The sequence below is a fragment of the Streptococcus infantis genome (assembly GCF_015546995.1).
Taxonomy (GTDB): Bacteria; Bacillota; Bacilli; order Lactobacillales; family Streptococcaceae; genus Streptococcus; species Streptococcus infantis_J.
Genome location: NZ_JADMUH010000013.1, coordinates 1 through 50168, shown reverse-complemented (window position 1 = coordinate 50168; position 50168 = coordinate 1). Strand labels below are relative to the sequence as shown.

The following is a 50168-nucleotide window of genomic DNA, read 5'->3' as shown; positions in this document are numbered from 1 at the left end:
CGGGAAGTAGCTCAGCTTGGTAGAGTACTTGGTTTGGGACCAAGGTGTCGCAGGTTCGAATCCTGTCTTCCCGATTGGTCAATACTTGAATTGAGGCAATTGCCTTTTTTTTATTTTTATATTTGATTTTGATCATTATAATCTGAAAATTACATTGCGTTTTCTTAAATGTTTCGTTACTTTTTCATGTCGAAACTAATAAATATGTAAAGAATTATCTTATCGATAGTTCTTTTTTTTAAAATTTGATATCCTAGACATATGAAAAGAATCAAAATTGATGTTGTAGTTGTGCCTTTAAGTGGACATCTGTACCCAACAATGAATTTATTAATACCCTTACTTAATAACCCTCGATATGATATTCGCTTATTCACTGGTCCTCAAAAAAAAGCCGTTGCCGAATCTGCAGGTTTTCATGTAGTTCCAATACTAGAAAATCACATTGAGGATTTTGAACGGGCTGCTAATAATGATCAGCAATTAGGGATACTATCAGCTTATCAACAACTTTCTTCTAGTATTGATTTAATTAATTTAGTTTCGGATCAATTATTAGAAGAGTGGCAAATGAATCGCCCTGATATCGTCATTGCTGATTTTATAACCTTGTCTGGAGGTTTAGTAGCTAATCAACTTGGTATTCCTTGGATAACTACTATGGCTACACAATTTGTTTTAGAGACTACTGACGGCCCGCCTTGTTTAATTGGTGGTATGGGAAGTCCCAAGAATGGCTGGCAAGTTTCAGTACAATTTTTAGGTAGAACAGCAACTCGTTTAGTAAAACGAATTGTATCTTTTCTGCTTCGTGATCGCTTAAAAAGATATCATTTTAAATTGTATAATCAACTCGGTCATGAGACCATTTATTCTCCATATTCAATTCTCGGTATTGGTATGAAAGAAGTGGAGTTGAAAAAAGGATTTCCAAAACACTACAAGTGGGTTGGTCCTTCTGGTGCATCAGTAGAGGCTGGAAAGGATTATCCGTTAGATTTATCAACATTTTCTAATCAAAAGAAAGTCTTAGTGACTTGTGGTACGCAACTTTCTTGGGCTAAAGAAAATCTTATCTATCAAGCTAAGCAACTTGCTAAAGCTCATCCTGATTGTCACTTTTTTGTAACTCGTGGTGTAGGTGGAGAGGCCTTCCAATGTGAAAATCTCATGGAGAACCTTTCCGTAGTTTCTTATCTACCTTATAAGGAGTACATTCCCCAGATGGATTATGTGATTCATCACGGGGGAGCTGGGATTTTTTATCAATGTATCATTTATGGTAAACCAGCTTTGATATTGCCTCATGATTATGATCAATTTGATTATGCCGTTCGTGGGGTTGAAGCAGGTGTTGCTTTCTCAGCTAAAAGAGATAATAGCAAGGCCATTGGACAAGCCTTTGAGGAGCTGTTAGCTAAAGAAAATTGGACAGAATTAGAGACTTTGCGCCAAGCAGCACAGTCTTATCATCCGACGGAAATCTTAGAGAGCGAAATCCATCGTCTGCTGGCAAATAAGGAGAAGGAAAAATGAAAACAGTTTTAGTAACTGGAGCGACAGGTTTCTTGGGTAAATATGTTGTTGATGAATTAGTCGAGCATGGCTATCAGGTTCGAGCTTTTGGTAGAAACAGTAAGGTTGGTCGCTCTTTAGAGAATTCTTCGGTTAGTTTTTTTCAGGGTGATTTGACCAAAGCTGATGATGTGCTAGAGGCTTGCAAGGGGATGGATCTGGTCGTTCATGCGGGAGCCCTGTCAACAGTTTGGGGCCCTTGGGAAGATTTTTATCAGACTAATGTTTTAGGAACCAAATATGTTCTCGAGGCATGTCGCCAAACAGGTATTCAACGTTTAGTCTATGTATCCTCACCAAGCATCTATGCTGCTCCTAAGGATCAGTTGGCTATCAAAGAAAGTGATGCTCCAGAGGAAAATAATCTCAATAACTATATCCGCAGTAAATTGGCTTCGGAGAAACTTTTTAAAAATTACCCAGATGTTCCGAGTATCATCTTGAGGCCTCGTGGGCTTTTTGGGATTGGGGATACCAGTATTTTGCCACGAGTAATTAATCTGAGTCAAAAACTTGGAATTCCTTTGATTGGAGATGGGCGTCAGCTCATGGACATGACTTGTGTGGAAAATGTTGCTCTGGCAATCCGTTTGGCCATAGAAACTCCAGAAGCTAAAGGTGAAGTTTATAACATTACTAATGGTGAACCGAGGGCTTTTAGAGATTTGCTAGAGGAAAGTTTGACAGGTCTGGATTATCCAATCAAATATCGAAAAATTCCAGCATCTCTCTTATCAGGAATTGCAAGTAGTTTAGAATTTATATACAAGACCTTGAACCTTAAAGGGGAGCCACCTCTAACTCGATATACCTATTATCTGCTTCGCTATAGTCAGACTCTTGATATTAGTAAGGCTGAGAAGGACTTAGGTTATCATCCGAAAATTAGTATTTCAGAAGGGATTGAACAATATGTCCAAGATTATCGAAAGCATTGAGTATTTCCCAGCGGGATATTGTACGAGTTATGCTGGTTTGCTTTTTAAGGGTGTCAAGAATAGAAAGATGACTTTCCCCGCAGGAGTGTTCCTTATCAAGCACAGGGATAAGGGCTATCTGCTCTATGATACTGGCTATCACTATGATATTAAGAGGAAACTTCGTTATGCTTTTTACCGTTTGGGGACGCCAGTTCAAATGACGGAGAAAGATCAGATTTTGCACTTGCTGAAATCTAAAGGGATCAAGCCAGAAGAAATCAACTATGTCTTGCTGTCTCATCTACATCCAGATCATTTGGGAGGGGCTAGCTTCTTTCCGAATGCAAACTTTATCCTGACCCAGGAAGTCTATGATGTTTACAAGAAACCAAAACTAAAAGATTTAATTTTTAAAGAATTTTTGCCGAGTGACTTTGAGGAAAGATTGACAGTCATCAAGGCAAATCAGCAAAATGCTAACTTTAAGTATCGCCCTACCATCGATCTTTTTGGAGACGGAAGTATCCTTGTAGCTTCGATAAATGGGCATGCTAAGGGGCAAGCTTGTCTCTTTATTCCAGATTATCATCTCTTTATCGCAGCAGATCTTTGTTGGGGAATAGACCTCTTACCTTACACCAAACAGATGCATCTGATTCCTTCCTTAGTGCAAGATAGTAAGGATGACTATATCAAAGGAACGGAGCTCTTGGAAGAGGTTTTAAAGGATGGAATAGAAGTGCTAGTTAGCCATGACCCCGTAGAAAGGATTGAGCGGATTTTGTATGAAAAAAATAACCTTTCTTAAAACTTTTATCCAAACTCGCTGGCTTCATAACTTTAGATCTCGAGAAGCATTAGAAAACTATCAGAAAAAGCAGCTGGCTGCCTATATGGACTTTCTCAAACGTGAGTCACCTTATTTTAAAAATGGTGTACCTAGTGACTTTGACCATATGGATAAGGCTTTTATGATGAGTCATTTCAATGAGCTTAATACTCAGGGTGTGGATCGAGACGAGGCCTTGGCTTTGGCTATCGAAAGTGAAAAGACCAGGAATTTTACAGAGCTCAAGGGAGAAATAGCTGTTGGGTTGTCTTCTGGAACATCTGGACACCGGGGACTCTTTATCACAACTGAAAAAGAGAGAAGTATGTGGGCAGCAGCTATCTTAGCAAAGATGTTGCCCAAAGGCCAACTTTTTGGGCACCGCATAGCCTTTTTCCTCAGAGCGGATAATGAATTGTATCAGACCATCAATACGGCACTTATTCGTTTAGAGTACTTTGATATTTTCAAGAATACAGATGAACATATCGAGCGTCTCAACAATTATCAACCGACTATTGTAGTGGCGCCTGCTTCTATGTTGATTGAATTGAGCAAGCGTCTAAAAGATGGGGAATTAGTCATTCACCCACAAAAAATCGTTTCGGTGGCTGAAATCTTGGAAGATAGTGATAAAGAGCGAATTTTGAGTGCTTTTGAGTTGCCGATTATTGACCAAGTCTACCAGGCAACCGAAGGTTTCCTAGCCTGTACTTGCTCTGCTGGGAATCTTCATCTCAATGAAGACATCATATTTGTGGAAAAAAACTACTTGGATGGCCGACGTTTTTATCCAGTCATTACTGATTTTAAGCGGAGCAGTCAGCCTGTTTATCGCTACCAGCTCAACGATATCTTGGTTGAGAATCCTAAACCTTGTCCATGTGGATCTCATTACACAAGGATTGACAAGGTCGAAGGGCGTTCTGACGACATCTTCTATTTTGATGGACAAGATGGAGGTCAGGTAACGATTTATCCTGACTTTATCAGACGTTGCATCCTCTTTGTGGAGAATGTTGGAGATTACCAAGTCAAACAACATTCTGAGAAGCTAGTGGAAGTTTGTTTGAGTCGAAGAGATGAGCAAGTAGAAACAGCCATCACAGAGCAATTCAGACTCTTAGCGCAACAAAAAGAGTTTAAAGAACCTGAAATACAATTTTCGGATTATCACTGGGATACAAGTCGTAAGCTCAAACGTATCCAACGTTTATGAAAGGACAAAAAATTATGACAGAAGTAAAAAGACATGTAGAAATTGCAGGATATGGAGTCTGCCTCCCAAAAAATACGGTGCAATTTAAAGACCAGACTCGTCATCGTGTGGTTGAAAATGAAGAAACGCAACTAGATTTGGCAGAAGCAGCTATCAAACGTGCGCTTGAAAATGCAAACTTAAGTATTGAAGATATTGATTGCCTTGTATCAGCTAGTGCGGTGGGTATTCAGCCAATTCCTTGTACGGCAGCTTTGATTCATGAACGTGTGGCAAAAGGGCTCTCTATCCCAGCTATGGATATCAATACGACTTGTACAAGTTTTATCTCTGCTTTATCAACCATGTCACATTTGATTGAAGCGGGAGAATACCGTCGTGTTTTGATTGTATCCAGTGAAGTTGGTAGCTTGGGTCTCAATCCAAAACAAAAAGAAAGTTATGAACTCTTTAGTGATGGAGCGGCTGCCTTTATTTTCCAATCAAGTGATAAGGATAAGGGAGTGATAGCAAGTCTTCAACGTACTTGGTCAGAGGGGGCTCATGATACAGAGATTCGTGGAGGCTTAACTTCTTATCAGCCAAAAGAGTACTCTGAAGAGACCAAGACAAATTTTATGTTTGATATGAAAGGCAAGAAAATTCTCTTGCTTTCTGCTCGTGTCATTCCAGAAATGTTCCAAGAATTCCAAGAGAAATCTGGTATTTCTAAAGATGCTGTAGACTATATTATTCCCCACCAAGCTAGTCGCGCTCTTCCTTTGGTCATGGGAAAACTGGGTGTAGACGAAGACAAGTACCTTAATCTCGTTACGGATTATGGGAATATGGTCTCCGTTGCGGTACCTTTTGGTTTGGCCTATGCACTCGATTACGGATATGTGAAGGAAGGAGATACCATCTTCTTAATGGGAACTGCAGCTGGTATGACGGTCAATATGTTGGCTTTGAAATTGTAAAATAATAGCAGGCATCTATAAGTGGCCTGCTTTTTAAATTAATTTTAAACGTAGAACTATCGGCCTATACAGAAAAAGCTTGATAACTTTTACGAAACTAAGTATACTAGAAGGTAACAAGCGTTTTCAGACAGTATATTAGGGAGTATACTTAGAAATTGAGAGGGAGATATGGGAATAAGAAAATTTCGCTTATTGATGTCCAAGTATGGCTTTAGTATTGCGATTATCCTGATAGAATTATTTCTTGTTTTCGGAATTATTCTTTACATGAGCCAGATTGCTCCGATTATTTGGGTGACTCTTGTATTTTTGATTAGTGTAGCAACCGTTATAGCGATTGTCAATCGTTCGATGTCACCTGAAAGCAAAGTGACTTGGTTGATTGTGACCTTTGTACCGGTGTTTGGTCCACTGCTTTATCTCATGTTCGGTGAGAGAAGACTATCAAAAAAAGAACTGAAACAACTCCAGGAATTGAATTCTATTGCATTTCATGAGAATAATGGGCGCCAACTCCATTTGCAACTACAGGAGACAGACAAATCAGCTTACGGAATTATCAATGCCTTGCTACATATGGATAGTAATGCAGAAGTCTATGACCAGACAGATTCACAATTTTTCGCAGATGGAGAAGAAATGTGGAAGCAGATGCTGGAGGATCTTAAAAGAGCAGAAAAGTTTATTTTTCTTGAATACTATATTGTCGACGAAGGTTTGATGTGGGATAGCATACTCGAAATTCTGGAAGAAAAGGCATCTCAGGGAGTCGAGGTCAAGATGCTCTATGATGACATCGGTTGTATGGTGACTTTGCCTGGGGATTATACTGTTTATTTGCGTTCTAAAGGGATTGATGCTCATAAATTTAATAAGGTAATTCCCCGTATGACAGTGGCCTATAATAACCGTGACCACCGGAAAATCTTGGTCATTGATGGACAAATTTCCTATACTGGGGGAATCAACCTTGCAGATGAATATATCAATCATATTGAACGTTTTGGACACTGGAAAGATAGTGGGATTCGGGTTGATGGTCCGGCGACTCAAGCATTTACCAGACTATTTCTCATGAACTGGTACATCAACCGTGGGGAAATTAGTGACTTTGATCAGTATCATTTGGAAAATCAGACACGATTTGGTAGCGGTCTTTGTATCCCATATGGCAGTGGACCAAAGCCAATCTATAAAACGAAGGTAGGGAAGATCGTTTATCAAAATCTGATTAACCAAGCAGAAGATTTTGTCTATATTACAACGCCTTATCTCATTATCGATTATGATTTGACAGAGGATATAAAAAATGCGGCGATGAGAGGCGTAGATGTGAGAATAGTCACGCCCCATATACCGGATAAAAAACTCATTCAACTTGTAACACGGGGAGCTTATCCAGATCTTTTATCTGCGGGTGTTCGCATTTTTGAATACACACCTGGCTTTATCCATAGTAAGCAAATGATTGTTGATGATCGATTTGCGGCTGTCGGTACTATTAACTTGGATTATCGTAGCTTGGTTCACCACTATGAAAATGCAGTACTACTCTACAAAACAGAGTCAATAGCGGATATTAGCAAAGATTTTGAAGGAATTTTTGAACAATCTCAGGAAATCTTCTCGGATACCATAAATCCTACATGGTATCAAATGATGATTAAAGAAGTAACACAGTTATTTGCACCTATGCTTTAATTGAAAGAGACGGTTTTTCGTCTCTTTTTCTGTAAGCAGTTTCCTTGACATCTTATTTATTTTTCGTTATCATATGTCCATATAATATATGGGAGTCTGTGTACAGTCTGAGAGGAAGTGTTAAACTTCGACCGCACCTGATCTGGGTAATGCCAGCGTAGGGAACGATACTTGGCCTAATTTTGCACCTTTTTCATATATGGAAGAGGTTTTTCTTTTGTTACAAAGAAAAACTGTAACTTAGAAGGAGGTTTGAATGAAAGCAAGCATTGCTTTACAAGTCCTGCCCCTGTCACAGGGGATTGACCGCATAGCTGTAATTGATAAGGTCATTGCTTATCTGCAAGCTCAAGAAGTGACCATGGTGGTGACACCCTTTGAATCAGTTTTAGAGGGAGAGTTTGATGAGCTTATGCGCATTCTCAAAGAAGCATTAGAAGTGGCAGGCCAAGGAGCAGACAATGTTTTTGCCAATGTGAAAATAAATATAGGAGAGATTTTAAGCATTGATGAGAAACTTGAAAAGTATAATGAGACGACATATTAGTCTGCTAGGATTTTTGGGTGTCTTGACCGTTTGGCAGGTGGCGGGATTCTTAAAACTCCTACCAAAGTTTATCCTGCCGACACCACTTGAGATTCTCCAGTCTTTTGTTCGTGACAGAGAATTTCTTTGGTACCATAGTTGGGCAACCTTGAGAGTAGCCTTATTAGGTTTGGTCTTGGGTGTTTTGATAGCCTGTATCATGGCAGTCCTTATGGATAGCCTGAGTTGGCTCAATGACTTGATTTACCCAATGATGGTGGTTGTCCAGACCATACCGACCATTGCCATAGCGCCTATTCTGGTTTTATGGCTCGGTTATGGAATTTTGCCCAAGATTGTCTTGATTATCTTGACGACAACCTTCCCTATTATCGTCAGTATTCTAGATGGATTTAGGCATTGTGACAAGGATATGCTGACCTTATTTAGTCTGATGCGAGCCAATCCTTGGCAAATCCTGTGGCATTTTAAAATCCCTGTCAGCCTGCCTTACTTTTATGCAGGACTAAGGGTTAGCGTCTCCTACGCCTTTATCACAACAGTGGTATCTGAGTGGTTGGGAGGCTTTGAAGGACTTGGTGTCTACATGATTCAGTCCAAAAAACTGTTTCAGTATGATACCATGTTCGCGATTATCATTCTGGTATCGCTGATCAGTCTTCTGGGTATGAAGCTAGTCGATATCAGTGAAAAATATGTGATTAAATGGAAACGTACTTAAAAGAAGCGTTTTGTAAAAAGAAAAGAGGAAATAAAAATGAAGAAAACATGGAAAGTGTTTTTAACGATTGTAACAGCTCTTCTAGCTGTCGTGCTTGTGGCTTGTGGCCAAGGAACAGCTTCTAAGGATAACAAAGAAGCAGAACTCAAAAAAATTGACTTTATCCTAGACTGGACACCCAATACCAACCACACAGGGCTTTATGTAGCTAAAGAAAAAGGTTATTTCAAAGAATCTGGAGTGGATGTTGATTTGAAATTGCCACCAGAAGAAAGTTCATCTGACTTGGTTATCAATGGTAAGGCGCCATTTGCTATCTATTTCCAAGATTACATGGCTAAGAAATTGGAAAAAGGAGCAGGTATTACTGCCGTTGCAGCGATTGTAGAACACAATACATCAGGGATTATCTCTCGTAAGTCTGACAATATCAATAGTCCAAAAGACCTGGTTGGGAAGAAATACGGAACTTGGAATGATCCAACTGAGCTTGCCATGTTGAAAACCTTGGTAGAATCTCAAGGTGGAGACTTTGACAAGGTTGAAAAAGTACCAAACAACGACTCAAACTCGATTACACCGATTGCCAATGGCGTTTTTGATGCTGCCTGGATTTACTATGGTTGGGATGGAATCCTTGCTAAATCTCAAGGTGTAGATGCTAACTTCATGTATTTGAAAGACTATGTCAAAGAATTTGACTACTACTCACCAGTTATCATTGCAAACAACGACTATCTAAAAGATAACAAAGAAGAAGCTCGTAAAGTCATCCAAGCTATCAAAAAAGGTTACCAATACGCTATGGAGCACCCAGAAGAAGCGGCTGATATCCTCATCAAAAATGCCCCTGAGTTAAAGGATAAACGTGACTTTGTCATTGAATCTCAAAAATACTTGTCAAAGGAATATGCAAGCGACAAGGAAAAATGGGGACAGTTTGATGCTGACCGCTGGAATGCCTTCTACAAATGGGATAAGGAAAATGGTATCCTCAAGGAAGACTTGACTGATAAAGGATTCACGAACGAATTTGTAAAATAATGACAGAAATTAGACTAGAACATGTAAGCTATGCCTACGACAATGAAAAGATTTTAGAGGATATTAACCTACAGGTAACTTCAGGTGAAGTGGTCTCTATCCTAGGCCCCAGTGGTGTAGGAAAGACTACTCTCTTTAACCTGATTGCAGGGATTTTAGAAGTCCAGTCTGGACGAATCATTCTTGACGGTGAGGAAAATCCCAAGGGGCGCGTGAGTTATATGCTCCAAAAGGATTTGCTCTTGGAACACAAGACTGTCCTTGGCAATATCATTTTGCCCCTCTTGATCCAAAAGGTGGACAAGGCAGAAGCCATTGCCAAAGCAGATGAAATTCTTGCTACCTTTCAGTTGACGGCTGTAAGGGACAAGTATCCTCATGAACTCAGTGGTGGGATGCGCCAGCGTGTTGCTTTACTCCGTACCTACCTTTTCGGGCATAAGCTCTTTCTTCTAGACGAGGCCTTTAGCGCTTTGGATGAGATGACTAAGATGGAACTTCATGCCTGGTATCTTGATATTCATAAACAGCTAGGCCTGACGACGCTCATCATTACGCATAGTATCGAGGAGGCCCTCAATCTCAGTAATCGCATCTATATCTTGAAAAATCGCCCTGGTCAGATTGTTTCTGAAGTCAAACTTGATTGGTCTGAAGGCGAAGACAAGGAAGTTCAAAAAATTGCCTATAAACGCCAAATCTTAGCGGAGTTGGGCTTAAATAATTAGAAATGAAGAGAGTTGGTGAAGTTTATTCTTTACTTGCTCTCTTTTTTCTTTAAAAAAATCGAAAATTTCGGTATAATAGTCAAAGATAGTCAAGGTTCAAAGAAAGAGGTGGAGTGCTATGAGATTTAAAAATACATCAGACCATATAGAAGCTTATATCAAGGCGATTCTGGAGCAGTCAGGTATGGTTGAATTGCAACGAAGCCAATTAGCGGATACTTTTCAAGTAGTTCCTAGCCAAATTAACTATGTCATCAAAACTCGTTTTACAGAAAGTAGAGGCTATCTAGTTGAGAGTAAACGGGGTGGTGGAGGCTATATTCGTATTGGACGAATCGAATTCTCCAATCATCATGAAATGCTTCGAGATTTGTTGTATTCAGTAGGTGAAGAAGTTAGCCAGGTTGTTTTTGAAGATGTTTTAAGACTCTTGTTTGAGCAAGACTTGCTGACAAGCCAAGAGATGAATTTATTAGTAGCTATGGCTACAGACCGTATTTTAGGTGAGGAAGCAAATCAAATCCGTGCTAATATGCTTAAGCAGTTACTACAAGAGGTAGATAGAAAAGGAAAATAAGACCACATGAAATATTCAAAAGCATTGAAAGAATGTATAGATAGTGCCTTTCTAGTAGCAAGTCATTATGAGGCAGAATACTTAGAGTCTTGGCACCTATTGATTGCAATGGCAAATCATAATTACAGTGTAGCTGGGGCGACCTTAAATGAATTTCCATATGAAATTGATCGTTTGGAGGAAGTTGCGGCAGAACTTACAGAGGCAAAGCACGGCGATAAAGAAGAGTATCAGGAGCTTTCTTTTTCACACCGTTTGAAAGTTTTGTTTCTAGAGGCTGAACATATTGCTTCTGTAGTGCATGCAAAAGTTTTGGGAACTGAACATGTTCTCTATGCTATTTTACATGATGGGAATGCCTTAGCTACTCGTATCCTAGAGCAATCTGGATTTTCTTACGAAGATAAGAAGGACCAGGTTAAGATTGCTGGACTTCGTCGTAGTCTTGAAGCGCGTGCTGGTTGGACAAAGGAAGATTTGAAGGCTCTGCGTCAGCGCCACAGATCAGTAGCAGATAAGCAAAATTCTATGGCAAATATGATGGGTATGCCTCAAACTCCAAGTGGTGGTTTGGAAGATTACACTCATGACCTCACAGAGCAAGCTCGTTCAGGCAAATTGGAACCAGTTATTGGACGTGACCAAGAAATCTCTCGTATGATTCAAATCTTGAGTCGAAAAACAAAAAATAATCCAGTTCTAGTTGGAGATGCAGGTGTTGGTAAAACAGCTCTGGCACTTGGCCTTGCACAGCGAATTGCCAACGGAAATGTACCTGATGAGATGGCTAAGATGCGAGTCCTAGAACTCGATTTGATGAATGTGGTTGCGGGAACTCGTTTCCGTGGAGACTTCGAAGAACGTATGAACAATATCATCAAAGATATCGAGGAAGATGGCAAGGTTATCCTCTTTATCGATGAGCTTCATACTATTATGGGATCTGGAAGTGGTATTGATTCGACCTTGGATGCGGCCAATATCCTGAAACCTGCCCTAGCGCGTGGAACTCTGAGAACTGTTGGGGCAACCACTCAGGAAGAATACCAAAAACACATCGAAAAAGACGCAGCCCTTTCTCGTCGCTTTGCAAAAGTGATGATTGAGGAACCAAGTGTGGCTGATAGTATGGCTATCTTGCGTGGCTTGAAAGCAACTTATGAGAAACACCACCATGTCCAAATTACAGATGATGCAGTCGAAACAGCTGTCAAAATGGCACATCGCTATTTGACTAGTCGTCACTTGCCAGACTCAGCCATTGATCTTTTGGATGAAGCGGCAGCAACTGTCCAAAATAAATCGAAGCACGCTAAAAAAGATGAGTCAGGTTTAACAGCAGCAGACAAGGCCTTGATGGATGGCAAATGGAAACAAGCAGCTCAGCTCATTTCAAAAGAACAGGAAGTTCCAGTCTATAAAGATCTAGTAAAAGAGTCTGATATTTTGACAACACTCAGTCGCTTGTCAGGTATTCCAGTTCAAAAATTGACACAAACGGATGCTAAGAAGTATCTCAATCTTGAAACTGAACTGCATAAACGTGTTATCGGACAGGAACAAGCGGTATCAAGCATCAGTCGTGCCATTCGCAGAAATCAATCAGGGATCCGCAATAACAAACGTCCAATTGGATCCTTTATGTTCCTTGGACCAACAGGTGTTGGTAAAACTGAATTAGCCAAAGCCTTGGCAGAAGTTCTCTTTGATGACGAGTCAGCCCTCATTCGTTTTGACATGAGTGAATATATGGAGAAATTCGCAGCTAGTCGTCTCAATGGAGCTCCTCCAGGATATGTAGGCTACGAAGAGGGCGGAGAGTTGACCGAGAAGGTTCGTAACAAACCATACTCAGTACTTCTCTTTGACGAGGTAGAAAAGGCACACCCAGATATCTTTAATGTGCTCTTGCAGGTCTTGGATGATGGTGTCTTAACAGACAGTAAGGGTCGCAAGGTTGATTTCTCTAATACCATTATTATCATGACGTCAAACCTTGGTGCGACAGCTCTTCGTGATGACAAGACAGTCGGTTTTGGAGCTAAGGATATTCGTTTTGACCAAGAAAATATGGAAAAACGGATGTTCGAAGAGTTGAAAAAAGCTTATCGTCCAGAGTTTATCAACCGTATTGACGAAAAAGTGGTCTTCCACAGCTTGTCAAGTCAAGATATGCAGGAAGTGGTTAAGATTATGGTCAAACCATTGATTGCAAGTCTCGCAGAAAAAGGCATTGACTTGAAACTCCAAGCATCTGCCCTTAAGCTTCTAGCTCAGAAGGGATATGATCCAGAAATGGGAGCTCGCCCACTGCGCAGAACTCTGCAAACAGAAGTAGAAGACAAACTAGCAGAACTCCTTCTTACAGGTGAATTGAAAGAAGGTAAGACACTTAAGATTGGCGTCAAAGCTGGTCAATTGAAATTTGAGATTGTATAAAACAAGAACTATGAATCTATAATTTGTAGATCCACCCTCTTCATTGCCATCAATTGCAGAAAGGAAGTAGAAGATGATGAATCAAACTATTCCAACCGGGATGACAGAAAAAGAGTACTTTGAAGTTCACGCTAGTCAAGCTGAATTTTTAGACTGGTACCACAAGCAAGCACTCCCTCAGTATGAAAAACCAAGCGTGACTGTGGATATGGTAGCCTATTGCTTTGTAGAAGGGAAAATGAAACTCTTTCTGATTCGTCGGAAGGCACACCCTTTTCAAAATTGTTTAGCGCTAGTTGGTGGTTTTATGGATAAAGGGGAGGATGCTGCCCATGCTTGTCAGCGTGAGGTAAAAGAAGAAATCAGTCTTGAGCTTCCACTGGAAAAAATTGAGCAGCTAGTGACAGTATCTACTCCTGGTCGTGATCCTAGAGGTTGGACAGTTACCATTGCCCATTTGGTTTACCTACCTGGTCAAGCGTTTGACCTGGCTAAGGCAGGAGATGATGCAAAAGAAGTCGTTCTTGTAGATGTTGACTTTCATACAGGCAAGTGTTACTTGGATGGCAAGGAACTTGAGGAAAAGGACTTTGCATTTGACCACTTAACAATTATTCAAACATCCATCAAGAAGATTCAAAAAGCTATCGACTATGACCCTCGTTTCCTTTATCTACTAGAGGATGAGTTCACAGTGGATGGTGGGTTAGCCCTCATTGGAACTCTGTGTCCAGGCAAATCAGACACGAATGATAGTTTCTTATCAAAATATGGAGACAGCTTAGAGGAAGTTGGATTTAAACGGATTCCTCAAAAGGAAGTTATCACTATTTATCGATTAAAATAAAAAAGTGAGGTCGGGATTTTGTCCCGACCTCTTTTTGTTTAAGGATGTTTATCTTTATTAGAATTGCTCATGATTCGAATGAATAAATCTTTGTATTTATATTTTAAATAATGTTCGTGTAAGTACATTAGAGACACATAAACAATCATGAAAATAGTGGTTAAGTAGAACAAATCAAATGTTGTTTGAGCGTAATGAGTAGCAACCCCATAAGAAGAGAAAGCGCCAATAATCAACCAAGGAAGATATTTGTAATATTTCTTTGACATAAACCTACACCTCCAATATCCTATTTCAATTTTATTATAGACCTTCAAGAAAAAAATGCAAGCGATTACACTTATAAAATATAGTATTTTTAGTAGGAAAAATTTCCTGTTTTTTAAATTTTTAACGAATAATAGAGATAGGAGGATTAAAAAGAACAAGTACAAATAAAAACCAAAACCATATATAAATAGTTGACAAACCATAAAACAAATATTACAATAATATTACAGAAGTATTTCACAATATTTCAAAAAGATTACACAGGAGGCGCATTATGAAAACAAAACATTCAATTCGTTTATTAGCAGTAGCCGTATTAGCTTCAACTTTGCTTTTAGGAGCATGCGGTAATAAAAAAGAAGAAGCTAAAAACGACAATGCAAATAAAACAACACAAACCACATCAAGTTCAAAGGCGAGTTCTTCAACCAAAGAAAGTAAAACTCAAGCTTCAACAAGCACCACTACTTCAGAAAAAGCTCAAGCTTCCTCTGAACAAGCTTCAAGTCCAACAACTCAAGGACAAGAGGCCAATCGAGCAGCGCAAACTCCACAAGCTCCACAGCAACAGACTTCACAAAGTCAATCCAATCCAGCAAGTCAGTCAACTTATGATCCAGCAACTGATCGTAAACTTCAAGATAAGCAAGCGGAACATAACAAACGTTATAAAGGTGTCTTGACTATGGTGGACAAAGATTTTTCGGCTGCAGCTGGGAATTGGAAGGGGGCTAATGGTGAAACTATCACTGTCTCATCAAATGGCCAGTTTACAGTAGAATCTGCTGATGGTAAGAAAGAAAACTACTCTATTCAAAGCTATTCTTATACCCTTGATGATGGAAAATACAATGCTGAAGTAGGTGGAGGAAAAGTTATCCAAATTACAACAGGGGCAGATGGTACGGTATCTAGTGTTGTTCTGATTCAACCATAGAAAGCTGTCTCAAATCTTGTCTAGACTTAGATTTATAAAAGAGTAGTTCAACTGTTTTTCACTTAATTTCTCTAATAGAAGTGGTATAATAAATGAATCAAAAGGGAATGAGTGATAAAGCAATGGCGGATAAATTAATTTTACCTCAAAATACACGACTCATGGGAGTGTTTCTTGGCTTTATAGGTGGTTCTTTGGATGTGTTCTGTCATATCCAGTACCATAGTTTGGTGGCAACACAGACAGGGAATATTCTCCTACTGATATCAGATTGGCACGACTCACATGTCATCAATACTATGTTGAGATTCTGCTCCATTATTTTCTTTTCCCTAGGATTTCTTTTTGCATTACATATGAAAGAATATCGCAAAACAGCCTATTGGCGGGTTAAGATGCTGCTTCCCTTATTTATTGGAACTCTTCTTTTGCCCTTCTTTTCTCGATTTCCTTTGCTAGAAGTACCTTTTATTGCTTTTGGAACAGGCATGATGATGCTAACATTTACGGGGAGTTTGATTGAAGATCATCCCTATGTCATTTTTATGACCTCTGGAAATTACCGAAAGATGTTGACTGCTTTGTATTGCATCGTTAGAGGAGAAGGAGATATTCAAGAATATCGTCGTCAAGCCTTGAACTATGGGATTGTTGTAGGAAGTTTCGTAGTGGGGGCAATTAGTTTGGCTGTATCTATGCATTTTTTCCATGAATGGTCTATTTGGATTGTCAGCTTCAATTTATTTTTGATTATGTCCTACTATATAGCTAGAGTGAAGCAACTAGATTTGCAAGATAAAAATATATAAAAAGGCAATGCTCATTTTTGAGCTTTGCCTTTTTTGTGAGATAGAAGATTATGCTTTATCTAATTGTAAGAGTGCTTCAATCTCTTCTAAGGTGCTTGCTTGTGAAATAGCACCACGAAGTTTAGCTGCTCCAGATGTCCCACGGAGGTAGTGAGGAGCTAGTCCACGGAATTCACGGACGGCAACCTTTTCTCCTTTGAGGTCAATCAAGCGTTTCAAATGTTCGTAGGCAATTTTCATCTTATCCTCAAAGGTTAAATCAGGGAGGATTTCTCCAGTTTCAAAGTAATGGTTGATTTGGTTGAAGAGGTAAGGATTTCCCATGGCAGCTCGGCCAATCATAACTGCGTCAGCACCGACTTCCTCGATGCGTTGTTTTGCATCTTGGACAGTGTGGATGTCACCGTTGGCGATAAATGGAATCTTATTAAGAGCTTGTGCAACCTTGTGAAGAGTTTCAAGGTCCGCATGGCCAGTATACATTTGTTCACGGGTACGACCGTGCATGGCAAGGGCAGAAACACCTGCAGCTTCAGCAGCTAGGGCGTTTTCTACTGCTAAGGATGGGTCAGACCAGCCCGTACGCATTTTGACAGTGAGGGGGATATCAAGGACAGATTGGACCTTGTTGATAATGGAGTAGATCTTGTCTGGGTCCTTGAGCCACATAGCCCCAGCTTCGTTCTTCACGATTTTGTTAACTGGACAGCCCATGTTGATATCCACGATATCGGTCTTGGTGTTTTCTTGGATGAATTCTGCTGCGCGAGCTAGGCTATCTTCATCGCTACCAAAAAGTTGGATGGAAACAGGGTTTTCGCCCTCGTCAATATGAAGCATGTGTAAGGTTTTTTCGTTGTTGTATTGGATACCTTTGTCAGAGACCATTTCCATGACCACTAGCCCAGCTCCAAGTTCTTTTGCAATTGTGCGGAAGGCTGAGTTGGTCACACCTGCCATGGGTGCGAGGACCGTCCGGTTTGGGATCTCGACGTTCCCAATCATAAAAGGTGTATTAAGATTTGTCACGAATGAGTTCCTCCAGGTCGTTTTCATCAAAATGATAAGTAGTTTGGCAGAATTGACAAGTAATTTCTGCTCCGTGGTCTTCGTCCTTCATCTCCTGCAAATCTGAGCTTGGAAGGCTAGCAAGAGCGTCCATAAAGCGTTCTTTGTTACAGTCGCATTGGAAACGAATTTCTTCTTCAGACAGACGTTTGTATGGTTCGTCGCCGTAGATAGCCTTGAGAAGGGCTTCGATATGATCGTCGCTTTCTAGAAGAGTTGAAATGGCTGGCATCTCTTGGATTCGTTTTTCAAAACGTGCGATTTCTTCCTCTTTGGCATTTGGCAATACTTGGAGCAAGAAACCACCGGCAACTTCGACCTTGTCGTCTTTGTCTAAAAGAACATTGAGGCCAACTGCTGAAGGGGTCTGTTGACTTTCTGTTAGGTAGAAAGCTAGATCTTCACCGATTTCTCCCGAGATGAGGGGAGTCATAGAGTTGTAAGGATTTCCAGTACCGTAGTCTGTGATAACCAGAAATTGGCCATTACCAACAAAAGGTCCAACGAGGACTTCTCCTGTTGCAGTCTTCTTAATGTCAACTCCAGGGTTTTGAACGTAGCCTTTGACATTTCCCTTGGTATCAGCGACGGTGATAATTGCCCCTAGAGAGCTAGATCCAAGCACTTTAACAGTCAGCTTGGTATTTCCTTTTTCATTGGCTGCGAGAATCTGGCTAGCGATAAGAGTTCGACCAAGCGCCACAGTTGAGCTAGCTTGGGTTTGATGTTTTTCTTGAGCAGTGCGGACGGTTTCAGTGCTGTCTAGAACAAAAGCACGAAAAGCCCCGCTTTCTGATATAGTTTTAATAATTTTATCCATAGCTACTATTTTAGCATAAAAATGCTTAAAGGGGGAGTGGGGTGTTTGCTAGTCTTTCAAATTGCATGATTTAAAATTGTTTGCGCTAGATAACAAAGGGATGATGTTTTTATTCCTAGCTTGACTTGTCTTAAAATAAGCTAAAATCAACTTCTAAAAAATGGTAAACAGTTGAAAACAAAGGGAATAAAGTGGTAAAATGAGAACAAGATAAAATAGTAATTGTATGTTTGAGAAAAAAATGATAAAAATTTATAGAAAAGAAATCAATCATGAATAAAAAGAAACCATACTATGTTTTTTTAGGGCAAACTGCCCTGTATTTTATTGTTTTACTGGGTTTGCTTTATTTCTTTAGTTATTTAGGGCAAAGTCAGGGAAGCTTTATTTACAATGAATTTTAGTTTTAAGGAGAGAACGAATCGTGTCTAATAAGCCAATTAGAGATATGATTGAAAGAATTGAGTATTTTGCTCAAACTCAGCCTGCTTTTCCAGTATATAATGTTCTTGGAGAAGAGCATACCTATGGTCAATTGAAGGCTGATTCAGATAGCTTGGCTGCAGCTATTGATCGACTAGACTTACCCGAGAAATCTCCTGTAGTTGTTTTTGGTGGTCAAGAGTATGAGATGTTGGCTACTTTTGTGGCCTTGACAAAATCTGGCCATGCCTATATCCCAATTGATAGCCATTCTGCTTTGGAGCGCGTGTCTGCCATTCTTGAAGTAGCAGAACCAAGCTTAATCATCGCTATCAATGAATTTCCATTGGGAAACCCAGCTGCTCCAATCATACCCTTGGAGCAAGTACGTGAAGCTTATGCGGCTCAGAATGCGTATGACTTGCAACATCCGGTCAAGGGGGATGATAACTATTACATTATCTTTACCTCAGGGACTACTGGGAAACCAAAAGGGGTGCAAATTTCGCACGACAACTTGCTCAGCTTTACCAACTGGATGATTACGGACAAGGAATTTGCGACGCCAGAGCGTCCGCAAATGTTGGCACAACCGCCCTATTCCTTTGACTTGTCTGTCATGTACTGGGCACCAACTTTGGCTCTTGGAGGAACGCTTTTTGCCCTTCCATCAGCCATCACTCAAGATTTCAAACAACTATTTGCGACCATCTTCTCTCTCCCGATTGCTATCTGGACTTCGACACCATCTTTTGCAGATATGGCCATGCTGTCTGACGATTTCAATGCTGAAAAGATGCCAGGGATTACCCATTTCTACTTCGATGGAGAAGAGTTGACAGTTAAAACTGCTCAAAAATTGCGCGAGCGTTTTCCAAATGCGCGTATCATCAATGCTTATGGTCCAACGGAAGCGACGGTAGCTTTGTCAGCAGTCGCTATTACAGATGAGATGTTGGCAACCTTGAAACGTTTGCCAATTGGTTACACCAAACCTGATTCACCAACCTTTATCGTTGATGAAGAAGGCAATAAATTACCAAATGGGGAACAAGGGGAAATCATCGTATCTGGACCTGCTGTTTCAAAAGGCTATATGAATAATCCTGAAAAAACAGCTGAAGCTTTCTTCGAATTTGAAGGTTTGCTTGCCTACCACACTGGAGATGTTGGAACTATGACAGATGAAGGCCTTCTTCTTTACGGTGGACGGATGGACTTCCAGATCAAGTTTAATGGCTATCGTATTGAACTAGAGGATGTCTCTCAAAACTTGAACAAATCCAAGTACGTTGAATCTGCTGTCGCAGTTCCGCGTTACAACAAAGATCACAAGGTCCAAAATCTCTTGGCCTATGTCATCTTAAACGATGGCGTCAAAGAGCAATTTGAACGCGAGATTGATATTACCAAAGCTATCAAGGAAGACTTGGAAGATATTATGATGTCTTATATGATGCCATCTAAGTTCCTTTATAGAGAGGATTTACCACTAACTCCAAATGGGAAGATTGACATTAAAGGATTGATTAATGAGGTGAATAATAGATGATGGATTTCCTGAAACAGCTACCTCATATTGAGCCGTATGGGAATCCGCAGTATTTTTTGTATGTGATTGCTGCAATTTTACCAATCTTTATCGGTCTTTTTTTCAAAAAACGTTTTGCTTGGTATGAAATATTGGTTAGTCTCTTCTTTATCGTCACTATGTTGACGGGTGGAAAGACCAATCAATTAGCCGCCTTAGGGCTTTATCTGATTTGGCAAATTGTACTGGTTCTTTTTTACAAGCACTATCGAAAAAGTAAGGATGGCAAGTGGGTATTCTACCTCGTTAGTTTTCTGTCCCTCCTTCCGATTATCTTTGTCAAGGTGCAGCCGGCTATCAATGGAACGCAGTCTTTGTTTGGGTTCTTGGGAATTTCTTATTTGACCTTTCGTTCGGTGGGGATTATCATCGAACTCAGAGATGGAGTCATTAAGGATTTGAAGATATGGGAGTATTTGCGTTTTCTTCTCTTTATGCCGACATTTTCAAGTGGTCCTATTGATCGTTTCAAACGTTTTAATGAAAATTATAGGACGATACCAGAGCGCGATGAGTTGCTAGATATGCTAGCCGAGTCCGTTCGGTATATCATGTGGGGATTTCTGTATAAATTTATCCTAGCTCATATTTTAGGCGAGATTTTATTACCACCGCTAAAGAATTTAGCTTTGCAGACAGGTGGTCTCTTTAACTATTATGTAGTCGCAGTCATGTATACATTTGGTTTGGAACTTTTCTTTGATTTTGCGGGCTATTCTATGTTTGCTTTGGCAATTTCAAATCTGATGGGAATTCGTAGTCCGATCAACTTCAACAAACCTTTCTTGTCGAGAGATTTGAAAGAGTTTTGGAATCGTTGGCACATGAGTTTATCTTTCTGGTTCCGTGACTTTGTCTTTATGCGCATGGTTCTGTTGATGACGAGAAAGAAATTGTTTAAGAATCGAAATGTGACTTCAAGTGTCGCCTATATCCTGAATATGCTCCTTATGGGCTTCTGGCATGGGATAACATGGTTTTATATCGCTTACGGACTCTTTCATGGGATAGGCTTAGTGATGAATGATGCCTGGGTTCGGAAGAAAAAAACGCTCAATAAGGAACGTAAGAAAGCAGGGCGACCTCCCTTGCTTGAGAATCGTTGGGCTCAGTTACTTGGCATGGTGCTAACCTTCCATGTCGTAATGGTTTCATTCTTAATCTTTTCCGGATTTTTGAATGATTTATGGTTTAAAAAATAGAAGGAATTTAAAAATGGATATCAAATCAGAAGTTATTGAAATTATCGATGAACTGTTTATGGAAGATGTTTCTGACATGATGGATGAAGATCTCTTTGATGCAGGTGTATTGGACAGCATGGGAACAGTTGAATTGATTGTAGAAATTGAAAATCGCTTTGATATTCGTGTCCCGGTTACAGAATTTGGTCGTGATGACTGGAATACAGCCAATAAAATCGTAGCAGGGATTACGGAGTTAAAGAATGCTTAAACGCCTGTGGTTGATTTTTGGACCACTCCTTGTAGCGGGTGTCTTGGTTCTACTACTCATCTTTTTCTATCCTAGCAGTAAAAGTCATAATCTTATGGAGGAAAAATACTCTGCAGCCTCTATAAGTGCAGAGAGCTTCAAGGAGAGAAGCCAAAAAGTGAGAGCTCTTACAGACCCTGATATGCGGTTTATCCCTTTCTTTGGGTCAAGTGAGTGGATGCGCTTTGATAATATGCATCCGGCGGTACTAGCTGAAAAGTATAATCGTTCTTATCGCCCTTACTTTATGGGGCAGGCAGGAGCAGCGTCTCTTAGTCAGTATTTTGGAATGCAACAAATCACATCTGAACTTGAAAATAAACAAGCTGTATTTGTGATTTCTCCACAATGGTTTACAAAAGAGGATCATGACCCGACTATTTTCCAAACTTACTTTAATAACGATCAGCTGACTGCCTTTTTGGAAAAACAATCTGGAGATGCTGCCTCTCAGTTTGCTGCCAACAGACTTTTGAAACAAAATCCAGGAATCTCTCTGAAAGGGATTGTTGAAAAGCTGGCTAAGAATGAACAGTTGTCAGACTTCGATCATTCAATAATTACAGTTTCTGCAGAATTCAACGAAAAGCAATCTGCTCTTTTTGGCCAATTCTCGATTCGTGGGCGATTAAGGTACAAAAATCACGTTGAAAAATATTTGGGCAATCTCCCTGATCAATTCTCTTATGAAGAATTGGAAGCTATCGCTCGAAAAGAGGGTGAAGAAAATACGACCAATAATGATTTGGGTATGGAAAACCATTTTTACAATACTCAGCTAAAGAAGGATTTAAAAAAGTGGGAAGGCTCTCAGAAGAATTTTAACTTTCTAAAATCGCCTGAGTACAATGATTTACAGTTAGTACTCGATCAATTTGCCAAGTCTAAGGTCAATGTGATTTTTGTTTTTCAACCTGTCAATAAAAAATGGATGGATTATACAGGCTTGAGTGAAGAAATGTATCAACACACTGTCGAAAAAATTCGATACCAATTGGAAAGTCAAGGGTTCACCAACATCGCTGACTTTTCAAAAGATGGTGATGAACCATACTTTGTCAAGGATACGATTCATATCGGTTGGTTAGGCTGGTTGGCGTTTGACAAGGTTGTAAATCCTTTTTTGAGCAATCCAATAACAGCTCCTAATTATCAAATGAATGATCGGTTCTTCAGCCAGGATTGGGCGGATTACGATGGTAATATCAAAGATTTTCAATAAATAGCAACAGAGCCTGAACCTTAGTTTGGGCTCTTTGTAATGAATGATTTTTGGTAATGGACAGTGTTGTAGCGACCTCTTCATTTGAATAAGGGTAAGTAAAAAGAGATCAAGAAAATGAAAACATAAAAAATTGTTTTCATCTTTTTTCTTGACTCCATTCTTGGATGTGATATACTTAACTAGTAAAGAAACGACGAAAGACCTTTGTATTTATGGAAATACAGTTATGGAAAGGAGAAGTTCATGAGACAATTAGCAACAGAAATTGATCATTTTTTAAATGAAGTAATCCTGAAAGCTGAAAATCAGCATGAAATATTGATTGGTCATTGTACCAGTGAAGTGGCTTTGACTAATACCCAGGAGCATATTCTTATGCTCTTATCAGAGGAGTCCTTAACTAACTCTGAGTTGGCTCGCCGTCTCAATGTCAGTCAAGCAGCCGTCACCAAGGCCATTAAGTCCTTGATTAAAGAGGGGATGCTGGAAACGTCTAAGGATCCAAAGGATGCTCGAGTGATTTTCTATCAATTGACAGATCTAGCTCGACCGATTGCTGAGGAGCACCACCATCATCATGAGCACACCCTATCGACTTATGAACAAGTTGCCAGTCAATTCTCGGCTGAGGAGCAACAAATTATCCAGCGGTTTTTAACTGCTTTAGTAGGAGAAATCAAGTAATGAGATACATCACAGTAGAGGATTTGTCCTTCTATTATGACAAGGAACCTGTGCTTGAGCACATCAACTATAGTGTCGATAGTGGGGAATTTGTCACCCTCACTGGAGAAAATGGAGCAGCCAAGACAACGCTAATTAAGGCTAGTCTGGGTATTTTGCAACCAAGATTTGGCAAAGTTACCATTTCAAAGACCAACACTCGTGGGACAAAACTAAGAATCGCCTACCTTCCTCAACAGATTGCAAGTTTTAATGCAGGTTTTCCAAGTACTGTTTATGAATTTGTCAAATCAGGTCGTTATCCAAGAAAAGGCTGGTTCCGTCGTTTGAATTCCCATGATGAGGAACATATCAAGGCTAGTTTAAACTCTGTTGGAATGTGGGAACATCGAGACAAAAGGATTGGTTCCCTTTCTGGCGGGCAAAAGCAAAGGGCTGTTATCGCACGTATGTTTGCTTCAGATCCTGATATCTTTATCTTGGATGAGCCGACGACAGGGATGGATGCGGGAACCAAGGATGAGTTTTATGAACTCATGCACCACAGTGCCCACCATCATGGCAAGGCTGTTTTGATGATTACCCACGATCCTGAAGAAGTCAAGGATTACGCAGATCGTAATATTCACCTGGTCCGAGACCAAGATTCCCCATGGCGTTGCTTCAATGTCCATGAAAGTGATCAGGAGGTGGAGCATGCTTAATCTACTGTCTTATGATTTTATGCAGCGGGCCTTTTTGGCTGTTATTGCCATGAGTCTCTTTTCACCAGTTTTGGGAACCTTCCTTATCTTGCGTCGTCAGAGTCTTATGAGTGATACTCTCAGCCACGTCTCGCTTTCGGGGGTTGCCTTTGGCTTGGTTTTAGGAATTTCTCCGACCATCTCAACCATTGTGATTGTCTTGATTGCAGCGGTCTTCCTTGAATACCTACGTACGGTTTATAAAAGCTTTATGGAGATTGGAACAGCCATTCTCATGTCTACAGGACTTGCAGTTTCACTTATTGTTATGAGTAAGGGTAAGAGCTCTAGTTCTATGAGTCTGGACCAATACCTCTTTGGTTCTATTGTGACTATTAGTCAAGAGCAGGTCATTGGTCTCTTTGTTATTGCAGCAGTTGTTTTAATCCTGACCTTCCTCTTTTTAAGACCTATGTATATTCTAACTTTTGACGAGGATACAGCTTTTGTCGATGGTCTTCCAGTGCGTACCATGTCTATTCTCTTTAACATGGTAACGGGTGTGGCTATTGCCCTTATGATCCCAGCGGCGGGAGCACTCTTGGTATCGACCATCATGGTCCTACCAGCTAGTATCGCGTTGCGTCTAGGTAAAAACTTTAGTTCTGTGATGATACTTGCTAGCGCCATTGGTTTTCTAGGCATGGTGGCAGGACTTTATATTTCCTACTATGCAGAGACACCTCCTAGTGCAAGTATCACTCTTATCTTTGTAGTTGTCTTTTTAGTAGTCAGCTTACTCAAACGTTTTATCAAATAGGAGAAGTACATGAAAAAACTAGGCCTACTTTTGGCAAGTCTTGTGACGGTATTCTTAGTTGCTTGTTCTAATCAAAAACAAGCAGATGGGAAATTAAATATCGTCACAACTTTCTATCCTGTCTACGAATTTACCAAGCAAGTAGCAGGAGACACAGCCAATGTTGAACTCTTAATCGGGGCTGGAACAGAGCCACATGACTATGAACCATCACCTAAGGCAGTCGCTAAAATCCAAGATGCTGATGCCTTTGTTTATGAGAATGAAAATATGGAAACTTGGGTTCCTAAGCTTTTAGATTCACTAGATGCGAAAAAAGTAAAAACAATCAAGGCTACTGGAGATATGTTGCTTCTTCCAGGAAGTGAAGAAGAGGAAGACCATGACCATGGTGAAGAAGGTCATCATCACGAGTATGACCCTCATGTATGGTTGTCTCCTGCGCGTGCAATCAAACTTGTAGAACATATCCGTGATAGTCTTTCAGCTGACTATCCAGATAAGAAGGGGACTTTTGAGCAAAATGCAGCAGCCTATATCGAAAAACTGCAAGCCTTGGACAAGGCCTATACTGAAGGACTTTCTAGTGCAAAACAAAAGAGTTTTGTGACTCAACACGCAGCCTTCCGTTATCTAGCCTTGGATTACGGACTCAATCAAGTCTCTATTTCAGGTCTTTCACCAGATGCGGAGCCTTCAGCAAGCCGTTTGGCAGAATTGACCGAGTACATCAAGAAAAATAAAATCTCTTATATCTACTTTGAAGAAAATGCTTCTCAAGCCCTAGCGAATACCCTCTCAAAAGAAACAGGAGTGAAGTTAGATGTTCTGAATCCTCTTGAAAGCTTGACCGAAGAGGACATGAAGGCTGGAGAAAACTATGTCTCTGTCATGGAGAAAAACCTCAAGGCACTCAAGCAGACAACTGATCAGGCAGGAGCAGAGATTGAACCAGAAAAGGCAGAGGAAACTAAAACCGTTCAAAATGGCTACTTTGAGGATGCAGATGTTAAGGACCGTACCCTAAGTGATTATGCTGGCAACTGGCAGTCTATCTATCCTTTCCTTGAGGATGGGACTCTTGACCAAGTATTTGACTACAAGGCTAAATTGACTGGTAAGATGACCAAGGATGAGTATAAGGCTTACTATCAAAAGGGCTACCAAACAGATGTGACCAAGATTAACATCACGGATAATACTATGGAATTCATCCAAGGTGGTCAAAGTAAGAAATATACTTACAAGTATGTCGACAAGAAAATCTTGACTTATAAGAAAGGGAATCGTGGAGTACGCTTCCTCTTTGAAGCGACTGATGCGGACGCTGGGCAATTCAAGTATGTTCAGTTTAGCGACCACAATATCGCTCCGGTCAAGGCAGAGCATTTCCATATCTTCTTTGGAGGCACTAGCCAAGAAGCCCTCTTTGAAGAGATGGACAACTGGCCAACCTACTATCCAGATGGCTTATCAGGTCAAGAGATTGCTCAAGAAATGTTGGCTCATTAAATCCAAACAATCCTTCCTACATGGGGAGGATTTTTCTTGTTTTTATCACTCCTAAGCATCTGGATTGACATTGATAGTGTTGCAAAAGATTCAAAAAAGGATAGAAGGAATGGAAGGATTATGATACAATTATCTTATTATTAGGAGGATTATAACTGTGGAAAAAGTACTAGGAAATATTTTTGAAAAACGAAAGCAATTTTTATCGTATGGTCTCGGTGCATATTTAATAGTTATTTTACTGAATTTATTGCACTATGCTCCGCGAGATCTTTTTCTAAGTCTAAATTCGGGACCTTTTTTTGACAAAATCTTGGTCTTTCTTATAGCAGCTGTATTCATTGGGGTAGTGGAAATAAAGTCATCCCTCAATATTCGTAGGATTAATATTCTTATTTCATGCCTAGCCTTATTTTTTGCTGTCTATAAAAGTATTTCATTTTTCCTGGCGCTAGGTTTACTACTTTTGGCTGTGATTCTCTTTGTGTTTTTTAAGTTCAAAGGTGAAACCTTATCTTTTTTATATTTGTTTACGGTAGTAGGGACACTCCCCCGGTTGTTAACCTTAGTTGATTCTAATTTTAATGATACGGCGCTTGGTTTTCATGCCGTTGATTTAACGACTACAAGATTTTATACATTAATTTGGCCAGTCGTTTTAGCAGTGATTGTTTCTGCTGTACTGATTTTGCTTTTTGTACAGTTACCAGTAAAGGAGTTTTTAGAAAAACATAAAAAAATAGTATGGTGGGCAGTCTTGTCTCTTAGCATTATTTATGTTTTGTATCTCTGTGCCGTTGTCTACTATAAAGTCAAGACAATTGAAGTAACTACCTTTGACATTGGTATTTTTTCTCAAATGTTTGAGCGTATGAATACAGATTGGACTCCGATTACAACATTAGAGAGAGACAGAGTGCTTTCCCATTTTGCGGTACACGTTTCTCCAATCTTTTATCTAATGCTTCCCTTTTATAAATTATTCCCATATGTAGAGACGTTAGACATTTTACAGGTCTTAGTTGCTTTTTCTGCAATTATTCCTCTGAAACTACTGCTTCCTAAATTCAAACTTTCTAAACTAACAAATATATTGACGGTAGCATGGTTTGTTTTATTCCCAGTTATTACAACTTCAGGAGGGACTCATCTCCATGAGAATTGTTTCCTAACTGCTTTGATATTCTGGTTATTCTATTTCATTGTTTCCGAGCAAAAACTGGGTATCATAGGTTCGACTTTGCTGCTTTTGTTAGTAAAGGAAGATGCCTTTATCTATGTTATTAGTATTGGCGCCTACTTCCTTTTACAAAAACGTTTCACCTTATCGAAAACAACAAAAGTACGGATACTGTTAGCAGATATCGTTTTACCGATTGTTTATTTCATGTTTGCGATGTATCTCTTGAGTGCTTATGGTGAAGGAGGTATGGTCTCTCGTTTCGATACCTACCTACAGAATGGTGAGAGTGGATTGCTCATGGTCTTGAAAAATCTCTTGACCCATCCAGAATATGTGATCAGTACAATTTTCACCGCGAAAAGATTAGGCTATTTGTTCTTAATGCTTGCTCCACTTTGTTTCCTACCTCTTGTTCAACGTAGTTGGGAAAATTATTTATTGGCTCTACCACTTGTTGTCATTAATTTGTTGCCTAACTGGATTTATCAATATGATATTGGCGCTCAGTATAGCTATGGAAGTGGAGCTTTACTATTTCTAATGGCTCTACTATCTTTGGAAGAACTTCAAATCCACAAGATTTTACAAGAAAAATTAATTGTTCTTACAGTTACGATAGGTATCGTTGTATCTGGAATACTCTTACACCAGTTGACGCATAAATGGAATTTTAATATTGGCTATTATCATCAGAATAAACAAAATTTTGAAAATATACAATACACACTAGAAAGTTTGCCGTCTGAATCTTCAGTTGTCGCCGAACATCCATACACACCAATTCTTAGAAAACATCAAAAATTATATGACATTTTCTATCACAACGGTCAGAAAGTGGATTCGTCTATTGATTTTGTAGTGATTCCAAGAAAGAGTAAGGATACGAGCGAACTCTATGTTGAGCTGGTCAAACAATATGAAAGCTTAGGCTACAAGGAAAGCAGTTATTCTTCGGATGAAATTTTTATCTTAGAAAAACCACAGTAAGGTTGATGTATGAAAATCACCTTTTCTGAAAACAAGCCACAACTATATTAAAGCAAGAAAAATCCTTCAAAGGACTTGAAAAATTAGAGAAAATCGGGTATAATATGAGTAATCATTTGTCGTAGGTTTTGTCTGAAATATTGTCCGGACAAGGCTCACAGCAGTTAAATCTCCTGAAAAAAGTCAGATTTAACTGCTCTTTTTGTGCTTTTTTTCGGTATTTTTTGCATCTGTAACAGAGATTTAAAGATTCTGAAAAATTAGTCAAGGGGGATAAGTTGATAGGGGTTTTAGAACCATTAAACGATAATTATTAGCTTAGACGACTAAGCTTGGAACTTTATTTACAAAGGAGAATCATCTTGGCAGGACATGACGTTCAATACGGGAAACATCGTACCCGTCGTAGTTTTTCAAGAATCAAAGAAGTTCTTGACTTACCAAATTTGATTGAAATTCAAACTGATTCATTTAAAGATTTCCTAGACCATGGTCTGAAGGAAGTGTTTGAAGATGTATTGCCAATTTCAAACTTCACAGAAACAATGGAGTTGGAATTTGTTGGCTACGAAATCAAAGAACCTAAATATACGCTTGAAGAAGCTCGCATCCATGATGCAAGTTATTCAGCACCAATCTTTGTAACTTTCCGCTTGATTAACAAGGAAACTGGCGAAATCAAAACTCAAGAAGTCTTCTTTGGTGATTTCCCAATCATGACTGAGATGGGTACTTTCATCATCAATGGTGGTGAACGTATTATCGTATCACAGTTGGTGCGCTCTCCAGGTGTTTACTTTAATGATAAAGTAGACAAAAATGGTAAAGTGGGCTACGGTTCAACTGTTATCCCTAACCGTGGAGCTTGGTTGGAACTGGAAAGTGACTCAAAAGACATCGCCTATACTCGTATCGACCGTACACGTAAAATTCCATTTACGACTTTGGTTCGTGCACTTGGTTTCTCAGGCGATGACGAAATCTTTGATATCTTTGGTGACAGCGAGTTGGTTCGCAACACTGTTGAAAAAGATATCCATAAAAACCCAATGGACTCTCGTACAGACGAAGCTTTGAAAGAAATTTATGAGCGTCTTCGTCCAGGTGAACCAAAAACTGCTGAGAGTTCACGTACCTTGCTTGTGGCTCGTTTCTTCGACCCACGTCGTTATGACTTGGCAGCTGTTGGACGCTACAAGATTAACAAGAAATTAAATATTAAAACTCGTTTGCTCAACCAAACAATTGCTGAACCATTGGTGGACCCTGAAACTGGTGAAATCTTGGTTGAAAAAGGTACTGTTATGACTCGCGATGTCATCGAAAGCATCGAAAGTCACTTGGATGGCGATTTGAATAAGATTGTCTACACTCCAAATGACTCAGCTGTTTTGACAGAACCAGTTGTTCTTCAAAAATTCAAGGTTGTGGCACCAACTGATCCAGACCGTGTTGTAACAATCATCGGAAATGCAAATCCAGATGATAAAGTTCGCACTATCACTCCGGCAGATATCCTTGCTGAAATGAGCTACTTCCTAAACTTGGCTGAAGGCATCGGTCGTATCGATGATATCGACCACCTCGGAAACCGTCGTATTCGTGCTGTTGGTGAATTGCTTGCCAACCAAGTACGCCTTGGACTTTCACGTATGGAACGTAATGTTCGTGAACGTATGTCTGTTCAAGATAACGAAGTATTGACACCTCAACAAATCATTAACATCCGTCCAGTGACTGCGGCGATCAAAGAATTCTTTGGTTCTTCACAATTGTCACAGTTCATGGACCAACACAACCCACTTTCTGAGTTATCTCACAAACGTCGTTTGTCTGCCTTAGGACCTGGTGGTTTGACACGTGACCGCGCTGGATATGAAGTGCGTGACGTGCACTACACTCACTATGGTCGTATGTGTCCAATCGAAACACCTGAAGGACCAAACATCGGTTTGATCAACAACTTGTCTTCTTACGGGCACCTCAACAAGTATGGTTTCATTCAAACACCATACCGTAAGGTTGACCGTGCAACTGGTAAAGTTACCAACGAAATTGTTTGGTTGACTGCCGATGAAGAAGATGAATACACAGTAGCTCAGGCTAACTCTAAATTGAACGCAGATGGAACTTTTGCTGAAAAAGTTGTCATGGGACGTCACCAAGGGGTTAACCAAGAGTATCCAGCGTCTAGTGTAGATTACATGGACGTTTCTCCTAAGCAGGTAGTTGCCGTTGCGACAGCATGTATTCCTTTCTTGGAAAACGATGACTCCAACCGTGCCCTCATGGGAGCCAACATGCAACGTCAGGCTGTTCCGTTGATCGATCCTAAAGCGCCTTTCGTTGGTACTGGTATGGAATACCAAGCAGCCCATGACTCAGGAGCGGCAGTTATTGCACAACATGGTGGTAAGGTTACCTATGCGGATGCGGACAAAGTAGAAGTTCGCCGTGAAGATGGTTCCCTTGATGTTTACCACATCCAAAAATTCCGTCGTTCAAACTCAGGTACTGCTTATAACCAACGTACCCTTGTTCGAGTTGGCGATGTTATCGAAAAAGGTGACTTTATCGCTGATGGACCTTCTATGGAGAAAGGTGAAATGGCGCTTGGACAAAACCCAATCGTTGCCTACATGACATGGGAAGGTTACAACTTCGAGGATGCCGTTATCATGAGCGAACGCTTGGTGAAAGACGATGTTTACACATCTGTTCACCTTGAAGAATACGAATCAGAAACTCGCGATACAAAGCTTGGGCCTGAAGAAATCACTCGTGAAATTCCAAACGTTGGTGAAGATGCCCTTAAAGATCTCGACGAAATGGGTATCATCCGTATCGGTGCTGAGGTTAAAGAAGGGGATATTCTTGTAGGTAAAGTAACACCTAAGGGTGAAAAAGATCTTTCTGCTGAAGAGCGTCTCTTGCACGCTATCTTCGGTGACAAATCTCGTGAAGTTCGTGACACTTCCCTTCGTGTACCACACGGTGCCGATGGTGTCGTTCGTGATGTTAAAATCTTTACACGTGCAAACGGTGATGAATTGCAATCTGGTGTCAACATGCTGGTTCGCGTATACATCGCACAAAAACGTAAGATTAAGGTCGGAGATAAGATGGCCGGACGTCACGGAAACAAAGGGGTTGTCTCTCGTATCGTTCCTGTAGAAGACATGCCTTACCTTCCGGATGGAACTCCAGTCGATATCATGTTGAACCCACTTGGGGTGCCATCACGTATGAATATCGGTCAGGTTATGGAACTTCACCTTGGTATGGCGGCTCGTACTCTTGGCATTCACATCGCAACACCAGTCTTTGACGGAGCAAGTTCTGAAGATCTTTGGGACACTGTCAAAGAAGCAGGTATGGACAGCGATGCTAAGACGATCCTATACGATGGACGTACTGGTGAACCATTTGATAACCGTGTGTCAGTTGGGGTCATGTACATGATCAAACTCCACCACATGGTTGATGATAAATTGCATGCTCGTTCAGTCGGACCATACTCAACCGTTACACAACAACCACTCGGAGGTAAAGCTCAGTTTGGTGGACAACGTTTCGGTGAGATGGAGGTTTGGGCGCTTGAAGCCTATGGTGCATCAAATGTCCTTCAAGAAATCTTGACTTACAAGTCTGACGATATCAACGGACGTTTGAAAGCTTATGAAGCTATTACAAAAGGAAAACCAATTCCAAAACCAGGTGTTCCAGAATCATTCCGAGTTCTTGTAAAAGAATTGCAATCTCTTGGTCTTGACATGCGTGTCCTTGACGAAGATGATCAAGAAGTGGAACTTCGTGACCTTGATGAAGGAATGGACGAAGATGTCATCCACGTAGATGACCTTGAAAAAGCCCGCGAAAGAGCAGCTCAAGAGGCTAAAGCAGCCTTTGAAGCAGAAGAAAATGCAAAAGCGGAAACAACAGAAGAAGCTGCTGAACAAGAATAAGCAGTTCACTTATAATAGAAAGGGAAGAAATAGTGGTTGATGTAAATCGTTTTAAAAGTATGCAAATCACACTAGCTTCTCCAAGTAAAGTCCGTTCATGGTCTTATGGAGAAGTCAAAAAACCTGAAACAATCAATTACCGTACGTTGAAACCAGAACGTGAAGGACTCTTTGACGAAGTGATCTTTGGTCCTACAAAAGACTGGGAATGTGCTTGTGGTAAATACAAACGCATTCGTTACAGAGGGATTGTTTGTGACCGTTGTGGTGTTGAAGTAACGCGTACAAAAGTTCGTCGTGAACGTATGGGACACATCGAGTTAAAAGCTCCTGTATCTCATATCTGGTATTTCAAGGGGATTCCAAGCCGTATGGGCTTGACCCTTGACATGAGTCCTCGTGCCCTCGAGGAAGTTATCTACTTTGCTGCTTACGTGGTGATTGATCCAAAAGATACACCACTTGAGCACAAATCTATCATGACAGAGCGTGAATACCGTGAACGCTTGCGTGAGTTTGGTCATGGTTCATTCGTTGCCAAAATGGGTGCCGAAGCTATCCAAGACCTCTTGAAACAAGTAGATCTTGAAAAAGAAATTGCTGAACTCAAAGAAGAGTTGAAAACAGCTACTGGACAAAAACGTGTGAAAGCTATCCGTCGTTTAGATGTTTTGGATGCTTTCCACAAGTCTGGAAACAAGCCTGAATGGATGGTTCTTAACATCCTTCCAGTTATTCCACCAGACCTTCGTCCAATGTTGCAGTTGGATGGTGGCCGTTTTGCCTCATCTGACTTGAACGACCTTTACCGTCGTGTTATCAACCGTAACAATCGTTTGGCTCGTTTGCTTGAGTTGAACGCACCAGGTATCATCGTTCAAAATGAGAAGCGTATGCTTCAAGAAGCGGTTGACGCTTTGATTGACAATGGTCGTCGTGGTCGTCCGATCACAGGTCCAGGTAGCCGTCCACTTAAATCATTGAGCCACATGCTCAAAGGGAAACAAGGACGCTTCCGTCAAAACTTGCTCGGTAAACGTGTTGACTTCTCAGGACGTTCCGTTATTGCCGTTGGTCCAACTCTTAAGATGTACCAATGTGGTGTGCCACGTGAAATGGCAATCGAGCTCTTTAAACCATTCGTTATGCGTGAAATCGTTGCGCGCGATATCGTTCAAAACGTTAAAGCGGCTAAACGCTTGGTAGAGCGTGGAGATGAACGTATCTGGGATATCCTCGAAGAAGTTATCAAAGAACACCCAGTACTTTTGAACCGCGCACCTACCCTTCACCGTTTGGGTATCCAAGCCTTTGAACCTGTCTTGATTGACGGTAAAGCCCTTCGCTTGCACCCGCTTGTCTGTGAAGCCTACAATGCCGACTTTGACGGTGACCAAATGGCCATCCACGTACCACTTTCAGAAGAAGCCCAAGCAGAAGCTCGTATCTTGATGCTTGCTGCTGAGCATATCTTGAACCCTAAAGATGGTAAACCAGTTGTTACTCCATCTCAGGACATGGTTTTGGGTAACTACTACTTGACTATGGAAGAAGCTGGTCGTGAAGGCGAAGGTATGGTCTTCAAGGATCGTGACGAAGCTGTCATGGCTTACCGCAATGGTTATGTTCACCTCCACTCACGTGTTGGTATCGCAACAGATAGCCTTAACAAACCATGGACAGAAGAGCAAAAACACAAAATCTTGCTTACAACTGTTGGTAAAATCCTCTTCAACGATATCATGCCAGAAGGACTACCTTACTTGCAAGAGCCAACAAACGCTAACTTGACAGAAGGTGTTCCGGCTAAGTACTTCTTGCCATTAGGTGGAAATATCAAGGAAGCTATTGAAGGACTTGAACTCAACCCGCCATTCAAGAAGAAAAACCTTGGAAATATCATCGCTGAAATCTTCAAACGTTTCCGTACGACAGAAACATCTGCCCTACTTGACCGTATGAAGAACCTTGGCTACCACCATTCAACTCTTGCAGGTTTGACAGTGGGTATTGCTGATATTCCAGTCGTTGAAGACAAGGCTGAAATCATCGAAGAATCACACAAACGTGTAGAACAAATCACAAAACAATTCCGTCGTGGTATGATCACAGATGACGAACGCTACAATGCTGTTACAGCTGAATGGCGTGCTGCCCGTGAAAAACTCGAGAAACGTTTGGTTGCCAACCAAGATCCTAAGAACCCAATCGTTATGATGATGGACTCTGGAGCCCGTGGTAACATCTCAAACTTCTCACAGCTTGCCGGTATGCGTGGTCTGATGGCTGCTCCGAACGGACGTATCATGGAATTGCCAATCCTTTCAAACTTCCGCGAAGGTTTGTCAGTACTTGAGATGTTCTTCTCAACTCACGGTGCCCGTAAAGGTATGACTGATACGGCCCTTAAGACAGCCGACTCAGGTTACTTGACTCGTCGTTTGGTTGACGTTGCCCAAGACGTTATCATTCGTGAGGATGACTGTGGAACTGACCGTGGTCTCTTAATCCGTTCTATTACTGAAGGTAAAGAGATGATTGAGTCTCTTGAAGAACGTCTCAATGGTCGTTACACTAAGAAAACTGTTAAACACCCAGAAACTGGTGCAGTTATCATTGGTCCAAATGAATTGATCACAGAAGACAAGGCGCGTGAAATCGTTAATGCCGGTGTTGAAGAAGTAACCATCCGCTCAGTATTTACATGTAACACTCGTCATGGTGTCTGCCGTCACTGTTACGGTATCAACTTGGCGACTGGTGATGCGGTTGAAGTCGGTGAAGCAGTTGGTACAATCGCTGCCCAATCTATCGGGGAACCTGGTACACAGCTTACAATGCGTACCTTCCACACGGGTGGGGTTGCCTCAAATACCGATATCACTCAGGGTCTTCCTCGTGTCCAAGAAATCTTTGAAGCCCGCAATCCTAAAGGTGAAGCGGTCATCACAGAAGTCAAAGGGGAAGTTACAGCAATCGAAGAAGATGCTTCAACTCGTACTAAGAAAGTCTTCGTTAAAGGTGAAACTGGCGAAGGCGAATACGTGGTACCATTCACAGCACGTATGCGTGTCCAAGTTGGAGATCAAATCTCTCGTGGTGCAGCATTGACAGAAGGTTCTATCCAACCAAAACGTCTCCTTGCTGTACGTGATGTCTTGTCAGTTGAAACTTACCTCCTCGGTGAAGTACAAAAAGTATACCGTAGCCAAGGGGTAGAAATCGGTGACAAACACATCGAGGTAATGGTTCGTCAAATGATCCGCAAAGTTCGTGTCATGGATCCAGGGGATACAGACCTTCTCATGGGTACTCTCATGGATATCAACGACTTTACAGATGCCAACAAAGATGTTCTTATCGCAGGTGGTGTTCCAGCAACTGGTCGCCCAGTCCTTATGGGAATTACCAAAGCCTCACTTGAAACAAATAGTTTCTTGTCAGCTGCTTCCTTCCAGGAAACAACTCGTGTCCTTACAGACGCAGCTATCCGTGGTAAGAAAGACCATCTCCTTGGTCTCAAGGAAAATGTTATCATCGGTAAGATTATCCCAGCTGGTACAGGTATGGCACGTTACCGTAACCTTGAACCACAAGCAGTCAACGAAGAATCCCTCCTTGCAGATTCACAAGAGGAAGAGCAAGTGGATGTCCAAGTAGAGACTGTGGAAACAAGTGAATAGTCTTATTTAGTTAAAAGAGGGGCTTTCCCCTCTTTTGGCATGTTTAGGCCCTGAAAATTATATGCAAATTTTCTGAAAAATGGCAATAAATTGAAATTAAGTTAACCTAATTTTATGTCTCGAAATGATGAGCATAATGCTTGGTTTTTAAGTACAATAGTGCTAAAATAAGACGTTGCATGTTTAGAGGTTTTGAAAAACAATGCATAAAATATAACAATATATACACTCCCTAAAGGGTATTGGAGGTAAATCATGAAAAATGATCTGTTTAACGACCGAATTAGTCGATTCTCGATCCGTAAGCTTCATGTAGGAGTTTGCTCGGTCTTACTCGGAACGTTAGTGATGCTCGGAACGGCTACAGGTGTTGGAGCTGATGAAGTAACACAAGAAAAACAAGTTGATGGAGTTGCAACTACAACAGAAGCAGACAAAACAGAGGCTCCTGTAACTACAGAAGCAGCAGAAGCAGCACCTGCTAAAGAAGTAACGTATCAAGCAGAAGCAGCGCCTGCAGTTTCTACTGAAGTAAAACCTGAGCTTAATAGGGACAAATTGGCAACTTACGTTGCTGAAATTGAAGCAAACGTGGCAAATGGTAAATACAGTAACAAGACAGACGAGAGTGTAGAGGTTCTTAAAGCTAGTCTTGCGAACGCTAAAAATGCACTTACTTCTGCTACAAGTCAAGCTGAGTTGGATGCAGCTTATCAATCACTTGTAACAACTGTCAATGCTAAACTTAAAAACAAAGAAAAAGTTGTAGCCGAAGAAAAAGTAGCAACTGCTGATAAGACAGAAGCAACAACTGGAAAACCTGCAGAAAACACAAAGCCAGCTGAAGGTACTAACGCAATCGCAAATACAGGGAAAAACGACCCTCGTAATGGTAAAGAGATTGATAAGAATACTGCCTTCCGTGCAGATACTGCAACAGCTACTGGAATTGGTGCAGACGTTGAAGACGCAACTTCTACACCGAAAGTTGAAAAACCAGGCTTTACAACAAATGTAAAAGCCGCAGACCTTGCTAGTCAAATCTCTTGGTTGGACTTTGGGGATACTGCTAACTGGACAGGTACAACGACAACGTCAGATGGCAAACTTGCACTTCAAGTCGGCGCGACCTACACCAAGGAAATTATGCCGGGCTATGTGGTTACCATCAAAGTCAAGTCTTTGAAACCCTTCCAAGCGACAGAAATATACAAAAAACGCCTTGAAGAACGAGGAGCAACAGAAGCTGAAAAAGCTACCTATGATCCAAATGCTAGAAATGGTTATGTGAGTGGGAGTTCTGATAGGACTACCAAAGCTGCATTTGCTGCTGGTGAGGAAGCCAAAGTTATTGCTGAAGCTCAAAATCGCTGGACAGAAGTACGAACAGAAGGCATCAATACTGGTACTAAAAAAACAACTATCAGTTCCGACTTGAACGGCGGTAATATTGGGGTTCAGTTTGAAGTCTCCGCTACTTTCCGCGGGAAAGTAGTCAGACCAGCCGTTGTCATGGCAGATGGCGAGTCCGCTAACCCAGGTGAGGTGGTTATGTTCACCACCAACGGAGAAGGATGGCAACACATTGGTGAATGGTATAAGAATGGTGATAAGTCAACTAGAACTTATGCCCCACAAGATCTTACTTATTATTTTGACCCAGCGAATAATTTTAGTTATTTTAAACCAGTTCCGGTTGAAGGAATTGAAATTCGAAATTGGAATACACAACAACTTCGTGATTCCACGCAAGCGGGACCAGACAAAAAAGCAGTTGCCTGGAAGTATTTTCAAAGTGCTGATTTAACAACTGCTGGACTTGGAACGGGTGTCTTTGGTCCAAACGTATCAGCTAGTAAATTTGCTGTTCCCCTTGTTATGACAAAGGGGGCTTCTGAAATTGGATTATATATCGCATCTTCAGGTAAACAATCAGCAATGCTTGGTTTCTTCCCACTTGATGAAGGAGATGCGCCTGAATCATACGGTAAGGCAGTTCATTCAATTGCAACTGTGGATGGGATTACCGGTAAGAAAGTAAACCAACCTTATCTCGGCCACTTGAGTCCTGATATGGATGAAAACAATACCCTTGATTGGACTGGTGACGATAAAGCGACAACGGCTGATGAAGGCATCGACCAATTGCTTCCGAATGACCTCAAAGGAAAAACCAATGAGTTGATCAAGATGGATCGTACAAAACCAGGGAATTATACGATTACTGTTGAAGCTCATACAGACGGGGCGCCTCAAGCCAATATTTATGGTTGGGTTGACTTTAACCAAAACGGTACCTTTGATGAAGACGAACGCTCTGATTTAGCAACCATTACTAAGGATGGAGCCGTTACCCTAAGATTCACCAAGAGCAAAACCTATATCGATCCTAGTGTCAACGAACTAGGAGTACGGTTACGAATTGCTAAGGATGCTGCTCAAATTGAGAGTCCGACAGGAATGGCCTTTTCAGGGGAGGTTGAGGACTTCAAGACTCAAATCACCCACCCACCAAAAGGAGAATTCAAAGAAACAAGTGGTCTTCAAGGGGCGAAGCAAACTGCAACTGTAGCCTTTACTGCTCGAGGTTTGCAAGGCTATAGCTTAACTGAATCAGCAAAAATTGATGAAACAGTAGCACCATACATTGTCGATGCAAATGGGAACAAGGCTACTTTGGATGCTGAAGGCTACTATGTCGTACCAGGTCAAGGTAAATATAAGATTACCGCAAATGGTAAAGACGTAGATGTGGAATTCATCCCAGAAGATCACTTCCTTGGAACAGCTGATGGAATTTCAATCCGTCGTACAGATAGTAATGGCTACGATACTGGTTGGTCAACTAAATTCCCAGATAAGGAAGCCAACGTTGATACAGTATTAAAAACAATGGATGGTCTTTACATCCCAACAGTAACTCCAAGTGAAATTGAAGGTGTTGATAAGACTTCAACTGATGTCCAAGGAGCAACTCAAACAGGTACACCAACTTTTAACACAACTCTTACAAATGCTAATGGTGAAAAGATTGCTGTCACTCCAAGCTTGGAGTATCCTGCTAAATTGGTGGATCCAGCAACTGGTCAAGTAACCAATGCAGCGTCTGTAACAGTAGCAGGCGAAGGAACATACTCAATCGATGATGCTACAGGAGAAGTTACCTTTGTTCCAGAACCAGGATTTACTGGTACTGCAAAAGGTATTACTGTATCATTGACTGCACCTGTCGGAAGAGATAAAGATGGAACAGTTCGTGATGAATACCTCAAGACTGCTACGGCTAAGTACACACCAACTGTAACTCCAGTTACAATCACACCAACAGATAAAGTGTCTGAGGACGTCCAAAACGTTCCACAAACTCAAACTCCTACATTTGAGTTGAGCAACGATAAGACTGCGAAAATCACAAGTAAGAAATTGGTAGATCCAGCAACTGGTCAACCTACTGATGAAACTACTGTGACAGTTCCAGGAGAAGGAACTTACACTATTGATCCTACTACAGGAGCGGTAACTTTCACTCCAGAACCAGACTTTGTCGGAACAGCTAAAGGCGTTAAGGTTCAAGCAACTGCAACTATTACAAATGCTAATGGTAAGACTGCAACCATTACTTCAGATGCGACCTACACACCAACGGTTGTGCCAGCAGTTCCAACTGCAAGCCCTGCAACTTCAAAAGATATCCAAGGTGCGACTCAAACCGGTACACCAACCTTTGCAGGAACAACTGTTCAAGTAAATGGTGAAGATAAAGCTATTACCATTAAAGACAATAGCTACACATTGCTAGATAAAGATGGTAACGAAGTTTCAACTACACCAGCTTATGCTGAAGATGGAACAACACCAATCGGTACATTCACAATCGACCCAGCAACTGGTACTGTAACATTCACACCAACTGATAAGTCTTACACAGGTAAAGTAACGCCTGTTAAGGTTCAAGCTGAAAGCTCAAACGGAATCAAGGTTGATACAACTTACACACCTGAGATTGTTCCAGTAACACCAACTGCAACACCAGCTGAAACAACAGACATCCAAGGCGCAACTCAAAAAGGTAAGCCTGAATTCAAGGGTGGAACTGTTACAGTTGATGGAGTAGAAAAAACTGTTCCAATCAACGAAGATGTTCCAGCAACATTTGAAGATGGATCTACAACTAAGACTGTTGAAGGTGTTGGTACTTACACAGTGGCACCTGACGGCACTGTTACATTTGTACCAGAAAAATCATTTGTTGGTAAAGCTCCATCAGTGACAGTTGTTCGTGAAGATATGAACGGAACAAAAGCTTCTGCAACATATACACCAACTGTAACACCAGTAACACCAACAGCTGAAGATGCTACTTCAACTGACAAACAAGGTCAAACACAAACAGGCAAACCAACATTCACACCAGGTAACTCAGACGTACCAATGGATGATGATGTCCCAGCAACATTTGAAGATGGATCAACAACTAAGACTATCCCAGGTGAAGGAACATACACAGTAGCACCAGACGGAACTGTAACCTTCGTACCAGAAAAATCATTCACAGGAACAGGAACAGGTGTGACTGTTAAACGTGTCGATAAGAACGGTACCCCAGTAACAGCTAAATACACACCAACAGTAACGCCAGTAACACCAACAGCAACACCAGCTGAATCAGTTGCACCTCAAGGTGTGGTTCAAACTGGTACTGTTACCTTCACAGAAGGTGACCCAGTTGCACCAATCGACAAGGATACCATCACTCTTCTTGACGAAAATGGTCAACCAGCTGCATCAGTAGATGCTAAATCACCAGAAGGCAAGGTTATCGGTACCTTCACAGTTGACAAGAAAACAGGTGTTGTAACCTTCACTCCGACTGACAAGTCATACTCAGGTGATGTCGTTCCAGTTAAGGTTCAAGCTAAAGACGCTAACGGTACTGCTGTAGAAACAACTTACACACCTAAGATTACTCCAGTAGTTCCAACGGGTGAAGATGTTACATCAACAGATATCCAAGGTAAGACACAAACAGGTAAACCTAAGTTTACAGAAGGTGATCCAAGTGTACCAATGGATGATGATGTTCCAGCAACCTTCGAAGATGGTTCAACAACTAAGACTATCCCAGGAGAAGGAACATACACAGTAGCACCAGACGGAACTGTAACCTTCGTACCAGAAAAATCATTCACAGGAACAGGAACAGGCGTGACTGTTAAACGTGTAGATAAGAACGGTACACCAGTAACAGCTAAGTACACACCAACCGTGACACCTATCAAACCAACAGCAGAACCAGTAACATCAACAGATATTCAAGGTCAAACACAAACAGGCAAACCAACATTCACACCAGGTAACTCAGACGTACCAATGGATGACGATGTTCCAGCAACCTTCGAAGATGGTTCAACAACTAAGGTAATCCCAGGAGAAGGAACATACACAGTAGCACCAGACGGAACTGTAACCTTCGTACCAGAAAAATCATTCACAGGAACAGGAACAGGCGTGACTGTTAAACGTGTAGATAAGAATGGTACACCAGTAACAGCTAAGTACACACCAACAGTAACACCAGTAACACCAACAGGTGAACCAGTTACAACTATTGGACCTAAAGGTAAAGAACAGTCTGGTAAACCAACATTCAAGGAAGGCGATAGCCGTGTTCCAATGAATGATGACGTTCCAGCAACATTTGACGATGGTTCAACAACTAAGACTATTCCAGGTGTTGGTACTTACACAGTAGCACCAGACGGAACAGTAACCTTCAAACCAGAACCTGAATTTACAGGAACAGCTCCATCAGTTACAGTTGTTCGTGAAGATATGAACGGAACAAAAGCTTCTGCAACATACACACCAACAGTAACACCAGTTACTACGTTTGTAGATAAAGATGGGAATCCTATCCCAGGTTACCCAACAGTAGATGGTGAACAACCAAAAGCTGAAATCCCAGGTTACCGCTTCGTTGAGACTAAGAAATTGCCAAACGGTGATACAGTACATGTCTACGAAAAGATCACAACAACTCATGTTGACGAAAATGGAAACCCAATTCCAGGATATCCAACCGAGGATGGAGAACAACCTAAGAAAGATATTCCAGGATATGAGTTTGTGAAGACTGTTGTAGATGCAAATGGAAATATCCAACACATCTACAAGAAAGTTGTAACTCCAGAAAAACCAGAAGCTCCAGTTAAACCGGCTCCAGCTAAGGAAAATACTCCTCAATTGCCAAACACAGGTACTAAGGATAATGCTAGCCTTGCTGCTCTTGGTTTAGTAGGTGTCTTGAGTGGATTTGGACTTATCGCTCGTAAAAAGAAAGAAGACTAATCAATTCTGTAGAATAGTGAGAAAGTCACCTTTCTAATTAAAAACTAGTACAGCCAAAGATGTACTAGTTTTTTTATCTCTTTGCTGCTTGTTTTAAGGATAGAACTATGCTACAATCTTGTAAAATAAACAAGGATATCAAGATATGAAAAGTGAATACCAAAAAATGATTGCGGGAGAACCCTATCACCCGTTCGATCCAGAACTTCGTGCTCTAGCACAAACAGCAAGACAAAAGCAAGCTTCCTTTAATGAAGAAGTCAATCCAATAAAAGGTATGGAAATCATCAAAGGATGGTTTGGTTCGACTGGTGAAAATCTCTATGTCAATACTCGTTTGGTAGTGGATTATGGTGTCAATATTCATTTGGGAGAAAATTTCTATTCCAATTGGAATCTGACCATGTTGGATGTTTGTCCTATTACCATTGGCGACAATGCTATGATTGGTCCTAACTGCCAATTTTTAACACCTCTTCATCCACTGGATCCAGATGAACGAAATTCAGGTTTAGAATTTGGGAAACCCATTACGATTGGCAAGAACTTCTGGGCAGGTGGTGGGGTTATTGTCCTTCCAGGTGTTACACTAGGTGATAACGTTGTTGCAGGAGCAGGAGCTGTCATTACCAAATCTTTTGGTGACAATGTAGTTCTGGCAGGCAACCCAGCACGAGTTATCAAGGAAATTCCAGTTAAAGAAAACTAAAAGAACAGCAAAATGCTGTTCTTTTTTGTACCATAAGCAATGATTATTAATGAAGTTCGGATGGGGTTAAGAAAACTTTTAGAAAAAGTTTAGGCTTGTTTTAGGAAAGTCACGTAGACTAAGAGCATGTAAAATGAAAGTCGAGGAAACGAGCATGAAAGCAAAAAAATGGACATTCTTATTAACGAGTATAGCAACTCTAGCACTAGTAACAGCTTGTACCCAGTCAACTTCAAATACAACAGCTAGCAATACTGCGACAACGAAAACGACATCCACTACAGATGCTAAGAAAACTAACTATTTCACAGACAAGGACTACGATACTTCCTACGATGAAAAATCTGCATCAACTGTGACGCTGTCTGGATCTACTGCAACTGTTTCTGGTGAAGGAGTTGCTGTGTCAGACTCTACCGTTACCATCTCTAAGGCAGGAACCTATGTCATATCTGGTCAATCCGACGGAGTTCAAATCAAGATTGAAGCCGAAAAGACTGATGATGTACATATTGTTCTAAAGGGTGTGGTCATGACCAATACCAATGCAGCTATTTCCGCTACATCAGCTGGTCATGTTTACCTAACTCTAGCAGATGGCACAACCAATAGCCTCTCAGATTCAGCTTCTAATAGTGATGAAAAAGCTGATGCAGCCCTCTTCTCTAAAGTGGACTTGACTATCAACGGTAAGGGAACTCTCAATGTAGACGGCAAGAAAAATAATGGTATCAAGGCCAACGATACACTTCACATCACGGGTGGGACCTACAACATCACAGCAGTCGGAGACGCTTTTAATGTCAATGATGAACTCAACATTACCGGCACAACCATGGCTATCGATGCCAAGGAAGACGGAGTTAAGGTCGACAATGATGAGGACACATCTGTAGGAACCATGTATCTCTCTGACAATACCATCACTGTTACTGCTGGAGATGATGGTATCCACGCATCAGGTGATTTGGTGATTGATAGTGGTACCTATACCGTTAAGAATTCTACAGAAGGGCTTGAAGGTAAGTCAATCACTATCAACGGTGGAGACATCACCATCTACTCAACAGATGATGGTGTCAATGCAGCCAACAAAAACGCCCAACAAAGTGAAATCTTCTTTACTATGAATGGTGGGAACTTGACGGTTGAAGTTGGTCAAGGGGATACGGATCCAATTGACTCAAATGGTAACATTACTGTTACGGGAGGAACCATCAAAATGACTGGTCAAACTGGTTTTGACTTTGATGGAACAGCGACTTACACAGGCGGAGACATCTATCTCAATGGTGAAAAACAAACTGAGATTGCCAATTCTATGCCTGGTGGAGGTGGACCTCAAGGAAATGGAGGCCCTGGTGGACGACCATAAAAGAAAATCTCCTTTCTCGAAAGAGAAGGGAGATTTTCTTATGTTATTAGGACGAAAAAGAATTATTCTCCGTCTTTTTTAAAGATGTTTTTTACGCCAGATACTGCACCTTCGACAGCTTCTTTTGCATCTTCAGCAACTTCTTTAGCTTTTGAAGCTACCTTTTCTGCAGCTCCTTCTGCTTGAGTTTTTGTATCGCCAGTTAGTTTACCAAAACCTTCTTTAACAGAACCTTTAGCTTGGTTGAATTTTTCTTCGATTGACATGGGGGATACCTCCGTTAATTTTTTGTATTATCTGAATTACATCAGATATTAATTTAAGTATATACCCTTTTATGCTAAAAAGCAAAAAACTGATACGAAAAGCATCAGTTTATTTTTTTAATAGGTTACAACATTTAATTGACCTTTATCATACTCGGCGATAAAGATATTTGAGACTTCTTCGAAACCTTCTTCTTTCAATTTCTCAGTTAGCCACTCCTCGGATTTGCCAATTGTTTCTAGGATTTCAACTTGGACAACACCATCTGTAATGACTGGGTATTTAGGATTCTCGTCACCCATTCTTACAACAATTAGCTGCCCATTTTGCTCAATCACAGCTCTCTTGACATCCTTCAGTTGGAAAATTCCTTGAGCGCGCAATTTAAGAGCTACATCTGCAGCCGCAAGACCTTTTGAGCGACAGGCTTCAGGATCTAACTTACCATTTTTGATGATAATAGTTGGTTTTCCGTCAATCAGATGTTTGATGAAGGAAACATTGGTATTCAACCATTTAAGGAGTAAAATGAGAATAGTCCAAATAATGAGGATAACAATGTATTGGATGATGGTAATAGAACTATTGTAGATAACCCCACCGATAATACCCCCGAGAACAAAGTTCTGGATTTGGTCCACTGCAGAACTTGGTGCTAGATTTCCTTTACCTGTTACGTTAATAACAAAAACAAGAGAAAGAAGCCCCAAGGCCAATTTAATTGCAATTGTAGCAAAAAAGCTTATCATTTTTCAACCTCCACGAGTTCAACATCTGATTTATAGAGTTCCATTTTTTCTAATAAATAGCTATCTTGGTCAGTCCCGCTAATGGCACGATAAAAATGTTCGCCAACCTTAATAATAGCTCCATCAGTTACTGCTGAGGTATTGACATAGACCTCTTTTTTATCTACACCTAATTCTTTTGAAACGACTTCGATAAAGTTTAGGGAAGAGCGGAATTGATTATCATTGGATTGACTGTTTTGAAGATTCGTAATGCTTATCAAAACGAATGCGATTAAGGTCAAAATAGAAATGAGCGATAATTCACGGAACTTGCTCCCTTTTTTATCTTTGAAAGCTTTAAATGCAAAAAATCCAGTCACGATAAGCAGTAAAGCTGATACGATAATCATGACCCAATTCTGTTGACTAATCTGGCTTAGAACATAGTCGTATGAATAGAATTTCATAAGATTTCTCCCTTTTTCAAATTCAATCTATTATAAACTAATTCCTAAGCTATAGCAAGTTTATTACGACGGGAAAAGCATTTCATTGTTGTTTCATACTTAAGATAAGTTTTTCTCTCATCTTGACTTTCGTTTAGCTTTTGTTATAATAGTACAAATTTAGAGGAGGTACTCTATGATTCAAAAACATGCCATTCCTATTTTAGAGTTTGATGATAATCCTCAGGCAGTCATCATGCCAAATCACGAAGGATTAGATTTACAGTTGCCAAAGAAGTGCATCTATGCATTTTTGGAGGAGGAGACTGACCGCTTTGCTCAGGAAGTAGGGGCGGAGTGCGTTGGGGAGTTTGTGTCTGCCACTAAAACCTATCCTGTTTATGTCATGAGTTACAAGGGTGAGGAACTATGTCTGGCTCAGGCTCCTGTTGGTTCTGCCCCGGCCGCCCAGTTTATGGATTGGTTGATTGGCTATGGTGTGGAGCAAATCATTTCCACTGGTACTTGTGGAGTCCTAGCCGATATAGAGGAAAATGCCTTTCTCGTCCCTGTTCGCGCTCTGCGAGATGAGGGGACCAGCTACCACTATGTAGCGCCTTCTCGTTATATGGAGATGCAGATTGAGGCTATCTCTGCCATTGAGCAAGTCTTGGAACAACTAGGCATTCCTTATGAAGAGGTCATGACTTGGTCGACAGATGGTTTTTACCGAGAAACAGCTGAAAAAGTTGCCTATCGTAAGGAAGAAGGTTGTGCAGTTGTGGAGATGGAGTGTGCAGCTCTTGCAGCAGTTGCCCAGCTTCGAGGAGTCGTTTGGGGACAACTTCTATTTACAGCCGACTCTCTAGCGGATTTAGAAAATTATGATAGCCGCGATTGGGGTTCAGAAGCTTTTGACAAGGCCTTAGAACTCTGTCTTGAAATCGTTAGTCATATGTGACTGCTTTAACTGTTTTATGGTACAATGTAACTATGTTATTCAAATCATTTTCGGAAAAAATAAACACGACCTTGGGACGTTTATCACCTGCTCGTCGAATTTTTTTAAGTTTTGCTTTGGTTATTTTCGCAGGCTCTCTTCTTTTGAGTCTGCCATTTGTGCAAGCAACAAGCTCCCAAGCAACCTATTTCGACCATCTCTTTACAGCAGTATCCATGGTCTGTGTGACAGGACTCTTTACTCAACCAGTAGCTACTACATATAACATCTGGGGTCAGTTAATCTGTATGTTTTTGATCCAGATTGGTGGTTTGGGTCTCATGACCTTTATAGGGGTCTTTTATATTCAAAGTAAGCAAAAGCTAAGTCTTCGTAGCCGTGAAACAATCCTGGAGAGCTTTAGTTATGGAGAAACTCAGTCTTTAATGGTTTTCATACGTTCGATTTTCTTGACGACTTTTATCGTTGAAGGACTCGGAGCCTTCCTGTTAAGTTTTCGTTTTGTTCCGGAATTTGGTTGGGGCCGAGGAATTTTCACCTCTATTTTCGTAGCTATTTCAGCTTTTTGTAATGCTGGTTTTGATAATATTGGAAGTACAAGTTTAGTAGCTTTTCAAACTGATCCTTTGATTAATCTAGTGCTTGCTGCTTTGATCATCACAGGCGGTCTAGGGTTTATGGTTTGGTTTGACCTGGCCACGCAGTTGAGCAAGAAAAAACGTCGGCTTCGCTTTCATACCAAATTGGTTCTCTTCTTGACCGCAGGAATTTTATTTACTGGAACAGTTTCAACCCTCTTGATAGAGTGGAACAATCCGGGAACGATTGGCAATCTCAGCATCCCTGATAAATTGCTAGTCAGTTTTTTCCAAACAGTTAGCATGAGAACGGCAGGTTTTGCTTCTATTGATTACACCCAGGCTCGGCCTGTTACTTTGATGATTTATATTTTACAAATGTTTCTCGGTGGGGCGCCTGGTGGAACAGCCGGGGGGCTTAAAATTACAACCTTCTTTGTCTTATTGGTCTTTGCACGCAGTGAACTTTTAGGATTACCCCATGCCAATGTAGCTCGGAGAACAATTTTACCTCGGACAGTCCAAAAATCATTCAGTGTCTTTATTATCTTCTTGCTAACTTTCTTGCTGGGCTTGATCCTGTTAGGGGTGACCGCAGAAGGGAATCCGCGCTTTATCTACATCATGTTCGAAACAATTTCTGCCCTTGCTACGGTCGGAGTAACTGCAAATTTGACACCAGAGTTAGGCAGATTAGCTCTTAGCATTGTCATGCTATTGATGTTTATCGGACGAATTGGGCCACTCACACTGTTAGTCAGTTTGGCTGAGTATCAACCAGATAAGAAAGATATGATCCACTATATGAAAGCAGATATTACCATAGGATAAGAAAGGATAAACTATGTCAGATCGGACAATTGGAATTTTAGGTTTGGGAATTTTTGGGAGTAGTGTACTTACTGCTCTCGCTCAGCATGATATAAATATAATCGCCATTGACGACCATGAGGAGCGAATCAATCAGTTTGAACCAGTCTTGGTACGTGGAGTTGTTGGAGATATAACAGATGAAGAGCTCTTGCTCTCAGCAGGAATTGATACCTGCGATACAGTTGTGGTGGCAACTGGGGAAAATTTAGAATCTAGTGTGCTTGCAGTCATGCATTGCAAGAGTCTAGGAGTACCAACTGTTATTGCTAAGGTTAAAAGCTATACAGCAAAAAAAGTCCTTGAAAAAATTGGCGCAGATTCAGTCATTTCCCCAGAATATGAGATGGGTCGTTCGTTGGCGCAGACTATTTTATTTAATAACAGCGTTGATGTTTTTCAGTTGGACAAAAATGTCTCGATAGTCGAGATGAAAATTCCACGGTCGTGGGCAGGTAAGAGTCTAAGTGAACTTGATCTTCGAGGACAATACAATCTTAATATTCTTGGTTTTCGTGACTATGAAAATGCTCCTCTAGACGTTCAGTTTGGTCCAGATGATCAATTGAAAGCTGATGGCTATATGATGGCAGTAATCAATAACCAATATTTAGATAATCTAGCAGCATTTGATAAAAATTAAAAAATAAAACTTCTTTACAAAATAAGAAATTAATGGTACAATAGCCTTTGTGTGAAATAGCAGCAGGAAAGCATGAAGCTCGTCAACAGGTGTCTTATAACAAGTAACCTTGGCTGTTTAGGCGAAGGGCATCTGCACGAATCAGGGCTTTCTAAGTGACTATTTCCGCCGAAATTATATTTATATTAGGAGGACATACACATGTCACGTTATACAGGACCATCTTGGAAACAAGCTCGTCGCCTTGGCCTTTCACTTACAGGTACAGGTAAAGAATTGGCACGTCGTAACTACGTACCAGGACAACACGGACCAAACAACCGTTCTAAATTGTCAGAATACGGTTTGCAATTGGCTGAAAAACAAAAACTTCGTTTCACTTACGGAGTGGGTGAAAAACAATTCCGTAACTTGTTCGTACAAGCTACAAAAATCAAGGGCGGAATCCTTGGTTTCAACTTCATGCTTCTTTTGGAACGTCGTTTGGATAACGTAGTTTACCGTCTTGGTCTTGCGACTACTCGTCGTCAAGCTCGTCAATTCGTAAACCACGGTCACATCCTTGTTGATGGAAAACGTGTTGATATCCCATCATACCGTGTAACTCCAGGTCAAGTAATCTCAGTTCGCGAAAAATCATTGAAAGTTCCAGCTATCCTTGAAGCAGTTGAAGCTACTCTTGGACGTCCAGCATTCGTATCATTCGATGCTGAAAAATTGGAAGGTTCATTGACTCGTTTGCCAGAACGTGATGAAATCAACCCAGAAATCAACGAAGCACTTATCGTTGAATTCTACAACAAGATGCTTTAAGATAAGATTTTATATTGTAAGAAGCCTACAACAGTGGGCTTTTTTCTTTGTAAAAAACAAAAAATAAGAAAAATTTATCTCAAGTTCTTGACAAGAATCTAAAAGTAGGTATAATAGAAAGAGTTGACAAGCTCACGGTCCGTTGGTCAAGTGGTTAAGACACC

The 50168-nt window shown here is 40.8% G+C and carries 40 protein-coding genes, 1 tRNA gene and 1 riboswitch; of the genes, 35 read left to right on the top strand and 6 right to left on the bottom strand.

Annotation, left to right across the window (positions count from 1 at the left end; all coding sequences use genetic code 11):
- The 14 genes from I1J71_RS05880 to I1J71_RS05815 all read left to right on the top strand — a co-directional run bounded on the left by I1J71_RS05880 (window position 1) and on the right by I1J71_RS05815 (window position 14109).
- Window positions 1-74 (top strand) — tRNA-Pro (locus I1J71_RS05880).
- Between the two features lie 187 nt (window positions 75-261).
- Window positions 262-1536: a glycosyltransferase gene (locus tag I1J71_RS05875; RefSeq protein WP_195184076.1), complete on the top strand. Its 1275-nt coding sequence runs from the start codon at window positions 262-264 to the stop codon at window positions 1534-1536.
- Window positions 1533-2513, top strand: coding sequence for an NAD-dependent epimerase/dehydratase family protein (locus I1J71_RS05870; protein ID WP_195184075.1), 981 nt, complete (start codon window positions 1533-1535; stop codon window positions 2511-2513). Before I1J71_RS05875 ends, I1J71_RS05870 begins: the two co-directional genes overlap by 4 nt.
- Window positions 2488-3303 (top strand): MBL fold metallo-hydrolase, encoded by an 816-nt coding sequence (locus tag I1J71_RS05865; protein ID WP_195184074.1) that lies wholly within the window; start codon window positions 2488-2490, stop codon window positions 3301-3303. Before I1J71_RS05870 ends, I1J71_RS05865 begins: the two co-directional genes overlap by 26 nt.
- On the top strand, window positions 3281-4543 hold the full coding sequence (locus tag I1J71_RS05860) for a F390 synthetase-related protein (RefSeq protein ID WP_195184073.1): 1263 nt from the start codon (window positions 3281-3283) through the stop codon (window positions 4541-4543). The genes I1J71_RS05865 and I1J71_RS05860 overlap by 23 nt, the downstream gene beginning before the upstream one ends.
- 14 nt (window positions 4544-4557) lie before the next feature.
- On the top strand, window positions 4558-5502 hold the full coding sequence (locus tag I1J71_RS05855) for a 3-oxoacyl-[acyl-carrier-protein] synthase III C-terminal domain-containing protein (RefSeq protein WP_195184072.1): 945 nt from the start codon (window positions 4558-4560) through the stop codon (window positions 5500-5502).
- 171 nt (window positions 5503-5673) lie between these two features.
- The gene (gene cls / locus I1J71_RS05850) at window positions 5674-7206 is read left to right on the top strand and encodes a cardiolipin synthase (protein WP_195184071.1); all 1533 of its coding nucleotides are present in this window, start codon (window positions 5674-5676) and stop codon (window positions 7204-7206) included.
- 78 nt (window positions 7207-7284) lie between these two features.
- Window positions 7285-7387, top strand: a riboswitch (TPP riboswitch).
- 75 nt (window positions 7388-7462) lie between these two features.
- Window positions 7463-7753, top strand: a complete 291-nt coding sequence (locus I1J71_RS05845) for a thiamine-binding protein (RefSeq protein ID WP_195184070.1) — start codon at window positions 7463-7465, stop codon at window positions 7751-7753.
- Complete coding sequence (locus I1J71_RS05840) at window positions 7716-8474, top strand: ABC transporter permease (protein ID WP_195184069.1); 759 nt, start codon at window positions 7716-7718, stop codon at window positions 8472-8474. Before I1J71_RS05845 ends, I1J71_RS05840 begins: the two co-directional genes overlap by 38 nt.
- Window positions 8475-8510: 36 nt before the next feature.
- Entirely contained in the window at window positions 8511-9518 is a 1008-nt protein-coding gene (locus I1J71_RS05835; RefSeq protein WP_195184068.1) for an ABC transporter substrate-binding protein, read from the top strand.
- Window positions 9518-10246: an ABC transporter ATP-binding protein gene (locus tag I1J71_RS05830; protein WP_195184067.1), complete on the top strand. Its 729-nt coding sequence runs from the start codon at window positions 9518-9520 to the stop codon at window positions 10244-10246. The genes I1J71_RS05835 and I1J71_RS05830 overlap by 1 nt, the downstream gene beginning before the upstream one ends.
- 118 nt (window positions 10247-10364) lie before the next feature.
- Entirely contained in the window at window positions 10365-10823 is a 459-nt protein-coding gene (locus I1J71_RS05825) for a CtsR family transcriptional regulator (RefSeq protein ID WP_195184066.1), read from the top strand.
- A gap of 6 nt (window positions 10824-10829) precedes the next feature.
- Complete coding sequence (locus I1J71_RS05820) at window positions 10830-13262, top strand: ATP-dependent Clp protease ATP-binding subunit (RefSeq protein ID WP_195184065.1); 2433 nt, start codon at window positions 10830-10832, stop codon at window positions 13260-13262.
- A gap of 73 nt (window positions 13263-13335) precedes the next feature.
- Window positions 13336-14109, top strand: a complete 774-nt coding sequence (locus tag I1J71_RS05815) for an NUDIX domain-containing protein (protein ID WP_195184064.1) — start codon at window positions 13336-13338, stop codon at window positions 14107-14109.
- Between the two features lie 38 nt (window positions 14110-14147).
- Here the strand turns inward: I1J71_RS05815 and I1J71_RS05810 are convergent, their stop codons facing one another.
- The gene (locus tag I1J71_RS05810; RefSeq protein WP_006152390.1) at window positions 14148-14378 is read right to left on the bottom strand and encodes a hypothetical protein; all 231 of its coding nucleotides are present in this window, start codon (window positions 14376-14378) and stop codon (window positions 14148-14150) included.
- Between the two features lie 275 nt (window positions 14379-14653).
- On the opposite strand from I1J71_RS05810, the gene I1J71_RS05805 reads away from it, so the two are divergent.
- Window positions 14654-15316, top strand: a complete 663-nt coding sequence (locus tag I1J71_RS05805) for a hypothetical protein (RefSeq protein ID WP_195184063.1) — start codon at window positions 14654-14656, stop codon at window positions 15314-15316.
- A gap of 122 nt (window positions 15317-15438) precedes the next feature.
- Window positions 15439-16125, top strand: coding sequence for a DUF1275 family protein (locus I1J71_RS05800; RefSeq protein ID WP_195184077.1), 687 nt, complete (start codon window positions 15439-15441; stop codon window positions 16123-16125).
- Window positions 16126-16173: 48 nt separating this feature from the next.
- Here I1J71_RS05800 and dusB read toward each other — a convergent pair whose 3' ends face one another.
- Both dusB and hslO read right to left on the bottom strand, forming a co-directional pair.
- Window positions 16174-17154, bottom strand: a complete 981-nt coding sequence (gene dusB, locus I1J71_RS05795) for a tRNA dihydrouridine synthase DusB (RefSeq protein ID WP_195184062.1) — start codon at window positions 17152-17154, stop codon at window positions 16174-16176.
- A complete protein-coding gene (gene hslO, locus I1J71_RS05790) occupies window positions 17141-18013 on the bottom strand; it encodes an Hsp33 family molecular chaperone HslO (protein WP_195184061.1) in 873 nt (290 codons plus the stop codon). Before hslO ends, dusB begins: the two co-directional genes overlap by 14 nt.
- A 272-nt stretch (window positions 18014-18285) precedes the next feature.
- Here hslO and I1J71_RS05785 point away from each other — a divergent pair, with 272 nt between their 5' ends.
- From I1J71_RS05785 to I1J71_RS05715, 15 genes are all read left to right on the top strand, one after another.
- Entirely contained in the window at window positions 18286-18417 is a 132-nt protein-coding gene (locus tag I1J71_RS05785; RefSeq protein WP_195184060.1) for a teichoic acid D-Ala incorporation-associated protein DltX, read from the top strand.
- A 20-nt stretch (window positions 18418-18437) separates the two neighbouring features.
- Window positions 18438-19988, top strand: a complete 1551-nt coding sequence (gene dltA / locus I1J71_RS05780; protein ID WP_195184059.1) for a D-alanine--poly(phosphoribitol) ligase subunit DltA — start codon at window positions 18438-18440, stop codon at window positions 19986-19988.
- Entirely contained in the window at window positions 19985-21229 is a 1245-nt protein-coding gene (gene dltB, locus I1J71_RS05775; RefSeq protein ID WP_195184058.1) for a D-alanyl-lipoteichoic acid biosynthesis protein DltB, read from the top strand. The genes dltA and dltB overlap by 4 nt, the downstream gene beginning before the upstream one ends.
- A gap of 13 nt (window positions 21230-21242) precedes the next feature.
- Window positions 21243-21482 (top strand): D-alanine--poly(phosphoribitol) ligase subunit DltC, encoded by a 240-nt coding sequence (gene dltC, locus I1J71_RS05770; protein WP_000351968.1) that lies wholly within the window; start codon window positions 21243-21245, stop codon window positions 21480-21482.
- A complete protein-coding gene (dltD, locus tag I1J71_RS05765) occupies window positions 21475-22743 on the top strand; it encodes a D-alanyl-lipoteichoic acid biosynthesis protein DltD (RefSeq protein WP_195184057.1) in 1269 nt (422 codons plus the stop codon). The genes dltC and dltD overlap by 8 nt, the downstream gene beginning before the upstream one ends.
- Window positions 22744-22989: 246 nt before the next feature.
- On the top strand, window positions 22990-23430 hold the full coding sequence (adcR, locus tag I1J71_RS05760) for a zinc-dependent transcriptional regulator AdcR (RefSeq protein WP_195184056.1): 441 nt from the start codon (window positions 22990-22992) through the stop codon (window positions 23428-23430).
- Window positions 23430-24134, top strand: coding sequence for a metal ABC transporter ATP-binding protein (locus I1J71_RS05755; RefSeq protein ID WP_195184055.1), 705 nt, complete (start codon window positions 23430-23432; stop codon window positions 24132-24134). The genes adcR and I1J71_RS05755 overlap by 1 nt, the downstream gene beginning before the upstream one ends.
- The gene (locus I1J71_RS05750) at window positions 24127-24933 is read left to right on the top strand and encodes a metal ABC transporter permease (RefSeq protein ID WP_195184054.1); all 807 of its coding nucleotides are present in this window, start codon (window positions 24127-24129) and stop codon (window positions 24931-24933) included. The genes I1J71_RS05755 and I1J71_RS05750 overlap by 8 nt, the downstream gene beginning before the upstream one ends.
- A gap of 9 nt (window positions 24934-24942) precedes the next feature.
- Window positions 24943-26445, top strand: coding sequence for a zinc ABC transporter substrate-binding protein AdcA (locus I1J71_RS05745; protein WP_195184053.1), 1503 nt, complete (start codon window positions 24943-24945; stop codon window positions 26443-26445).
- Window positions 26446-26602: 157 nt separating this feature from the next.
- Window positions 26603-28615, top strand: coding sequence for a DUF2079 domain-containing protein (locus I1J71_RS05740; protein WP_195184052.1), 2013 nt, complete (start codon window positions 26603-26605; stop codon window positions 28613-28615).
- A 362-nt stretch (window positions 28616-28977) separates the two neighbouring features.
- Entirely contained in the window at window positions 28978-32580 is a 3603-nt protein-coding gene (locus I1J71_RS05735) for a DNA-directed RNA polymerase subunit beta (RefSeq protein ID WP_195184051.1), read from the top strand.
- A 32-nt stretch (window positions 32581-32612) separates the two neighbouring features.
- Window positions 32613-36263 (top strand): DNA-directed RNA polymerase subunit beta', encoded by a 3651-nt coding sequence (gene rpoC / locus I1J71_RS05730; protein WP_195184050.1) that lies wholly within the window; start codon window positions 32613-32615, stop codon window positions 36261-36263.
- 255 nt (window positions 36264-36518) lie between these two features.
- Window positions 36519-42611: a CshA/CshB family fibrillar adhesin-related protein gene (locus I1J71_RS05725; protein WP_195184049.1), complete on the top strand. Its 6093-nt coding sequence runs from the start codon at window positions 36519-36521 to the stop codon at window positions 42609-42611.
- Between the two features lie 145 nt (window positions 42612-42756).
- A complete protein-coding gene (locus tag I1J71_RS05720; RefSeq protein WP_195184048.1) occupies window positions 42757-43320 on the top strand; it encodes a sugar O-acetyltransferase in 564 nt (187 codons plus the stop codon).
- Window positions 43321-43474: 154 nt separating this feature from the next.
- Window positions 43475-44695: a carbohydrate-binding domain-containing protein gene (locus I1J71_RS05715; protein ID WP_195184047.1), complete on the top strand. Its 1221-nt coding sequence runs from the start codon at window positions 43475-43477 to the stop codon at window positions 44693-44695.
- 62 nt (window positions 44696-44757) lie between these two features.
- On the opposite strand, the gene I1J71_RS05710 is transcribed toward I1J71_RS05715, so the two are convergent.
- The 3 genes from I1J71_RS05710 to I1J71_RS05700 form a co-directional block, all read right to left on the bottom strand.
- On the bottom strand, window positions 44758-44961 hold the full coding sequence (locus tag I1J71_RS05710) for a CsbD family protein (protein WP_000020982.1): 204 nt from the start codon (window positions 44959-44961) through the stop codon (window positions 44758-44760).
- Between the two features lie 117 nt (window positions 44962-45078).
- Window positions 45079-45711: a DUF421 domain-containing protein gene (locus I1J71_RS05705; protein WP_195184046.1), complete on the bottom strand. Its 633-nt coding sequence runs from the start codon at window positions 45709-45711 to the stop codon at window positions 45079-45081.
- Complete coding sequence (locus I1J71_RS05700; protein ID WP_049508129.1) at window positions 45708-46160, bottom strand: DUF3290 family protein; 453 nt, start codon at window positions 46158-46160, stop codon at window positions 45708-45710. The genes I1J71_RS05705 and I1J71_RS05700 overlap by 4 nt, the downstream gene beginning before the upstream one ends.
- Window positions 46161-46335: 175 nt before the next feature.
- Here I1J71_RS05700 and I1J71_RS05695 point away from each other — a divergent pair, with 175 nt between their 5' ends.
- The 4 genes from I1J71_RS05695 (at window position 46336) to rpsD (ending at window position 50004) form a co-directional block, all read left to right on the top strand.
- Window positions 46336-47100 (top strand): nucleoside phosphorylase, encoded by a 765-nt coding sequence (locus I1J71_RS05695; RefSeq protein WP_195184045.1) that lies wholly within the window; start codon window positions 46336-46338, stop codon window positions 47098-47100.
- A gap of 32 nt (window positions 47101-47132) precedes the next feature.
- A complete protein-coding gene (locus I1J71_RS05690; protein WP_195184044.1) occupies window positions 47133-48509 on the top strand; it encodes a TrkH family potassium uptake protein in 1377 nt (458 codons plus the stop codon).
- Window positions 48510-48522: 13 nt separating this feature from the next.
- Window positions 48523-49191 carry a potassium channel family protein gene (locus I1J71_RS05685; protein WP_195184043.1) on the top strand — a complete coding sequence of 223 codons (669 nt, stop codon included), beginning with the start codon at window positions 48523-48525 and terminating at the stop codon, window positions 49189-49191.
- Window positions 49192-49392: 201 nt separating this feature from the next.
- Window positions 49393-50004, top strand: coding sequence for a 30S ribosomal protein S4 (gene rpsD, locus I1J71_RS05680; protein WP_004253981.1), 612 nt, complete (start codon window positions 49393-49395; stop codon window positions 50002-50004).
- Window positions 50005-50168 lie beyond the last annotated feature (164 nt).

Excerpts from the sequence above, each read along its gene's own strand:
- I1J71_RS05720 (WP_195184048.1), top strand. The coding sequence starts at position 42,757 with ATGAAAAGTGAATACCAAAAAATGATTGCGGGAGAACCCTATCACCCG.
- I1J71_RS05805 (WP_195184063.1), top strand. The coding sequence starts at position 14,654 with ATGAAAACAAAACATTCAATTCGTTTATTAGCAGTAGCCGTATTAGCT.
- adcR (WP_195184056.1), top strand. The coding sequence starts at position 22,990 with ATGAGACAATTAGCAACAGAAATTGATCATTTTTTAAATGAAGTAATC.
- I1J71_RS05835 (WP_195184068.1), top strand. The coding sequence starts at position 8,511 with ATGAAGAAAACATGGAAAGTGTTTTTAACGATTGTAACAGCTCTTCTA.
- I1J71_RS05860 (WP_195184073.1), top strand. The coding sequence starts at position 3,281 with ATGAAAAAAATAACCTTTCTTAAAACTTTTATCCAAACTCGCTGGCTT.
- I1J71_RS05715 (WP_195184047.1), top strand. The coding sequence starts at position 43,475 with ATGAAAGCAAAAAAATGGACATTCTTATTAACGAGTATAGCAACTCTA.
- I1J71_RS05690 (WP_195184044.1), top strand. The coding sequence starts at position 47,133 with ATGTTATTCAAATCATTTTCGGAAAAAATAAACACGACCTTGGGACGT.
- I1J71_RS05825 (WP_195184066.1), top strand. The coding sequence starts at position 10,365 with ATGAGATTTAAAAATACATCAGACCATATAGAAGCTTATATCAAGGCG.
- dltD (WP_195184057.1), top strand. The coding sequence starts at position 21,475 with ATGCTTAAACGCCTGTGGTTGATTTTTGGACCACTCCTTGTAGCGGGT.
- I1J71_RS05750 (WP_195184054.1), top strand. The coding sequence starts at position 24,127 with ATGCTTAATCTACTGTCTTATGATTTTATGCAGCGGGCCTTTTTGGCT.
- dltC (WP_000351968.1), top strand. The coding sequence starts at position 21,243 with ATGGATATCAAATCAGAAGTTATTGAAATTATCGATGAACTGTTTATG.
- I1J71_RS05870 (WP_195184075.1), top strand. The coding sequence starts at position 1,533 with ATGAAAACAGTTTTAGTAACTGGAGCGACAGGTTTCTTGGGTAAATAT.
- I1J71_RS05800 (WP_195184077.1), top strand. The coding sequence starts at position 15,439 with ATGGCGGATAAATTAATTTTACCTCAAAATACACGACTCATGGGAGTG.
- I1J71_RS05820 (WP_195184065.1), top strand. The coding sequence starts at position 10,830 with ATGAAATATTCAAAAGCATTGAAAGAATGTATAGATAGTGCCTTTCTA.
- I1J71_RS05840 (WP_195184069.1), top strand. The coding sequence starts at position 7,716 with ATGAGAAACTTGAAAAGTATAATGAGACGACATATTAGTCTGCTAGGA.
- I1J71_RS05700 (WP_049508129.1), bottom strand. The coding sequence starts at position 46,160 with ATGAAATTCTATTCATACGACTATGTTCTAAGCCAGATTAGTCAACAG.
- I1J71_RS05810 (WP_006152390.1), bottom strand. The coding sequence starts at position 14,378 with ATGTCAAAGAAATATTACAAATATCTTCCTTGGTTGATTATTGGCGCT.
- hslO (WP_195184061.1), bottom strand. The coding sequence starts at position 18,013 with ATGGATAAAATTATTAAAACTATATCAGAAAGCGGGGCTTTTCGTGCT.
- I1J71_RS05830 (WP_195184067.1), top strand. The coding sequence starts at position 9,518 with ATGACAGAAATTAGACTAGAACATGTAAGCTATGCCTACGACAATGAA.
- rpsD (WP_004253981.1), top strand. The coding sequence starts at position 49,393 with ATGTCACGTTATACAGGACCATCTTGGAAACAAGCTCGTCGCCTTGGC.
- I1J71_RS05815 (WP_195184064.1), top strand. The coding sequence starts at position 13,336 with ATGATGAATCAAACTATTCCAACCGGGATGACAGAAAAAGAGTACTTT.
- I1J71_RS05695 (WP_195184045.1), top strand. The coding sequence starts at position 46,336 with ATGATTCAAAAACATGCCATTCCTATTTTAGAGTTTGATGATAATCCT.
- I1J71_RS05855 (WP_195184072.1), top strand. The coding sequence starts at position 4,558 with ATGACAGAAGTAAAAAGACATGTAGAAATTGCAGGATATGGAGTCTGC.
- I1J71_RS05705 (WP_195184046.1), bottom strand. The coding sequence starts at position 45,711 with ATGATAAGCTTTTTTGCTACAATTGCAATTAAATTGGCCTTGGGGCTT.
- I1J71_RS05875 (WP_195184076.1), top strand. The coding sequence starts at position 262 with ATGAAAAGAATCAAAATTGATGTTGTAGTTGTGCCTTTAAGTGGACAT.
- I1J71_RS05785 (WP_195184060.1), top strand. The coding sequence starts at position 18,286 with ATGAATAAAAAGAAACCATACTATGTTTTTTTAGGGCAAACTGCCCTG.
- I1J71_RS05685 (WP_195184043.1), top strand. The coding sequence starts at position 48,523 with ATGTCAGATCGGACAATTGGAATTTTAGGTTTGGGAATTTTTGGGAGT.
- I1J71_RS05710 (WP_000020982.1), bottom strand. The coding sequence starts at position 44,961 with ATGTCAATCGAAGAAAAATTCAACCAAGCTAAAGGTTCTGTTAAAGAA.
- I1J71_RS05725 (WP_195184049.1), top strand. The coding sequence starts at position 36,519 with ATGAAAAATGATCTGTTTAACGACCGAATTAGTCGATTCTCGATCCGT.
- I1J71_RS05745 (WP_195184053.1), top strand. The coding sequence starts at position 24,943 with ATGAAAAAACTAGGCCTACTTTTGGCAAGTCTTGTGACGGTATTCTTA.
- I1J71_RS05755 (WP_195184055.1), top strand. The coding sequence starts at position 23,430 with ATGAGATACATCACAGTAGAGGATTTGTCCTTCTATTATGACAAGGAA.
- cls (WP_195184071.1), top strand. The coding sequence starts at position 5,674 with ATGGGAATAAGAAAATTTCGCTTATTGATGTCCAAGTATGGCTTTAGT.
- dltB (WP_195184058.1), top strand. The coding sequence starts at position 19,985 with ATGATGGATTTCCTGAAACAGCTACCTCATATTGAGCCGTATGGGAAT.
- I1J71_RS05845 (WP_195184070.1), top strand. The coding sequence starts at position 7,463 with ATGAAAGCAAGCATTGCTTTACAAGTCCTGCCCCTGTCACAGGGGATT.
- I1J71_RS05865 (WP_195184074.1), top strand. The coding sequence starts at position 2,488 with ATGTCCAAGATTATCGAAAGCATTGAGTATTTCCCAGCGGGATATTGT.